At 70.5% G+C, this 56,418-nt stretch carries 53 protein-coding genes, 1 tRNA gene and 1 riboswitch (1 of these 55 only partly in view); of the genes, 17 read left to right on the top strand and 37 right to left on the bottom strand.

Translation table 11 applies throughout. From position 1 onward, the window contains the following. Positions 1 to 529: 529 nt before the first annotated feature. The 8 genes from ACO0LV_RS15385 to ACO0LV_RS15420 form a co-directional block, all read right to left on the bottom strand. Positions 530 to 910, bottom strand: coding sequence for a hypothetical protein (locus tag ACO0LV_RS15385; RefSeq protein ID WP_424788798.1), 381 nt, complete (start codon positions 908 to 910; stop codon positions 530 to 532). 136 nt (positions 911 to 1,046) lie between these two features. After that, positions 1,047 to 1,122: transfer RNA gene (locus ACO0LV_RS15390), tRNA-Ala, on the bottom strand. A gap of 26 nt (positions 1,123 to 1,148) precedes the next feature. Continuing rightward, positions 1,149 to 1,796: a histidine phosphatase family protein gene (locus ACO0LV_RS15395; protein ID WP_424788799.1), complete on the bottom strand. Its 648-nt coding sequence runs from the start codon at positions 1,794 to 1,796 to the stop codon at positions 1,149 to 1,151. Further along, on the bottom strand, positions 1,793 to 2,191 hold the full coding sequence (rsfS, locus tag ACO0LV_RS15400) for a ribosome silencing factor (RefSeq protein WP_424788800.1): 399 nt from the start codon (positions 2,189 to 2,191) through the stop codon (positions 1,793 to 1,795). Before rsfS ends, ACO0LV_RS15395 begins: the two co-directional genes overlap by 4 nt. Before the next feature lie 53 nt (positions 2,192 to 2,244). Beyond that, on the bottom strand, positions 2,245 to 3,954 hold the full coding sequence (locus tag ACO0LV_RS15405) for a hypothetical protein (protein WP_424788801.1): 1,710 nt from the start codon (positions 3,952 to 3,954) through the stop codon (positions 2,245 to 2,247). Beyond that, positions 3,951 to 4,625: a nicotinate-nucleotide adenylyltransferase gene (gene nadD, locus ACO0LV_RS15410; RefSeq protein ID WP_424788802.1), complete on the bottom strand. Its 675-nt coding sequence runs from the start codon at positions 4,623 to 4,625 to the stop codon at positions 3,951 to 3,953. Before nadD ends, ACO0LV_RS15405 begins: the two co-directional genes overlap by 4 nt. Positions 4,626 to 4,656: 31 nt before the next feature. Then, positions 4,657 to 4,818, bottom strand: a complete 162-nt coding sequence (locus ACO0LV_RS15415; RefSeq protein WP_424788803.1) for a hypothetical protein — start codon at positions 4,816 to 4,818, stop codon at positions 4,657 to 4,659. Positions 4,819 to 5,011: 193 nt separating this feature from the next. Then, complete coding sequence (locus tag ACO0LV_RS15420) at positions 5,012 to 6,304, bottom strand: glutamate-5-semialdehyde dehydrogenase (RefSeq protein WP_424788804.1); 1,293 nt, start codon at positions 6,302 to 6,304, stop codon at positions 5,012 to 5,014. A gap of 126 nt (positions 6,305 to 6,430) precedes the next feature. Between ACO0LV_RS15420 and ACO0LV_RS15425 the strand changes: the two genes are divergently transcribed. Beyond that, a complete protein-coding gene (locus ACO0LV_RS15425; protein ID WP_424788805.1) occupies positions 6,431 to 6,841 on the top strand; it encodes a cytidine deaminase family protein in 411 nt (136 codons plus the stop codon). Positions 6,842 to 6,851: 10 nt separating this feature from the next. Here ACO0LV_RS15425 and ACO0LV_RS15430 read toward each other — a convergent pair whose 3' ends face one another. The 5 genes from ACO0LV_RS15430 to rplU all read right to left on the bottom strand — a co-directional run bounded on the left by ACO0LV_RS15430 (position 6,852) and on the right by rplU (position 11,825). Beyond that, a complete protein-coding gene (locus ACO0LV_RS15430; protein ID WP_424788806.1) occupies positions 6,852 to 7,856 on the bottom strand; it encodes a hypothetical protein in 1,005 nt (334 codons plus the stop codon). A gap of 285 nt (positions 7,857 to 8,141) precedes the next feature. After that, positions 8,142 to 8,255, bottom strand: a riboswitch (SAM riboswitch). 146 nt (positions 8,256 to 8,401) lie between these two features. Beyond that, positions 8,402 to 9,547 (bottom strand): glutamate 5-kinase, encoded by a 1,146-nt coding sequence (gene proB, locus ACO0LV_RS15435; protein ID WP_424788807.1) that lies wholly within the window; start codon positions 9,545 to 9,547, stop codon positions 8,402 to 8,404. A 94-nt stretch (positions 9,548 to 9,641) separates the two neighbouring features. After that, a complete protein-coding gene (obgE, locus tag ACO0LV_RS15440) occupies positions 9,642 to 11,129 on the bottom strand; it encodes a GTPase ObgE (protein ID WP_424788808.1) in 1,488 nt (495 codons plus the stop codon). A gap of 106 nt (positions 11,130 to 11,235) precedes the next feature. Next, on the bottom strand, positions 11,236 to 11,493 hold the full coding sequence (gene rpmA / locus ACO0LV_RS15445) for a 50S ribosomal protein L27 (protein WP_424788809.1): 258 nt from the start codon (positions 11,491 to 11,493) through the stop codon (positions 11,236 to 11,238). Positions 11,494 to 11,516: 23 nt separating this feature from the next. Next, positions 11,517 to 11,825, bottom strand: a complete 309-nt coding sequence (rplU, locus tag ACO0LV_RS15450) for a 50S ribosomal protein L21 (protein ID WP_424788810.1) — start codon at positions 11,823 to 11,825, stop codon at positions 11,517 to 11,519. A gap of 321 nt (positions 11,826 to 12,146) precedes the next feature. Here rplU and ACO0LV_RS15455 point away from each other — a divergent pair, with 321 nt between their 5' ends. Beyond that, entirely contained in the window at positions 12,147 to 14,237 is a 2,091-nt protein-coding gene (locus tag ACO0LV_RS15455; protein ID WP_424788811.1) for a hypothetical protein, read from the top strand. Positions 14,238 to 14,326: 89 nt separating this feature from the next. Here ACO0LV_RS15455 and ACO0LV_RS15460 read toward each other — a convergent pair whose 3' ends face one another. Continuing rightward, positions 14,327 to 17,689, bottom strand: a complete 3,363-nt coding sequence (locus ACO0LV_RS15460; RefSeq protein WP_424788812.1) for an Rne/Rng family ribonuclease — start codon at positions 17,687 to 17,689, stop codon at positions 14,327 to 14,329. 448 nt (positions 17,690 to 18,137) lie between these two features. Here ACO0LV_RS15460 and ACO0LV_RS15465 point away from each other — a divergent pair, with 448 nt between their 5' ends. Then, entirely contained in the window at positions 18,138 to 19,763 is a 1,626-nt protein-coding gene (locus ACO0LV_RS15465) for a GAF domain-containing protein (RefSeq protein WP_424788813.1), read from the top strand. A 21-nt stretch (positions 19,764 to 19,784) separates the two neighbouring features. Here the strand turns inward: ACO0LV_RS15465 and ACO0LV_RS15470 are convergent, their stop codons facing one another. The 4 genes from ACO0LV_RS15470 to ACO0LV_RS15485 all read right to left on the bottom strand — a co-directional run bounded on the left by ACO0LV_RS15470 (position 19,785) and on the right by ACO0LV_RS15485 (position 23,700). Beyond that, the gene (locus ACO0LV_RS15470) at positions 19,785 to 20,351 is read right to left on the bottom strand and encodes a hypothetical protein (protein ID WP_424788814.1); all 567 of its coding nucleotides are present in this window, start codon (positions 20,349 to 20,351) and stop codon (positions 19,785 to 19,787) included. 126 nt (positions 20,352 to 20,477) lie between these two features. Next, complete coding sequence (locus ACO0LV_RS15475) at positions 20,478 to 21,878, bottom strand: M20/M25/M40 family metallo-hydrolase (protein ID WP_424788815.1); 1,401 nt, start codon at positions 21,876 to 21,878, stop codon at positions 20,478 to 20,480. Between the two features lie 54 nt (positions 21,879 to 21,932). Next, entirely contained in the window at positions 21,933 to 22,583 is a 651-nt protein-coding gene (locus tag ACO0LV_RS15480) for a response regulator (protein WP_424788914.1), read from the bottom strand. Between the two features lie 43 nt (positions 22,584 to 22,626). Continuing rightward, a complete protein-coding gene (locus tag ACO0LV_RS15485; protein WP_424788816.1) occupies positions 22,627 to 23,700 on the bottom strand; it encodes a LacI family DNA-binding transcriptional regulator in 1,074 nt (357 codons plus the stop codon). A 210-nt stretch (positions 23,701 to 23,910) separates the two neighbouring features. On the opposite strand from ACO0LV_RS15485, the gene eda reads away from it, so the two are divergent. The 3 genes from eda (at position 23,911) to ACO0LV_RS15500 (ending at position 26,889) form a co-directional block, all read left to right on the top strand. Next, on the top strand, positions 23,911 to 24,540 hold the full coding sequence (gene eda / locus ACO0LV_RS15490; RefSeq protein ID WP_424788817.1) for a bifunctional 4-hydroxy-2-oxoglutarate aldolase/2-dehydro-3-deoxy-phosphogluconate aldolase: 630 nt from the start codon (positions 23,911 to 23,913) through the stop codon (positions 24,538 to 24,540). A 165-nt stretch (positions 24,541 to 24,705) separates the two neighbouring features. Then, positions 24,706 to 25,806: a sugar kinase gene (locus ACO0LV_RS15495; protein WP_424788818.1), complete on the top strand. Its 1,101-nt coding sequence runs from the start codon at positions 24,706 to 24,708 to the stop codon at positions 25,804 to 25,806. Between the two features lie 153 nt (positions 25,807 to 25,959). After that, positions 25,960 to 26,889 carry a DUF368 domain-containing protein gene (locus tag ACO0LV_RS15500; protein ID WP_424788819.1) on the top strand — a complete coding sequence of 310 codons (930 nt, stop codon included), beginning with the start codon at positions 25,960 to 25,962 and terminating at the stop codon, positions 26,887 to 26,889. A 75-nt stretch (positions 26,890 to 26,964) separates the two neighbouring features. Here the strand turns inward: ACO0LV_RS15500 and ACO0LV_RS15505 are convergent, their stop codons facing one another. The 5 genes from ACO0LV_RS15505 to coaD are packed head-to-tail and all read right to left on the bottom strand — an operon-like array spanning position 26,965 to position 30,387. Further along, complete coding sequence (locus tag ACO0LV_RS15505; protein WP_424788820.1) at positions 26,965 to 27,975, bottom strand: DNA-formamidopyrimidine glycosylase family protein; 1,011 nt, start codon at positions 27,973 to 27,975, stop codon at positions 26,965 to 26,967. Further along, positions 27,968 to 28,690: a ribonuclease III gene (gene rnc, locus ACO0LV_RS15510; RefSeq protein ID WP_424788821.1), complete on the bottom strand. Its 723-nt coding sequence runs from the start codon at positions 28,688 to 28,690 to the stop codon at positions 27,968 to 27,970. Before rnc ends, ACO0LV_RS15505 begins: the two co-directional genes overlap by 8 nt. Beyond that, positions 28,674 to 29,330, bottom strand: coding sequence for a YceD family protein (locus tag ACO0LV_RS15515; RefSeq protein ID WP_424788822.1), 657 nt, complete (start codon positions 29,328 to 29,330; stop codon positions 28,674 to 28,676). The genes rnc and ACO0LV_RS15515 overlap by 17 nt, the downstream gene beginning before the upstream one ends. After that, positions 29,327 to 29,869 carry a hypothetical protein gene (locus ACO0LV_RS15520; protein ID WP_424788823.1) on the bottom strand — a complete coding sequence of 181 codons (543 nt, stop codon included), beginning with the start codon at positions 29,867 to 29,869 and terminating at the stop codon, positions 29,327 to 29,329. The genes ACO0LV_RS15515 and ACO0LV_RS15520 overlap by 4 nt, the downstream gene beginning before the upstream one ends. Beyond that, on the bottom strand, positions 29,866 to 30,387 hold the full coding sequence (coaD, locus tag ACO0LV_RS15525; RefSeq protein ID WP_424788824.1) for a pantetheine-phosphate adenylyltransferase: 522 nt from the start codon (positions 30,385 to 30,387) through the stop codon (positions 29,866 to 29,868). Before coaD ends, ACO0LV_RS15520 begins: the two co-directional genes overlap by 4 nt. A gap of 131 nt (positions 30,388 to 30,518) precedes the next feature. On the opposite strand from coaD, the gene ACO0LV_RS15530 reads away from it, so the two are divergent. Then, entirely contained in the window at positions 30,519 to 32,084 is a 1,566-nt protein-coding gene (locus tag ACO0LV_RS15530) for a UxaA family hydrolase (RefSeq protein ID WP_424788825.1), read from the top strand. A 19-nt stretch (positions 32,085 to 32,103) separates the two neighbouring features. Here ACO0LV_RS15530 and ACO0LV_RS15535 read toward each other — a convergent pair whose 3' ends face one another. After that, complete coding sequence (locus tag ACO0LV_RS15535) at positions 32,104 to 32,781, bottom strand: ThuA domain-containing protein (RefSeq protein ID WP_424788826.1); 678 nt, start codon at positions 32,779 to 32,781, stop codon at positions 32,104 to 32,106. Positions 32,782 to 32,979: 198 nt separating this feature from the next. On the opposite strand from ACO0LV_RS15535, the gene ACO0LV_RS15540 reads away from it, so the two are divergent. Then, positions 32,980 to 33,855, top strand: coding sequence for a PmoA family protein (locus ACO0LV_RS15540; RefSeq protein ID WP_424788827.1), 876 nt, complete (start codon positions 32,980 to 32,982; stop codon positions 33,853 to 33,855). Continuing rightward, on the top strand, positions 33,852 to 34,985 hold the full coding sequence (locus tag ACO0LV_RS15545; protein ID WP_424788828.1) for a Gfo/Idh/MocA family protein: 1,134 nt from the start codon (positions 33,852 to 33,854) through the stop codon (positions 34,983 to 34,985). Before ACO0LV_RS15540 ends, ACO0LV_RS15545 begins: the two co-directional genes overlap by 4 nt. A 12-nt stretch (positions 34,986 to 34,997) precedes the next feature. Here the strand turns inward: ACO0LV_RS15545 and rsmD are convergent, their stop codons facing one another. Genes rsmD through ACO0LV_RS15565 form a run of 4 tightly spaced genes read right to left on the bottom strand, consistent with a single transcriptional unit; the run spans position 34,998 to position 40,180 of the window. After that, complete coding sequence (rsmD, locus tag ACO0LV_RS15550; RefSeq protein WP_424788829.1) at positions 34,998 to 35,555, bottom strand: 16S rRNA (guanine(966)-N(2))-methyltransferase RsmD; 558 nt, start codon at positions 35,553 to 35,555, stop codon at positions 34,998 to 35,000. Positions 35,556 to 35,557: 2 nt separating this feature from the next. Next, positions 35,558 to 37,177: a DUF6297 family protein gene (locus ACO0LV_RS15555; protein ID WP_424788830.1), complete on the bottom strand. Its 1,620-nt coding sequence runs from the start codon at positions 37,175 to 37,177 to the stop codon at positions 35,558 to 35,560. Continuing rightward, a complete protein-coding gene (locus ACO0LV_RS15560) occupies positions 37,174 to 37,872 on the bottom strand; it encodes an ABC transporter ATP-binding protein (RefSeq protein WP_424788831.1) in 699 nt (232 codons plus the stop codon). Before ACO0LV_RS15560 ends, ACO0LV_RS15555 begins: the two co-directional genes overlap by 4 nt. Next, positions 37,865 to 40,180 carry an ATP-dependent DNA helicase RecG gene (locus tag ACO0LV_RS15565; protein ID WP_424788832.1) on the bottom strand — a complete coding sequence of 772 codons (2,316 nt, stop codon included), beginning with the start codon at positions 40,178 to 40,180 and terminating at the stop codon, positions 37,865 to 37,867. Before ACO0LV_RS15565 ends, ACO0LV_RS15560 begins: the two co-directional genes overlap by 8 nt. A 426-nt stretch (positions 40,181 to 40,606) precedes the next feature. Between ACO0LV_RS15565 and rpmB the strand changes: the two genes are divergently transcribed. Continuing rightward, positions 40,607 to 40,798 carry a 50S ribosomal protein L28 gene (gene rpmB / locus ACO0LV_RS15570; protein ID WP_424788833.1) on the top strand — a complete coding sequence of 64 codons (192 nt, stop codon included), beginning with the start codon at positions 40,607 to 40,609 and terminating at the stop codon, positions 40,796 to 40,798. A gap of 206 nt (positions 40,799 to 41,004) precedes the next feature. Here rpmB and ACO0LV_RS15575 read toward each other — a convergent pair whose 3' ends face one another. Further along, positions 41,005 to 41,436: a CBS domain-containing protein gene (locus tag ACO0LV_RS15575; RefSeq protein WP_424788834.1), complete on the bottom strand. Its 432-nt coding sequence runs from the start codon at positions 41,434 to 41,436 to the stop codon at positions 41,005 to 41,007. 50 nt (positions 41,437 to 41,486) lie between these two features. Further along, positions 41,487 to 42,533: a thiamine-phosphate kinase gene (gene thiL / locus ACO0LV_RS15580; RefSeq protein WP_424788835.1), complete on the bottom strand. Its 1,047-nt coding sequence runs from the start codon at positions 42,531 to 42,533 to the stop codon at positions 41,487 to 41,489. A gap of 69 nt (positions 42,534 to 42,602) precedes the next feature. Here thiL and ACO0LV_RS15585 point away from each other — a divergent pair, with 69 nt between their 5' ends. Together ACO0LV_RS15585 and ACO0LV_RS15590 are read left to right on the top strand one after the other, a co-directional pair. Further along, entirely contained in the window at positions 42,603 to 43,106 is a 504-nt protein-coding gene (locus ACO0LV_RS15585; protein WP_424788836.1) for a DUF3515 family protein, read from the top strand. Between the two features lie 64 nt (positions 43,107 to 43,170). Beyond that, positions 43,171 to 43,641 (top strand): hypothetical protein, encoded by a 471-nt coding sequence (locus ACO0LV_RS15590; RefSeq protein ID WP_424788837.1) that lies wholly within the window; start codon positions 43,171 to 43,173, stop codon positions 43,639 to 43,641. Positions 43,642 to 43,652: 11 nt separating this feature from the next. On the opposite strand, the gene ACO0LV_RS15595 is transcribed toward ACO0LV_RS15590, so the two are convergent. Next, on the bottom strand, positions 43,653 to 44,912 hold the full coding sequence (locus ACO0LV_RS15595; protein WP_424788838.1) for a D-alanine--D-alanine ligase family protein: 1,260 nt from the start codon (positions 44,910 to 44,912) through the stop codon (positions 43,653 to 43,655). 43 nt (positions 44,913 to 44,955) lie between these two features. Here ACO0LV_RS15595 and ACO0LV_RS15600 point away from each other — a divergent pair, with 43 nt between their 5' ends. Further along, a complete protein-coding gene (locus tag ACO0LV_RS15600; RefSeq protein WP_424788839.1) occupies positions 44,956 to 46,176 on the top strand; it encodes a trans-sulfuration enzyme family protein in 1,221 nt (406 codons plus the stop codon). Between the two features lie 75 nt (positions 46,177 to 46,251). Here the strand turns inward: ACO0LV_RS15600 and ACO0LV_RS15605 are convergent, their stop codons facing one another. Beyond that, a complete protein-coding gene (locus ACO0LV_RS15605) occupies positions 46,252 to 48,189 on the bottom strand; it encodes an alpha/beta hydrolase family protein (RefSeq protein ID WP_424788840.1) in 1,938 nt (645 codons plus the stop codon). 157 nt (positions 48,190 to 48,346) lie between these two features. Next, positions 48,347 to 49,054 carry a lysophospholipid acyltransferase family protein gene (locus ACO0LV_RS15610; protein ID WP_424788841.1) on the bottom strand — a complete coding sequence of 236 codons (708 nt, stop codon included), beginning with the start codon at positions 49,052 to 49,054 and terminating at the stop codon, positions 48,347 to 48,349. A gap of 157 nt (positions 49,055 to 49,211) precedes the next feature. On the opposite strand from ACO0LV_RS15610, the gene ACO0LV_RS15615 reads away from it, so the two are divergent. From ACO0LV_RS15615 to ACO0LV_RS15625, 3 genes are read left to right on the top strand one after another with little or no spacing between them, the layout of a single operon-like run. Then, entirely contained in the window at positions 49,212 to 49,700 is a 489-nt protein-coding gene (locus ACO0LV_RS15615; RefSeq protein ID WP_424788842.1) for a hypothetical protein, read from the top strand. Positions 49,701 to 49,712: 12 nt separating this feature from the next. Continuing rightward, positions 49,713 to 49,865: a hypothetical protein gene (locus ACO0LV_RS15620; protein WP_424788843.1), complete on the top strand. Its 153-nt coding sequence runs from the start codon at positions 49,713 to 49,715 to the stop codon at positions 49,863 to 49,865. Beyond that, on the top strand, positions 49,862 to 50,737 hold the full coding sequence (locus ACO0LV_RS15625) for a DUF4097 family beta strand repeat-containing protein (RefSeq protein WP_424788844.1): 876 nt from the start codon (positions 49,862 to 49,864) through the stop codon (positions 50,735 to 50,737). The genes ACO0LV_RS15620 and ACO0LV_RS15625 overlap by 4 nt, the downstream gene beginning before the upstream one ends. 90 nt (positions 50,738 to 50,827) lie before the next feature. Here the strand turns inward: ACO0LV_RS15625 and ACO0LV_RS15630 are convergent, their stop codons facing one another. From ACO0LV_RS15630 to ACO0LV_RS15645, 4 genes are read right to left on the bottom strand one after another with little or no spacing between them, the layout of a single operon-like run. Beyond that, positions 50,828 to 51,436, bottom strand: coding sequence for a response regulator transcription factor (locus ACO0LV_RS15630; protein ID WP_424788845.1), 609 nt, complete (start codon positions 51,434 to 51,436; stop codon positions 50,828 to 50,830). Beyond that, complete coding sequence (locus tag ACO0LV_RS15635) at positions 51,433 to 52,719, bottom strand: sensor histidine kinase (RefSeq protein WP_424788846.1); 1,287 nt, start codon at positions 52,717 to 52,719, stop codon at positions 51,433 to 51,435. The genes ACO0LV_RS15630 and ACO0LV_RS15635 overlap by 4 nt, the downstream gene beginning before the upstream one ends. A gap of 46 nt (positions 52,720 to 52,765) precedes the next feature. Then, on the bottom strand, positions 52,766 to 53,599 hold the full coding sequence (locus tag ACO0LV_RS15640; protein WP_424788847.1) for an ABC transporter permease: 834 nt from the start codon (positions 53,597 to 53,599) through the stop codon (positions 52,766 to 52,768). After that, a complete protein-coding gene (locus ACO0LV_RS15645) occupies positions 53,596 to 54,603 on the bottom strand; it encodes an ABC transporter ATP-binding protein (RefSeq protein WP_424788848.1) in 1,008 nt (335 codons plus the stop codon). The genes ACO0LV_RS15640 and ACO0LV_RS15645 overlap by 4 nt, the downstream gene beginning before the upstream one ends. A 320-nt stretch (positions 54,604 to 54,923) precedes the next feature. Between ACO0LV_RS15645 and ACO0LV_RS15650 the strand changes: the two genes are divergently transcribed. Next, positions 54,924 to 56,418, top strand: the 5' portion of a protein-coding gene (locus ACO0LV_RS15650) for a molybdopterin-dependent oxidoreductase (RefSeq protein WP_424788849.1). The gene runs 26 nt beyond the window's last position; only the first 1,495 of its 1,521 coding nucleotides appear in the window; its start codon is at positions 54,924 to 54,926; the stop codon falls past the right edge of the window.

Genomic DNA, 56,418 nt, shown 5'->3' on the forward strand with positions numbered 1-56,418 from the left:
CGAACCGGTGCGAACCTTACGCACGAACGCCATCCGATTAGTATCCCGAAAACCATCCCCACCCGAGCAAAAGCCCAGATCACAGCACCGCAACACCCATTGCTAGCAACCTACTGTGCAACTCGGGAGGTCAACCGCGCCCGAGGCAAGTCCGGCGAACGCCGCCGCGAGCACCACCACTACCTCAAGGGCACCGTCTTCTGCGGCCAGTGCAAGCAGCAACGCGACGTCGACCGGCGCCTGCTCATCCAGCGCTCGGTCGGACGGCACCGGGCAGGAGTACTTCTACTACTTCTGCCCCGGCACCAAGGACGGCACCTGCACCAGCCCGCACCACAACCTCTACCGCGTCGAGGACGCCGTCGAGCGCCACTACGAGGTCAAGCGGTACACACCCGAGTTCCTCGCCGCGATCCGGTCCCTCATGGCCGACACCCTCGGTGACGCAGACGCGGCACAGCGGCTCCTGAAGAAGCAACTCGACGACCAGCTCGCCGCACTCGACACCCAGGAAGAGAACCTCCTCGACCTAGCCGCAGACGGCACCGTCACAACCGGGAAGATCAAAACCAGGCTGAGGAAGATCCAGCAGGAGCGCGAACGCCTCACCACCCAGCGTGACGCCGTCACGATCGACCTGACCGCCGGAGCAAGGTTCCTCGACGCGCAGCTGAGCCTGCTCGAGAACCCGCACGAGCTGTACAAGGACACCACCGACGAAGTCCGCCGCCGCCTCAACCAGGCCGTGTTTGGCGCGATCTACATCACCGACGAGGACGTCGTCGGCAGCCGCCTCACCGAACCCCATGCCCAGCTGTTCGCCGCCGAAGCCGCCTACAAGGCCGCGACCCTCGGACTCGACCAGGAGGCCATCCGGCGACACTTCGCCGCCGCGTTCGCCCTCGGCCACGGAGCCATCCCCACCAAAGACAAAGAGACCGCCCAGATGGGCGGTCTCTTTGCTGACAACTCGACAGTCGTGACAACGGCCTGGAGCTCACTCTTCACCGGCTCTGCAGCAGGTGCCGTTTCGAGTAAGCCTCCTATGGTGGAGCTAGGGGGATTCGAACCCCCGACCTCTTCCATGCCATGGAAGCGCGCTACCAACTGCGCCATAGCCCCGGGTGCCTGTGCAGGCGAGAGATACTCTAGACGATCCTGGCCCCTTGGGGAAAATCGACCAGACCCCCGCCGGCGTTGTGCGCGGTCATCCGCCACCCGGGCTCGGCGCCGTTGTTCGGGCGCACCACGCTCCAATGGCAGTTGCCGATCCCGGTGATGCCGTGCCAGGTCTCCGGATCGTGGCCCAGCAAAGCCACTAATCCCGCGCTAATCGCGGCCCCATGGGCCACCAACACGACCACCCCGCCTTCCTCGTAGCCCGCCGATGCCTCCGCGGCTGCCTGCGCCACACGCTGCCCGAGCGCCGAACGAGTCTCGGCCCCGATGCCCGCAGGGTGACCACCATCACGCCATACGGCGAAGGCGTCGGCCCACCCGGCGCGCATCTCCTCGTGCGTCAGACCCTCCCAGGCACCGAAGTTGCGTTCCCGCAACCGCGCGTCCGTGCTCACCGCCACCCCGGTCCGTTCGGCGAGGTACTCGGCGGTATCGCGCGCCCGCACCAGGTCCGAGGAGATGATCGCGACGGGTTCGATCTGGCTCAAAGCCGGCGCGGCCGCGAGCGCCTGGGCCCGGCCCACCTCGTTCAGAGGGATATCCACCTGGCCCTGCAGCCGCCCCTGGGCGTTGTAATCGGTCTGGCCGTGACGCCAGAACAGGATGGTGGCGCTCATGCCTGCCCGGCACCGTCACCCTGAGCGCCGGCCCGGACCTCCTCGGGCAGTTCGATGACCGGGCAGTCCTTCCAAAGCCGTTCCAGCGCGTAGTAGACCCGGTCCTCGGCGTGCTGGATGTGCACGACGATGTCGCCGAAGTCCAGCAGCACCCAGCGTGCCTCAGCCACACCCTCGCGGCGCACCGGTTTCGCGCCGTGGTCGGCCAGAGCCTCCTCCACCGCATCGACGATCGAGCGCACCTGCCGTTCACTGCTGCCCGAGGCCACCACGAAGACGTCGGTGAGCACGAGCCGCTCGGAGACGTCGAGGGCGATGATCTCCTCCGCCTTGAGGTTCGCGGCCGCGAGTGCGGCCACCTCGGTCAGTTCGATGGCTCGTTCGTCAGCGGGCACGGTTCTCCTCGGGTAGACGCCCTGGTCGAACCCAGTCTACGGCCCGAGCCGCCTCAGCGGCCCGTTGACCAGAGGACGGAACCGGACAGTCCGAGGACAGCGGCGTCGTCGTCCCCGAACAAGTCCCCGGTGGCGAACAGGTATACCAACGCCCCGAGGATCGCGATCACCAGAACCAACACCAGCATCTGCAGCGCGAACAGCCAGCCGGGCGTCTTGCGTGCCTCGGCCTCGTGGAGTTCGTCCTCGGGGTCCTCCTCCGCAGGGCCCAACGGCTGTACCGGAGGTTCGCCGACTTCAGCCGAGCGCATCGCCGAGGTGCGCAACGGTGGCGTGGGGCGTGCCGCCGGCTCGGCATCGGCCCTGGCCCGCAGGGCCTCGGCCCGCTGCAGCGACTCCCAGCGCGGCGTCATGTCGAAGGCGCCGTCGTCGTCGTCCTCGGTGTCGGCGCTGGCTACCGAAGGGGCCGACGACGGCGAGTGCGGCTCCTGCGGTGAGGTCACCTCGGGCGCTCGGGACGGTGTCGGCGCGGAAGCCGCGGCCGGTCCGGAGTCTGCGCTCGGTGCGGAAACCGCGGTGGGACCGGAGTCGGTCGTGGGCGCGGAAGCCGCGCTCGAACCGGAGCCAGCCGTCGGTGCGGATACTGCGGGAGGACCGGAGTCACCGCTCGGTGCGGAAACCGTGTCAGAGTCCGAACGGGCCGTCGGCGCGGAAGCGGCGGTGGCCCCAGGGCGCACCGTCTGCTGGCTCACCTCGTAACTGACCGCCGGGATGTCCACAGCCGAGTGCCAGGAGGTCGGGGACGAGGATTCACCCTGCTCCCCCACCGCGATGCCCTCGGCCGCGGTGTTCGCCTCGCGGACCGCGCGCTGGATGGCCGTCAGTTCCCCTGATCCGTCCACCCCGCGGCGGGCACGCACCGAGGCCGGTGGCCGCACCACCGGACGCCGGCCGGTACTGGTGCGTTCGGCCGGCCGGGCATCCATCGTGGGCGGTGCCGGCGCCGCGGCTCGCTTGTCCCGCAGGGACTTGCGGGACACCGGCACCATCAGCGCCGTCGCCGGGCCGCCGTCGGGCGAGGGCGCGCTCGGCATCGCCGGACTCCCCTCCCGTTGCTCGGGCTCGGACCGGGTCTCCTGATCCTCGGAGGTACGCCCGGCCGCAGGCTCCTGCGGCTCACGCCGCTCCTCGGCCTCCTCCGAAGCCCGGTCAGCCGCGGCCTCCTCCGGCACGCTCCCCGCCGCAGGCTCCTCCGGCTCACGCTGGGCTGCCGTCTGCCCGGGATCGCTCCCGGCTGTGGGACCGTCAGGCTCACGTCGACGCACCGGTTCCTCGGTCCGGTCTGTCTTCGGCTGTGCGGGCGCCTCGGTCGCCGACGGCGCGGACAGTGCCGACACAGCCGAAGCCGCGGTGGCGGCTCGCTCGGCTTCCCGGCGCGCCCGTCTGCTGCGGGGCGGCGGATCCGTAGCCGAGGCCGCTGAAGCAGCGCTCGCCGGTTCGGCGGCCGAGGCGGCCGAGGCGGCCGACAGGCTCTCGGCCTCGATCCGCTCGAACTCCGAGGTGGGTACCAGACCGTCGGGCCCATAGGTCAGGGCACCGCTGGCCAGCGCCTCATCGCGGGCGCGCCGTTCGCGCCGTGTCAGGGGACGTTCCTCCGCCCGGCCCGCGGCGCGGGCACGGGCCCGCTCGGCCTCACGCCGTCGGCGTCGCTCGCCCAGACCGGCGGTGGTGGTGTCCTCGTTCGGGTCGACCGGCTGGTTCACGCCGAGTTCACCGCCACCGCGTCACTGTCCCTCCCGTCAGTGCTGACACCAAATTCCGGCCGGTGGAACGTGGCCGGGTCCCGGTACAGACCGTGCTTGGCGATGTACTGCACCACGCCGTCAGGCACCAAATACCACACCGGCTTGTTCTCCGAGACCCGCGTGCGGCAGTCGGTCGAGGAGATCGCCATCGCGGGAATCTCGAGCAGGGAGTATTCCCCATCGGGCAGGTCCTGACCGCTGAGTTCGTGCCCCGGGCGGGTAACTCCCACGAAGTGGGCCAGTTCCCACAACTCCGGGGAGTCCTTCCACTGCAGGATCTGGCCCAGCGCATCAGCGCCGGTGATGAAGAACAACTCCGCTTCCGGCAGGGCCCTGTGCAGGTCCCGCAACGTATCGACGGTGAAGGTCACCCCGCCGCGGTCGATATCCACCCGAGAAACGGTGAACCTGGGGTTGGAGGCGGTAGCGATCACAGTCATCAGGTACCGGTGCTCGGCCAAGGTCACGTCGCGGTCCGACTTGAAGGGCTGAGCGCCGGTGGGCACGAAGACGACCTCGTCCAGATCGAACTCGTCGGCCACCTCGCTGGCGGCAACCAGGTGACCATGATGGATCGGGTCGAACGTGCCGCCCATGATCCCGATCCGGGTGCGCGTGGGTGTGCTCACGTCAACTCCGACACTGTGTAATCGGGCAGCCTCACTTGTGGCGCTGGCGGGTACCAACCGAGCGGAATGCGATCGTCACCAAGAGCAGGAACATCAAGATGGTGATGGACACTACTCCGTACCCCACCGGCGGCATCGGCAGACTCGATGCCTCGGCGGCCATTGCGGTGAAAGTCAGCAGCGAACTGCTCATCGACTCCGGTCCTCTCTGTTCCTTGCTCTACAGGCACAGTTTCGCACGTTCCCGCCCGGGTTCCTACCACCTCGGTGATGCTCGCCATACCAGGGGCGCTGCGCCGTCGATCGTCCGAGGCCCAACTCTACCGCCCCACTGATGCCGAACACCTGCCGGGCCACGCCGCAGGCCGGGCATGTCAGTCGGGCACTCAGGTTCGGATGTGCCCGTCTCCCTCCACCACCCAGGTGGTGGTGGTCAACTCGGTCAGGCCCATCGGTCCGCGTGCGTGCAGTTTCTGGGTGGAGATCCCGATCTCCGCGCCGAGGCCGAGTTGGGCGCCGTCGGTGAACCGGGTGGAGGCATTAACCATCACGGCGGCTGAATCCACCTCGGTGGTGAACCGTGCCACACTCCGGGTGTCGGTGGTACAGATGGCGTCGGTGTGCCCGGAGGAGTAGGTGCGGATGTGCTCCAGGGCGGCATCGATGTCATCGACCACGGCCACGGCCAGGTCGGCGCTGAGGTACTCGGTGGACCAGTCCTGCTCGGTCGCCGGGAGCACCTCGACGTTGCCCGGGGCCAGGGTGCGGGTGCGCTCGTCACCGTGGATCCGCACCCCGGCGCCGTCCAGGGCGTCAAGGGCCGCGGGCATGAAGTCCGCAGCGGCTTCGGCGTGGACCAGCAGGGTCTCCAGGGCGTTGCACACCCCTAACCGGTGGGTCTTGGAGTTCAGCAACAGGGACAGCGCCTGATCCAGCGGCGCGCCGGCATCGACGTACAGGTGGCAGTTGCCCACCCCGGTCTCGATCACCGGCACCGTGGATTCGGTCACCACCGTCTGGATCAGTCCGGCCCCGCCGCGGGGGATCAGTACGTCGATGAGCCCACGGGCCCGCATCAGCGCCTGGGCGCCGGCGCGCCCGTAGGCGTCAATGGACTGCACCAGGTCAGCGGGCAGGCCGGCCTGCTCCAGTGCCTCACCCAGGACCGCCACGATCTCCTGGTTGGACTGCGCGGCGGCCGAACCCCCGCGCAGCACCACCGCGTTCCCGCTCTTGAGTGCCAGGCCGGCGGCATCGACTGTGACGTTCGGGCGTGCCTCGTAGATCATGCCCACCACCCCCATGGGCACCCGCACCTGCCGCACCCGCAACCCGTTGGGCAACGTGGAACCGTGCAACACCTCCCCCACCGGGTCCGGCAGGGCCGCCAGGTCCCGCAACGCCTCGGCGATCCCCTCGACGCGGCCGGCGTCCAGGGTGAGCCGGTCCAGCAGGCCCGGGCTCATCCCGCCGGCCTCCTCCCGGCGCACGTCCACATCGTTGGCGGCCACGATCCGGTCGGTGGCATCCACCAACGCATCGGCCATCCGGTGCAGTGCGGCGTCCTTGGTGGCCCGGGTGGCCCGCGCCAGGGCGCGGGCGGCCACCTTCGCGTCGGCGGCCACCTGCTGCACCTGCGCCGTCACGTCCGCGGCGGGCTGCGCCGTCGTCTGAGTCATGCAGCCAAGCCTACGCCGCCGCCGCGCTCCCAGGCCGCGGCCGGTGCGCTGCGGCCGTCGATCCGGGCCCGTCCGCCACGGGAACCGGCGAGGGCTGCCACACCGGTTCCCTCTAGGATCGCGCCTATGGACACCGCGTCGTTCTCCTCCCTGATCGCTTCGGCCCAGGAGTACCTGAACCCCAGCGAGGCGGAGGACCGGAAGTCGGGTGATGTCGCAGCCACCCTGGTGACGGCCGCCGGCGCGCGGTACTCAGGGGTGTGCATCGACACCCCGTGCGGAACCGGCTTCTGCGCCGAACACGCCGCTATCGCCGCGATGGTGACGGCCGGAGAGTTCCGTATCGCCCAGATCGTGGCAGTGTGGCGCGATGAGGCCGGCACCCTGCACGTGGTCTCACCGTGCGGACGCTGCCGCGAGTTCATCCGACAGATCGACCCGGCGAACATCGACACCCAGGTGATCCTCGGACCGGGGCGCTCGGCACCGCTACGCGACCTGTTGCCCGAGAACGACTGGCCGGCCGGGACCGCCTGAGAAGGACGGCTCATCGCACCCGCACCGGGGCACGCCGGGAGCGAGCAGGCGTCGCCGCGGGCGTGACCGGAGCCGTCGCCGGCGTACGCAGCCCGAGTTCGGTCAGCGCCGGCAGCAGGTCCTGGGCCAGAGCCACCACATCGGTGGGTACCGAGGCCGGCACCACGGTGAACCCGTCGGCTCCGCCGGCCCGGACCCACGCGTTCCAGAGCGTGGCGAGGTCCTCGGCGGTCCCGATGGTGCGCAGAGCCGGCAGGCCGGAAGGCAGTTCCAGTGAGGACAGCAGGTCCCAGCGTGCCTGTGCGCTGGCCCGATCGGCGGAGATCACCGTGTGCACATCGACCAGCACCTTGACGTCACCGGGTGCCCGGCCCCACTCGATTGCCGCTTCACGGATCGCAGCCCGGGCGGCACGGGCCTCCTCCAGGGTTGCCACCGACAGCCGTGCCACGTCAGCGCGCGCCGCAGCCAGCTCGGCGTCCACACCGTTGCGCACCGGTACCACCACCAGTGGGCGGACTGGTTCGCGAACCACATCATCCACGGTGCGCTTGCGGGGTGCGGCCACCGGCGCGTCCAGCACCGCATCCACCGTGCGCGCACCGGTGCCCTGGGCGGTGGCGCCCTGCTCGAGCTGCCAGCCCGCGCGCTGGGCACTGGCCCGGTGCACCGAGGCGATGGCACCAGCGACGTGTTCGGGGCGCGTGATGCCCAGCGGAACTGTGGCCACCAGGGCGGCCCGGGTGGTGTGCCGGGCAAGGCGGGAGGTAGCCAGCGCCCCGTCCAGCCAGGCGTCCCGGCGCCGCTTACCACCGAGCCGGAATGTCTCATCCAGCGAGATCAGGTCTACCCCGCCCCGGTCGGCGAGGGAGGCCAGGCCGGCCAGGCGGCCCATGATGAATTGCTCGGTCTCGGCGTTGCGCTCGCGCTGCCAGTCCCGGGGCGCGCCGGCATTGGATAGATCCAATCCGACCAGGGACGCGGTCTCGTTCACAGATGCAGGTACAGCAGACATGGGGTGCTCACTCTCGGTGCAAGAAAGGGCTCAACATTGCTGCCTCAGCGCGGGTCGCACGCCCGGTGTGTCACGCATCGGGCTCAGGTGCGCACCGACCGGCTGAGGGGTGGCGCCGAGGGGCCGTCAGAGGGCCCGAGGCTGCCGGTTGAGGTGTCGGCTCAGGCCGACATGAAGCAGCAACACATCGCACACATCACACAGGAGACGTGGCGTCGCTGGTACGCAAGGGTCCTGTCGGTGTGCATCGCTGTCTTCATCCTTCTGTCTGCACCGCGGGGAGCGGTGATGCGCTTGCCGGGGGCCATGTGGCCCGCGGCCAGGTCATCTCCCGGAGCACCCCGCCGCGCGGGGGGTTGCCGGTCAGCAAGCCGGGACTTGGCGCTGACGCTCTGAACCTGGGATCAACCTATGAGTCGGATAGTTGCCGTGTCAACTATCTTGCCGTGTCAACTACCTAAGGGCTGCGCATTCGGTCGCCACGACGCGGTCCCAGTCCGAGACGCCGGAGCGCGCCGTCGGCTGATGCGACCGTCTCGCCGGCCTCAGTCGGTGCGGTCCAGCACCACCAGGTCATCCCGGTGCACCACCGCGCGGGCACTGTCCGGGCCGAACTGCTCCCGCATCTGCACCGAGGTGCGGCCCAGACGCGCAGGGAGTTCCTCAGCGCTGTAGGAGGCCAAGCCTCGAGCCACCACCCGGCCGGCTGGATCCAGCACGTCGATCGGGTCGCCGGCGTCGAACTCCCCCGTCACGTCCACCACGCCGGCCGCCAGCAGCGACTTCTTCCCGGCAGTGATCGCCTGCACCGCACCCTCGTCGACGCTGATCGAACCTCCGGTGTGCGCGGCGTGGGCCAACCACAGCCGCCGGGCATTGGTGCGCCGTCGGGCCGGCTCGAACCAGGTGCCCACGTCCTCACCGGACAACACGGCCCCGGCATTGTGTGCCGCGGTCACCACCACCGGGATCCCGGCGCCGGAGGCGATCGCGGCGGACTCCAACTTCGAGACCATGCCCCCGGTGCCCACCGCCCCGCCTCGTGCGGTGACCTCGATGCCCTCCAGGTCTCGTCGGTCCCGGACGCGTGCGATCCGCCGGGCACCGGGCAGCCGGGGCGAGCGATCGTACAGGGCGTCGACGTCGGTGAGCAGCACCAGGGCGTCGGCTTTGGACAGGTGCGAGACCAGAGCGGCCAGCCGGTCATTGTCACCGAACTTGATCTCCTGGGTGGCCACGGCGTCGTTCTCGTTGATCACCGGCACCACTCCCAGCGCCAGCAGTCGTTCGACGTTGCGCTGGACGTTGCGGTGATGGGCCCGGCGCACCACATCCTCCACGGTGAGCAGCACTTGGCCGACGGTGAGCCCGTGGGCACCGAACGCGCGCGTGTAGTGCGCCATCAAGAGCCCTTGCCCGACGCTGGCCGCGGCCTGGGCGGTTGCCAGGTCCCGGGGCCGGCCGCTGAGCCCGAGGACGCCCAGCGCCGAGGCGATGGCCCCGGAGGAGACCAGCACCACCTGCCCACCCGCGGCTCGGCGACGGGCCAGGACCTCGACGAGCGCGGTGAGCTTGTGTACATCCAGCCGCCCAGCCGCGTCGGTGAGCGAGGAGGAGCCGATCTTGACCACGACTCGTCGGGCGCGACCGGGGTCCCCCAGTTCACGCCGGTCCGTCACGGTCTTGGTCACGGCACCATTGTGGCGCACCCGATCACGATTCGGACGGGACCGTCCATGTACTGGGCGCCCCGGGTCCCGTGCGGTGCGCGCCGATGAGGTGACCTCACTGCTCCCGGTCGGTCCACAACTCCTCGCGAGCGGCAGCCTTGGCGTCCATCCGGTTGTGGAACTCCTCGCGCTTCTCCGCCCGAGTAGGCCGCTGCCGCTCCTCCAGACGCACGTCGGAGCCGCGAGCGCCCAGGAGTTCGGGGCCGGTCATCATGGTCGGCTCCCAGTCGAAGACCACGCCCTCGGGGCCGTCACCGATCACGACCTCCGCACCCGGGGTGGCGCCCGCTTCGAACAGCGCCTCCTCCACTCCCAGGCGGGCCAGCCGGTCGGCGAGGTAACCCACGGCCTCATCGTTGGCGAAGTCGGTCTGGCGCACCCAGCGCTCTGGTTTGGTGCCGGTGATCAGGAAGTACTCGTGGTCACTCTTGCGCCGGGTGACAGCGAACCCGGTTTCGTCCACCGCGCGGGGGCGCAGCACCGTCGGGGTTGGCTCCGGCGGTGGGGCGGCATCGCGGGCCTGTTGCACGATCTCGGCCAGTCTGAAGGACAGCGGCCGAAGGCCCTTGCGCGCTACCGCGGAGACCTCGAACACCTCCAGGCCACGGGCCTCCAGGTCGGGCCGCACCAGATCGGCCAGGTCCTGGGCCTCGGGCACGTCCACCTTGTTCAGCACCACCAACCGGGGGCGCTGCGCCAGCGGCACCCGGCCACCTTCGATTCCGACGTCGGCACTGTAGGCGTCCAGTTCCGCCTCGATCGCGTCCAGATCGCTGATCGGGTCCCGGTTCGGCTCCAGGGTGGCGCAGTCCAGCACATGGACGATCACGGCACACCGCTCGATGTGTCGCAGGAACTCCAGGCCCAAACCCCTGCCCTGGGAGGCGCCGGGGATCAGCCCGGGCACGTCGGCCATCGTGAACCGGGCCTGTCCGGCCTGGACCACTCCCAGGTTCGGCACCAGAGTGGTGAACGGATAGTCGGCGATCTTGGGCCGCGCCGCGCTCATCGCCGCGATCAGGGAGGACTTGCCCGCCGAGGGGAAGCCGACCAGAGCCACATCGGCCACGGTCTTGAGTTCCAGTACCAGGTCCCGCTCCTGCCCGGGTTCCCCGAGCAGGGCGAATCCGGGAGCCTTGCGTTTGCGCGAGGCCAGGGCGGCATTGCCGAGCCCGCCGTTACCCCCGGCCGCGGCGACGTACTCGGTGCCGTGGCCGACCAGGTCGGCCAGGATCTCGCCCTTGGCGGTCTTGACCACGGTGCCGTCGGGGACAGCGAGGACCAGGTGCTCGCCCTTCTTGCCGGTGCGGTTGTCCCCCATCCCCTGGGTGCCGTTGCCGGCGCGGCGGTGCGGAGAGTGGTGGTAGTCCAGCAGCGTGGTGACCTGGCTGTCCACCCGCAGGATCACGTCACCGCCGGGTCCGCCGTTGGCGCCATCTGGGCCCCCCAGAGGCTTGAACTTCTCCCGGTGGACCGACACGCAGCCGTTGCCGCCGTCACCGCCGCGTACGTGCAGCATCACGTGGTCGACGAAACTGGCCATCACTACCCTCCTCCGGTGGTTGTGGGTCGGGCGCCGGAACCGGCTGGGAATACGAAAGCGGGGGCGCCCCGACTGCTAGCCGGTGCGCCCCCGCCGATGTCGAATCTCAGGCGTCCACAAGCGTGACGTCGACGACCTTGCGGCCCCGCCGGCTTCCGAACTGAACCTGTCCTGCGGACAGCGCGTAGAGGGTGTCGTCCCTACCGCGAGCCACGTTGATACCGGGGTGGAACTTGGTGCCGCGCTGCCGCACCAGGATCTCACCGGCCTTGACGTCCTGCCCACCGAACCGCTTGACTCCCAGCCGCTGTGCGTTGGAGTCGCGGCCGTTCCGGGTAGAACTCGCGCCCTTCTTCGTTGCCATGACGTACCTGCTTCCTGGGAGTGTTAGGCGATTCCGGTGACCTTCAGGCGGGTCAACTTCTGGCGATGACCGGCCCGACGGCGGTAACGGGTCTTGTTCTTGTACTTACCGATAGTGATCTTCGGGCCCTTCTCGTCCCGGACGATCTCGGCGGAGACTGTCACCCTGGCCAGTGCGTCGGCGTCGGTGGTCACCTTCTCGCCGTCCACCACCAGCACGGGGGTGAGTTCCACGGAGTCGCCCGCGTCACCGGAGAGCCGGTCCACGACCACGATGTCACCCACGGACACCTTCTCCTGCCGGCCACCGGCCTTGACGATCGCGTACACCACGTTTGCTCATTCCTTCTCGCGGACAACATCTGAGGTCCTTCGAGGCTGGATATCTGCAGCCGGCCCCGGCACGAAGCGGGCGGGCACACGAGGATCACAGCGCATGCGAAGGGTTGCGGCGCACGAGGCACCGACGCCCAAGGTTACGCGAACGGGGCAGTGCGAGCAAACCCCACGCCCTGTGATGTGGGCCTCTGACTGTGAGGTTCACCGCTCCGGGCCCACCGGGCACCAGCGGACGCGGCAGCGCCACGCAATGGGCTGGTCTGCCCATGGCTGTAGGGCCGGTTCGGCACTGCCGGGCGCTAATCTTGGCGGGCGATGCCTGACTCAACGATGGATCCGCTGCGCCCTCCGGTGCTGCCGGCTCACTACCCGCGCACGACGACGCAACTGCTGTTGGCACTTCCCGGTGACCCCTTCGTGCACGCCCGGGAGCGGGGGGCCCGGGCCTGGCAGGCCCTGTCCGAACTGATCGAGTTCCTCCCGGCCGAGCAGGGCAGACTCCGCGAGGAGTTCACCAATCTGAGGCGGCAGCTCGAGCAGTTCGAGATCCACGCCCGGAACTGGCGCATCGACGGGGACCAGTTGCGTACCGTGCGTCGCCACCCGCCGCCCCCCTGGGGTGAGGAACGGGTGCGGGGCGGAGCGCCGGTAGCATCCGAGCCGGCGCCGCGCCATCACCAGGACGAGCCGGTGTTCGGTTTCGCCGCCACCCTGGTGACGGTGCGCGATCACCTGGCGGTCACCGCTGGGGCGCTGACCGGCACCAAGGCCGGAGCGATGGGCACCCTGCACGCGCTGTACCTGGCCGGCCGCGTCGTGTACGGCGCCGACGCCGCCTTCCATCTTGCCGCGATGTTCACCGCGGCCGTGTGGGACTTCGAGCGCCCGGGGATGCCACCGCTGCCCTCGGCTGCGGGCCGGATCGAGTTGCGCTCCTCGCCGCGGGCGATCCCGCAGACCCGCTGGGCCCGCTACGCCCGGTTGATGTTCCTGCAGAACCGGGTGGAACTGACCACTGACGCCGGTCACGAGGTGATCGGCGGGTCCGAACCGATCGCCTTCCTCATGCACGTGGCGCCACCGACGCCGGGCACCGCCGAGTTCCTGGCCGATCCGGCCCAGAGGTATCTGCCGGTCGACCGGTTCGAGGACCTGGGGATGATCCACTTCTGTAGCGCGGACGGCTACTCCCTGGGTGCGGTGGCTGTGGCGGATTGGCTGGCCCAGCCCGGCGTGGTGGTCGGCCAACCCGAATGGACGTCCCTGGCCCCGGTTGAGTTGTCGGTGCACGCCCAGGTGGTCTGGGCACTGGAGGCCGGCGGGTTCGTGGCCGGTGCTGCGGTGCTCGGGGCACCGATGCGTCGGGGCGTGGCCCATCCCCCGCTCCACCCCAGTATCGCCGCACGCTCGCGCCGCTCACGGGCTGCTGCCAACGCTGCCGACGCCCCTGGGTCCGGCCCCACCGGGCCAGACCCGCACCCAGGGGTGCACCTGCTGCGTCCTGCCCCGCACCTGCAGCCCTACCTGGGGCAGGCTGCGAGCCGGAAGCAGGCCGCCCGGCGCCACACGCGGAACCGGCTCGAGGTCGGGCCCGCCTCGCCGTTGCAGCCGTGGCTGCAGTATCTGGCCGCACCGGCGATCGTGATCGCCGGCCTGGGCTTGGCGTTGTCCGACTCGGCCGGTTGGGTGGTGACCATCAGCATGCTGGTCGCCCTGCTGGCGGTGATCGAACCGTGGGCGTGGTGGGCCGGCCAGTGGCTGTTGGACCGCGACTGGCGACGGATGGTCGCGGTGTACAGGCCGGGTGGCTCCCCTGAGGCGACCAGGCAGTTCGCCCAGCGGGCAGAGTTGCGCTTCGACGGCGCGAACATCGGAGTGCGCGGAGCCGGTGGGCATGAGGCGTGGCTCGCCGCCGGTTCCGATCAGGACCTGGGCGTGGTCACGTTGGTGCGCCTCACACACGAAGGTCACACATGGGCTTTCGCCTTCGCCGATCGCCTGGAGCGGTGGCGCCTGTTGCTCCCCGCACCCGAGTGGGCCCCCGGCGGGGACGTGGAAGGGCTGGCAGCGTTCGCACGGCGCGCCGGGCTGGACCTGGCCGATGCGTACACACCACCGCGCCGGCTGGGCGAACCCACGTTCAGCGGTAGGGGTGCCGACTCCGTGCGCCGGTCCAGGGGCCCCTACACCCGGGCGATGCTGTGGCCGATGTGGTGGGCGCTGGGGGTCTTCCTGGTCACCATCGCCGCTTCCGGTTCCACGCACCAGGTGTTCCTGCTGACCGTGGCGCTACTGGCCGGTGGCCCGGTGGTGGTCCGTCGCGTGGTGCGCACCTGGTTACAGGGTCGATCCCGTGGGAGCGCGCCGGGGCGCATGAAGACGACGAACGGCTCGAGGGGCCGGTAACCCAGCCAGTCCGGACCCGATGGCGTGGTCAGTCCCGGGCGATGATCGTCATCGGCCGGGACTGCCCGGGTTCACACAGCCAGGCTGGTTCAGGTGCTCGGCGTCGGGTGAGCAGCCTCAGGCTCTGCGGCCGGTACCTCCGGTACCTGCGCTCCGTCCGACTCACTACCGCCGGCGGCCTGCTCACCCTTGTCCGCCTCGTCAGCGGAGCCGCCGGGCTCGGCCGCGACGGACTCGGCGGTCGCTGCGGGCTGGTCAACCTCGTCCGGTTGACCCGGCTCACCCACTTGGCCGGACCCATCCGCCTGGCCCGCCTCGTCAGACCCACCCGACTCATCCGCTATGTCGGACGTCTCGGCCTTCTCGGACCCGTCATCGTCGGACTTCTTTTCGGACTTGTGGTGGTCGGCCTCAGCGGACTCCTCGGACTTGTCGTCGTCGGACTCCGCGGACGCGCCGGCCTCATCGGTTCTCCCGGTCTCAGCCTCCTTGGCGTCCTGCTCGGCGTGAGCGGTCGCTGCTGCAGCGGCGATGTTGGCCAGCGCAGCGCGCACCTGGGCACGCTGCTGTTCGTCCGGAGCGGAATCCCCGCGGCCGCTCTTGCCCTTTCCGCCCCGCCGGGAACGCTCGTCGGGGTCCACGGGGTCAGCGTGTATCTGGTACCCGCGACCGTTGCAGTGCTCACAACTGTCGCTGAACGCCTCCAGCAGCCCCTGGCCGATCCGTTTGCGGGTCATCTGCACCAGGCCGAGCGAGGTCACCTCGGCCACCTGGTATCGGGTGCGATCCCGACCCAGGCACTCCACCAGCCGGCGCAGCACCAGGTCCCGGTTGGCCTCGAGCACCATGTCGATGAAGTCGATCACGATGATCCCGCCGATATCGCGCAGCCGCAGTTGGCGCACGATCTCCTCGGCGGCCTCGAGGTTGTTGCGGGTGACCGTTTCCTCCAGGGTCCCGCCAGTACCGGTGAACTTGCCGGTGTTGACGTCCACCACGGTCATCGCCTCGGTGTCATCGATCACGAGGGAACCGCCCGAAGGCAACCAGACCTTGCGATCCAGGGCCTTGGCGATCTGCTCATCGATCCGTAACTCGGCGAACAAGTCCTTGTTGTCGGTCCAGTGGTAGACCCGCGTGCTCAGGTCCGGAGCCACCGCCTGGACATACTCCGAGATCGTCTTCCAGGCCTCATCACCAGAGATGGTCAGGGAGTTGAAGTCCTCGTTGAAGACATCGCGCACCACCCGCAGCGACAACTCGGGTTCACCCTTGAGCAAGGTCGGGGCGGTAAGCGACTTACGGGCGACCTTCTTCTCGATGTCGGCCCACTGCTTGCCCAGCCGTTCCACGTCCCGGCGCAACTCTTCCTCGCTGGCCCCCTCGGCCGCGGTGCGCACGATCACGCCCTGATCGTCCGGGACGATCTCCTTGAGCAGCTTCTTCAACCGGTTCCGCTCGGTGTCGGGAAGTTTCCGGGAGATCCCGGTCATCGCACCGGAGGGCACCAGCACCAGGTACCGGCCGGCCAGGGTGATCTGGGAGGTCAGCCGGGCGCCCTTGTGACCGACCGGGTCCTTGGTGACCTGCACCAGCACGCTGTCACCGGAGGAGAGCGCCTGTTCGATCCGGCGAGGCTGCCCTTCCAGACCTGCGGCGTCCCAGTTCACCTCACCGGCATAGAGCACGGCGTTACGGCCCTTGCCGATGTCGATGAAGGCGGCCTCCATCGAGGGCAGCACGTTCTGCACGCGGCCCAGATAGACGTTGCCGACCAGGGACACCTGCGTCTTGCGAGCGACGTAGTGCTCCACGAGCACCTCGTCCTCGAGCACCGCGACCTGGGTGCGCCCATCACGTTCGCGCACCACCATGTCGCGCTTGACCGACTCCCGGCGGGCCAGGAACTCGGCCTCGGTGATGATCGACCGGCGGCGCTGGGAATCCCTGCCGTCGCGTCGGCGCTGCCGCTTGGCCTCCAACCGGGTGGAGCCCTTCAGCGCGGTCACCTCATCGCGGCCGGAGTCATCAGAACCCGATCCGCGTGAGCCGCGGCTGCGCCGGCGACGCCGGCGCGAGGACGACGAACCGGACTGCTCGCCTCCACCTCCGCCGCCGTTGCCGCCGTTGCCATTCCCCTTATCGGCGTTCCCGTCGGTGTCGTCATCGGCCTGGTCGGACCCGCTGTCCGAGTTCGCGGACGCGGCGTCTGACTTGCCCTGACCCTTCGATCGGCGGCCCGAATCCTTCGGGCCGCCGTCGGAAGCGGCGGAATCGGCCGTCTCATCGTCTTCGGAGTCACCGGAGTGGCTGTCCGAACCACCGGACTGGCCCCGCCGGCGGCCACGGCCACCGCGACGCCGGCGCCGGCGCTTGGAGCCTCCACCCTGCTGGTCCGAGTCGTCCCCGGACCCGTCCTGGTCCTCATCCGAGCCGTCCTGGCTGCCGGAGTCCTCAGCGGTGCCAGCGGCCGGCCCGTCCTGCCCGGCCCCCTTGGTGCCACCACCGGACTCAGTGCTGCCGGTGTCGCTGCGGCCACCGCCACGACGGCCGCGTCCGCGTCCCCCACCCCGGGAGCCCCGCTGGGCATTCTCGCCATCCTGGTCGTCCTGGTCATCGTCCTCGCTGCCATCGGCCGGTGCCGAGTCCGGCTCATCGCTGGTCAGCGGCGGTCCGGCAGGTGCGGCGGCTCGACGGCTGCGGCGTGCACGGGAGGGATCAGGCGGCTGGAACAGCAAGGCGGTCGCCGGCAGACGGGGCGAGTTCTCGTCGTCACTCGACCCGGCGGCCTCCGCCTCCGAGCCGGTCTGGTCGGCACCATCCGGTTGCTCGGGGTGGTCCGATCGCTCGGGCTGGTCTGCCTGCTCCGGGCGGTTCGCCTGCTTGGCCTGAGCCGGTTGCTCCGGCCCCGGGTCGCTGGTCGGCCCGGCGCCGGACTTGCGGCGGCTCCTGCGCGAGCGGCTGGGCCGGTCATCCCGCTCAGGCAGGGTCACATCGACCGTGGCCGCGCTGGTCGTGGTCTCGGCCGGAGCCGCGTCCGGGTCCACACCCAGCGCAGCAAAGACATCGAACGCGCCGTCCCCGCGGTCGGTGTTCGCCTCGTTCTCCCCGTCGGTCGTCTCGGCCGCATTCTCGCCGTCGGCCGTCTCGGCCGCAGGGGCCTCCTCGCCGGCCTCCTCGCCGTCGGTATCCTCGGCGCTCTCGCCCCCGGGATCCCCGGCGTCGGCAGTGTCCGGCGCGGTCACCTCGACCGCGGCGGCCTTGTCGGCCTCGGGTGTTGCGCCGTCCTCCGCGGCGCCGGCAGCACCGGCTGCCTGCTCCCGCTCGGCCGCTTCGCGCTCCGCTGGTGTCATCACCGGCCTGGTTGCCCGCCGCGGCCTGCGCCGGCCCGATGCGGCGGGCGTGGATTCTTCTTCGTTGGTGGTCTCGTTACTGGTGGGCTGATCGCTCACGAGGTACGCTCCGGCCCGGCGCCGCCACCCATATCTGGCGTTCCGGGCTGCTCGGTGGTACCGGCCGGAGCCGGTACCGGGTAGGAAAAAGTCTGTCGGTTCGAGAATTTTCGCGATCTCTCGCGGGGAACTCTCGCGGCGCCATCTTCCGTGCCATGTGGGCCGGTGCCGGGTGGTCGGTCCGGGTCCCTGCGCCTGGCCGGTCTGGCGGCGCATGAAGACTCGAACCCCAACTACCTATGCCGATGTCGTCGGGTCCTGCGGCTGGTATGGGTTCCACCCGCAGTACCACGGCGAGTATCGCACACAACCTCTCGATGGTGGGCCATACCGGGCGCTGCGTCCGAACCATCACGCGTACGGCACCGGCTTCGCGCCGCGCCGGTCGCGGCCGGTAGCCGGCGTTTCCCGAGGACGCCACATGCCGGCGCCGCGTACGTTGTGAGCCATGGAACCGATCCTGCGGGCAGTCCTGTCGCTGACCTCCCACCTCGAACTCGATCAGGTGCTGCAGGAACTGGTCGACACCGCCGCACAGATCACCGGAGCCCGCTACGCCGCCATCGGTGTACTGGACTCGGCCGGCGTGAACGAGACGTTCATCTACACCGGCATGCCTCGGTCCTTCACCGACACCCACGACCCACCCCGGGGCCACGGCGTCCTCGGTGCCATCCCCGCCGAGGGTGCGCTGATCCTGGACGACCTCACCACCCATGAGGCATTCGGGGGGTTCCCGGCGGACCATCCGCCGATGCGCTCCTTTCTGGGCCTGCCCCTGCTGATCGGTGGCCAGGTGTACGGGCGCATCTACCTGTCGGAGAAGCCCGGCGGTTTCAGCCAGGGGGACGCCGATCAGGTCAAGGTGCTGGCCGCCGGCGCGGCGATCGCGGTGCAGAACGCCCGGCTCTACTCCGACATCCGGACCCGGGAGCGGTGGGTGGCGGCCGGGCAGGAGATCACCACCGCGATGCTGCAGGGCATCGATGTGGAGGAGGCCCTGGAGATGATCGCGCAGCGGGCCCGCACGATCGCCAGGGCTGATACCGCCGTGCTGGTGCTACCGGGTCTGTCCAAGGACTGGGTTATCGAGATCGTCGACGGCGACCTCCACGGTGACCTGCTCGGGGCGACCATGCCCGCGAACGGTCGCGCGGTCCAGGTGATCGAGAGCGGCAGCGGGATGATCGTGGACTCCTTCGCCCGGGCCGAGGTGGTGCGCCTGGCGCAGTTCAGCCGGTACGGGCCCTCGCTGTACGCCCCGCTGACCGGTGGCCAGGCGGTGATGGGCGTGATCGTGCTGCTGCGCCGCAAGAGCGCGCCGGAGTTCACCGACACCGATCTGGCCATCGCCGAGTCCTTCGCCCGGCAGGCTGCCCTGACGTTGGAACTGGCCGAGGCGCGCGACGCCCAGGACCGTGCCTCGGTGCTGGACGAGCGCGCCCGGATCTCCCGTGATCTGCACGATCTGGCCATCCAGCAGTTGTTCGCATCCGGGCTGCAGTTGACCCAGGCGCGGGAGCAGATCCCCGCGGATGAGCCGCGGCTGCTCGAAGTCCTCGATGAGGCGCTGACGGGGGTGGATGAATCGGTGCGCCAGATCCGCTCGATCGTGCACGCGTTGCGCTCACCGGACGAGCGGGCCGGGCTGGTGGACCGGTTGGAGCGGGAGGTCTCCCTGGCCCGTACCGGGCTGGGCTTCGCCCCCTCCCTGATCCTGGAGCGCGAGCCGAAGGATGCGCCGCTGGCCTCGGATGAGGTGGATGCGCGCATCGAGGACGATCTGGCCGATGATGTGGTCGCGGTGGTCCGGGAGGGGCTGGCCAATGCGGCCCGGCACGCGCGCGCGTCCTCGCTGCACGTGCGGCTGCGGTTGAGCACGGAGGAGCTGCAGGTGCAGATCCAGGATGACGGCGTGGGGCTGAGGGCCACCTCGGTGCGCTCCTCGGGCTTGGCGAACCTCGGGCAGCGCGCCCGCCAGCACGGTGGGACCTTCACCTGGGACAACAGCGGCGACGGCGGGCTGTGCCTGAGTTGGACGGTACCGCTGCGTCGAGCGCAGTCGGGTCCGTGAACTCCGTCCGGTCCGGGCGGTTCACCCGCTCTGGTTCGTGACGCGCTCGTCCGGGTAGGCGCTGACGCGGCCGTCGGAGATGGTGTCGATCACGACGTCCTGGGTCGGCAGCAGACCAGGCTCAGGCAGCCGGTCGGCGGCAACGGCGAGCACCATGCGGTACGGGTTGTAGTCATCGGTGCACGCGTCCTGCGGAACATACTCGCCCCGTTCGATCGCGACCGCCGCACCGTCACTTTCGATTCCGGCCAGCCAACTCGGACAACTGCCGGACTGGCCCGAGTGCCACACCACCAGCACCTGAGCAGAGAAGTCGACACCGTCCAATGAGCCGTAGCGCCCCGGCTCCCCCTCCGCGCTGTCGCCCTCCCCGAGATCCTCCGGCACGTTCTCCCGCCACGCCTGCTCGGCGGTGTCGCGGTCGTAGGCAACCTCCACGAGCCCGAAGGGCACGTCGGGGTGAAACGGCTCGACGCGCCATCCTTCGACCTTCGCCAACGGCTGCACGCCGGGTGCGTACCCGGGCACTGCACCGGAACAGCCGGCCAGCACCCCCATCGCCACCAGCAGGAACACTGCCCGAAGCATCGCCCGCACCATGACCGTTCCCTCCAGTTCGGCTCGTGCCGGCTCTATGTCGCACCGACCCGCGGTGTTGCGCAGCCGTGGATCGGCGTCGCACCGACCTCGGTCGCTCGGCCAGCAGCCCGTGGGTCAGCCACGCCCACCCAGCCGGCGCATGAACAGCGCCGTGCCCAGCGCGATGTGCTCGATCTCCCCGGGGTGCACGCTCTCGTCGGGGGCGTGCATCCGTGACTCCGGTTCGGACAGGCCGAGCATGACGATCGCGGCCTGCGGGTGCGCCTCGGCCAGCGCTGCGGTCAACGGGATGGCTCCGCCCTGACCGTTCGTCACCGTGGCCCGGCCGTAGGACTGGGCCAGCGCGTTGCTGAGTTCGGCGAAGGCAGGGGTGTCGGTGCGCGCGGCGAAGGGCCGGCCGCGTCCGGTCACCTCCACCGCCACCTCGACACCCCACGGGGCGTGCGACCGAAGGTGCTCCACCAGGGCGGTCTCGGCCTCGGCCAGATCGACCGAGGGCGGGATACGCAGGTTCACCCGGGCCGCGGCTCGGGGCTGGATCGCCGCCACCGCACCCTCCACCGCCGGAGCGTCGATACCCAGCACGGTCGCGGCCGGCCGCGCCCAGATCTGGTCCGCCACGGTGCCCGAACCGATCACCTGGGCCCCGTCCACCAATCCGGCGTCGCGGGCGAACTGCTCGGTGTCATACCCCATCCCGTCCCAGGTGCCGGTGGCCGGCAGCCCATCGATCACGGTGTCACCGTCGGCGTTGCGCAGGCTGGCCAGGATGGCGATCAGCGCCGCCAGGGCGTCGGGGGCCGCTCCACCGAAGGCACCCGAGTGCAGGGATGTGCTCAGGGACTGCACCCGCACCGTCGCATCGACCACACCACGCAGCGCGACGGTGAGGGTCGGCACCCCCACCGCGGCGTTCCCGGTGTCCTGGATCAGGATCACGTCGGCAGCGAAGCTGTCGGGATCGGCCAGGACGAGTTGTTCCAGCCCGCCGGTGCCCTGCTCCTCCGACCCCTCCACCACAACGGTCAGGGAGACCGGATAGTCGCCGTCGGCCCGCAACGCCCGCAGGGCGGTCAGGTGGGTGATCACCGATCCCTTGCAGTCCGCGGCCCCCCGACCGTAGTAGCGCCCCTCCCGCTCGGTCAGCGTCCAGGGATCGCCAGTCCACTGGGCAGGGGTGGCGGGCTGGACGTCGTAGTGGGCGTACAGCAGCACCCGGGGGGCTCCCGGTGGCCCCTGGTAGTGCCCGATCACCGCATCGCTGCCGTCAGGGGTGGGCACCAGGTCCGCGGTCAGACCCTCGTCGATGAGGGCTCGGCGCACCCAGTGCGCTGCTGCGATGCACTGAGCCGGGTCCTCCACCTCGGCGTCGGCGACGGAGCGGAAGGCGACCAGGTCACCCAGGTCCGCCAGCGCTCGGGGCATCAGGCCCGCAACGCGCTCGCGCAGCGCGGCGTCGGCCGGAGAGTCTGGTGGGATGGAACCTGGGGCGCCGGTGTGCTCGGAGGAGGTCATGGCTCCATCCTTGCAGCCCCGGGGCTGTGGTGGCCCGGGAGGGGCAGGGTCTCCTCAGGGGTGCCGGCCGGGCTGAGCCGCGCTCTCCTGGGCGCCCCGCCACCCGGATGAGCGTTGCCCGGCCACCCATGCGGCCACCTGCGTCCGGCGCTGCAGGCCCATCTTCGCCAGCACCGCGGTGACGTGGTTCTTCACGGTCTTCTCCGCCACCCCGAGGACCTCGGCGATCTGCCGGTTGGCCAGCCCCTCACCGATGAGTTCGACGATCCGCAGTTCGGAGGCGGTCAGATCCGCTGTCGGGTCCTCGACGTGGGCCTTGCGGCGCGTCACGGTGCGTTCATCGAGCAGGGTTCGACCGGCCGCGACCGAGCGGATCACGTCGGCGATCTCGGCCCCGCGGACGGTCTTGAGCACGAACGCCTTGGCGCCGGCCGCCAGGGAGGCGGCCACCGCGTCGTCGTCGTCGAACGAGGTCAGCACGATGCACCCGGCCTCGGGCACATGCCGGCCGGCGGCGTTGATGATCTCGATCCCGGTACCATCGGGCAGTTGCAGGTCCACCAGCAGCACATCCGGACGCACCAGCACGAGCCGGCGCGTCGCCTCGGCCACCGAACTGGCCTCGGCCACCACCTCCAGGCCCTCGGCTCGCTGGACCACCTCGAGCAGGCCACGACGGACCACCTCGTGATCGTCGATGATCATGACGCGGATGTCCTCGGTCATGCGGATGCCTTGCTCATGCCGGTCACTCTACTGGGGCGCTGCCGGCGCCCGCTGGCGGTTGGAACGGTTCCGCGGTGGAGGCCCGGACCTGAAGTTCCACCGCTTCCACCGACTGGACCGGACTGGGCCGGAACCGGCGGGCCGGGGCGTGCGTGGCCAGCAGGAGGTCCACGGCCCGGGCTCCCATCCGCTTCGCCGGCACCGCCACGGTGGTCAGCGCCGGAGCCAGCAGGGCGGCCACCTGCACGTCGTCGAACCCGACCACCGAGATCTGCTCCGGCACGGCCACGCGGCGAGCGGCGAAGCGGCCCAGCATGCCGATGGCGAGTTGGTCGTTGAAGGCCAGCACCGCGCTGACCCCCGTGGCGATCGCCTCATCCGCCGCGGTGACACCCCCGGCCTGCCCGGGCCGAAAGGCCCCCAGGTCCACGATCTGCACACCTTGGGAATCGGCTCGGTAGGCGGCGCGGCGCCGCGCATCCGACCAGGAGGTACCGGGCCCGCCGGCATAGCCGATCCGGCGGTGGCCGAGGTTGCGCAGGTGTCGGATCGATTGGGCGATCCCGCTGGCGTTGTCCGGCACCACACTGGCGATGCCGTCCCGGACCACGTGGCCGTCCCCGGCGCCCGCCGCCCCGGCGCCGGGCCGGGCCGGAACCTGCCGGTTGATCAGCACCAGGTCCGCCCGGGTGGACAACTCGAGCAGGTCCTCATCGGGCACCCGGGGGGAGGCGAGGATCAGCCGATCGATCCCGGCCGCCAACTGTTCCAGGACCGCTCGCTCGGTCTCGACGTCCTCATCGGTGTCGGCCACCACCGCGGTGAAGCCCGCGGCCCGCACCCGCTGCTGCACACCCTTGGTCACCGAGGAGTAGAAGGAGTTCTCCAGGTCCGGTAGCACCAGACCGACCGAGTAGCCCCGGCCGGTGACCAGCTGCCGGGCGGCACGGTTGGGCACGTAGCCGAGCTCCCGGGCGGCCCGGGCCACCCGGGCCCGGGTGGCGGCGGCCACGCCGGGTGATCCGGCCAGCGCCCGCGAGACGGTGGCGGTTGAGACCCCGCTGGTGCGGGCCACGTCATGAATGGTCGTGCTCATGCCCCACCTTCCCGCCGCGTGCGTGGCAGACCTACGCCCCGCTCACTTCGCTGCGGGCGACCACACCCCGAGAGGACGGGGCGGATCGACCACAACGCTGCGGACGGTCGAGGCTGCAAACGTTTCCGGTCACTCTTGTAGCCCTTATCCTGTCCGTGCTAGCGTTCCCCGTCAAGGCTTGCTGTAAACGTTTGCGATCAGGAGATGCCGATGTCCACTGAACTTCTCGAGCAACTGGGCGCCGCGCGGCTGGTGCCCGTGGTGGTGCTCGACGACGCCCGCTCCGCCGATCCCCTGGCCCAGGCCCTGGTCGCCGGTGGCCTCCCGGTGGCGGAGGTGACCTTCCGCACCAGCGCCGCGGCCGAGGCGATCAAGGCCTTCGCCGCCCGCGGTGACGTGCTGGTCGGGGCGGGCACCGTCCTCACCCCGGAACAGGTGGACGCCGCCGTGGACGCGGGGGCGCGGTACATCGTCTCCCCCGGCTTCCACGCTCCCGTGGTGGCCCGGGCCCAGGAGCGCGGCGTGCTGCCGCTACCCGGCGCCGTGACCGCCTCCGAGGTCCAGGCCGCGCTCGCGGCCGGCCTGGAGGTGGTGAAGTTCTTCCCCGCCGAGACCTCCGGGGGCGCCAAGGCGATCAAGGCCCTGTCCGCCCCGTTCGGCGGGCTGCGGTTCGTGCCCACCGGCGGGATAGGCCCGTCCAACCTCGCCGAGTACCTGGACCTGCCGAGCGTGCTGGCCGTGGGCGGATCCTGGATGGTGCCGCGGGACAAGGTCGCTGCAGGCGCGTTCGACGAGATCAGCGGCCTGACCGCCGAGGCCGTGCGCCTGGCCGCCCGCTGACCTGGCGCCGGCTGGCCTTGGGCCCGCCGGCGACGCGCCGGGCGGCGCCACAGCCCCCGGACGGTCCCCCACGGCCACCCCATGGTCGTGCCACCACCACCCAACCTTCCGGCCTGACCACCGGCCGATCCGAACCACATCCCCGATCTCGAAGGAGCAGCCACGATGGCTCTGAACATCCGCCCCGCTGAGGAAACCCGCTACGACGTGCTGTCCCTGGGCGAGGTGATGCTGCGGCTGGACCCCGGCGATGGACGCATCCGCACCACGCGGCAGTTCCGGGTCTGGGAAGGTGGTGGCGAGTACAACGTGGCCCGGGGCCTGCGCCGCGCCTTCGGCCTGCGTGCCGCCGTGGTGACGGCCTTGGTGGACAACGAGGTGGGCCGCCTGGTGGAGGACTTCATCCTCACCGGTGGGGTGGACCCCTCCTTCATCAAGTGGACCCCCTTCGACGGTCTGGGCCGCGAGGCCCGCAACGGGCTGAACTTCACCGAGCGCGGTTTCGGCGTGCGCGGGGCGGTCGGTGTCTCAGACCGCGGGCACACCGCCGCCAGCCGGCTCGCACCCGGCGATGTGGACTGGGACCACATCTTCGGCGACCTGGGCGTGCGCTGGTTGCACACCGGCGGGATCTTCGCCGCACTGAGCGAGACCACCGCCGAGGTCGTGGTCGAGGCCGTGACCGCGGCGAAGAAGCACGGCACGATCGTCTCCTACGACCTGAACTACCGCCCGAGCCTGTGGAAGTCGATCGGCGGGGTGGACAAGGCCCGGGAGGTCAACTCCCGGATCGCCCCGCACATCGACGTGATGATCGGTAACGAGGAGGACTTCACCGCCTCCCTCGGGTTCGAGGTGGAGGGCGTGGACGAGAATCTCGCCGACCTGGACATCTCCAGTTTCAAGTCCATGATCGCCACCGCCTCGAAGACGTTCCCGAACTTCCAGGTGATCGGCAACACGCTGCGCACCGTGCACACCGCCTCGGACAACGACTGGGGCGCGATCGCCTGGTCCGCCGACGAGGGCTTCGCCGAGGCGACCCACCGCAAGAACATGGAGATCATGGACCGTGTGGGCGGCGGCGACTCCTTCGCCTCCGGCCTCATCTACGGCCTGATCACAGGTGAGCCGCTGGCCACCGCGGTGGAGTACGGCGCCGCCCACGGCCTGCTGGCGATGACCACCCCGGGTGACACCTCCATGGTCACCAAGGACCAGGTGGTCAAACTCGCCGGTGGGGGCAGCGCCCGCGTGGACCGCTGATCACCGCCGTGCCGCACCGGGTCGCGCTGCGTCGTCGTCGGCCCTGACGAAGGGCCCGACGACGACGGTGCGCACCTGAGGCATCTGCGCCCACCGCGGCGCGGGCGCGGCGCCGCACCGACCCACGGCGCACGCAGCGGTTAAGGTTGCGCCGTGTCCCTCCTTCGTAGCGTCTACACCGTGATCCGCGGTGGTCTGATCGGCACCGCGGAAGTGATGCCCGGGGTCAGCGGCGGCACGATCGCCCTGGTCACCGGGGTGTACGAGACGATCATCACCTCCGCCGGCCACTTCCTCAGCGGCGTCAAGGCCCTGATCACCGACCGCGCCCGCGCCCGGATGGAGTTCGGACGGGTGAACTGGAAGGTGATCCTGGCGCTGCTGGCCGGGATGGTACCGGCGGTGCTGCTGGGCGCGCGGTTCCTGGCTCCACTGGTCGAGGACCACCCGATCCCGATGCTGGCGCTGTTCATGGGCATGACGGCCACCGCGATCATCGTGCCGATCACCATGAAGGGCACCCGCTGGTCCGCCGGCCAGGTGCTCCTGGGCGTCGCGGTGGCCGTCGGTGTGTTCTTCCTGGTGGGCCTGCCACCAGGGAACCTCGATCCGGTCGCGCCCCTGATCTTCGCCGCCGCCGCGGTGGCGGTGTGCGCCCTGGTACTGCCCGGCACCTCCGGGGCATTCATCCTGCTCACCCTCGGCCTGTACGAGCCGACCCTGGAGGCGCTGAACTCCCGGGACCTGACCTACCTGGGCATCTTCGTGGCCGGCCTGATCACGGGTCTCGCACTGTTCGTCAAGGGCCTGCAATGGTTGCTGGCGCACCGGCGTGAGGTCACGCTCGTGGTACTCACCGGCGTGGTGGCCGGGGCGCTGCGGGCGCTGTGGCCCTGGCAGGGCGACGGGCGCGAGCTGCTCGCACCGGATGAGCAGGTGGGCCTGGCGGTGGCCGTCTTCCTGCTCGGTTCGGCCCTGGTGCTGGGCCTGTTCCTGCTCGGGCGCAAGGTGGACCGTGAGCACACGGCGCTGTCCCGGGTTCACCCGGACGAGGAGGACGTGCGCTCGGACCCGCATACCTGACACCGGCGCACGGTCAGGGGACTCGGTGCCGCCCGGGGGGCGTTAACAGCCGCGGCGAAAGCCTCCCAGCCCGGCTCAGAGCCGGCGCGGGCGGCGCTGACACCGGGGGCAGAAGTAGGACGACCGGTTCATGAACGACTCCCGCACGATGATGGCCCCGCATCGCGGGCACGGCTGCCCCGCCCTTCCGTACACCGCGAGGGCCCGGTCGAAGTAGCCGGCCGTCCCGTCGACGTTGACGTACAGCGCATCGAAACTCGTGCCGCCTGCCACCAGCGCCTCCTGCATCACCTCGGTGGCGGCGTCGAGCAGTTCATCGACGACGGCTGGGCGCAGCCGGTCGGTGCGGCGCTGATAGTGCAGCCGCGCCCGCCACAGTGCCTCGTCGGCGTAGATATTGCCGATACCGGAGGTCAGTTCCTGATCCAGCAGGGCCCGTTTGAGGTCCCGTCGGCCCAACCGCAGGCGACGGTTCAAGCCCGCTCGCCCGGGCATGCCCGGGGCCAGCAGCGGATCGAGCAGGTCCCGCCCGATGTGTTCCACCGACCGTGGCAGCATCGAACCGGCCCCGGCGGCCTGTCCGTCGCTGGGCACGCCCGGGTCCGGGGTGATCGGGTCGGCTGCGGACCGGACGGACTGCTCGGGGCCCGGAGCCGGACCGGCGAAACCTCCCGGGCCCCCGTCGCGGGTGGGGACCAGATCATCCACGGAGAGGTAGCCGAAGGTGCGCTGGTCCACGAACCAGACCTCGCCGTCGTCGTGCATCGATATCCGGATCCGCAGGTGCGGATGTTCCCCGTCGGGTGCCGAACGGACCAGCAGTTGCCCGCTCATACCCAGGTGGGCCAGCAGCGCGTAGTCCTCACCCACCCCGTCCGGGCCGCTGAGCAACAACCAGCAGAACTTGCCGCGGCGCACCACCGCGGTGATGGTCCGCCCGAGCAGCATCGACTCGAACTGGGCTGCTCCCCCCACCTGGCGGCGCACCGCACGGTCCCGGTAGACCGTCACGGCGGTGATGGTGCGGCCCGGCACGTGCGCCGCCAGTCCCGCCCGAACGGTTTCCACCTCGGGGAGTTCAGGCACCGCGTGGTACCTCCGGGTGGGCCTGGTGGAGCGCGGCGTGCGCCCTCTCGGCGGCGTCCTGTTCGGCGACCTTCTTGGACCGGCCGTGACCCCGGCCCCACTCGGTCCCGTCCAGTAGCAACATCGCGGTGAAACTGCGGGCGTGGTCCGGGCCGGTGCCCTCGACCTCGTACCGGGGCGTGCCCAGGCCCAACCGGGCCGAGAGTTCCTGCACGGAGGTCTTCCAGTCCAGGCCCGCGCCCAGACCGGCAGCCTGCTCCAGGGACTCGCCCACCACCCGGTGCACCACCTCCCGGGTGGTCTCCAAACCGTGGGTGAGGTAGACGGCGCCGAAAACCGCCTCGATGGTGTCGGCCAGGATGGAGTCCTTGTCCCGCCCACCGGTAGCCAGTTCGCCCTTGCCGAGCAGCAGGTACTCCCCCAGGTTCAACGCCCGTGCGCTGCGGGCCAGGGCCCGCTGGGACACGGTTGCCGCACGCATCTTCGCCAAGCCGCCCTCGGGGACGGTTTCGTGGCTGCGGTAGAGGTACTCGGTCACGATCACCCCGAGCACGGCGTCGCCGAGGAACTCCAGGCGCTCATTGGTGGGGATGCCGCCGGCCTCATGGGCGAAGGAGCGGTGCGTGAGCGACAGGACCAACAACTCCGGTGAGATCTGCACGCCGAGGGCGTCCAACAGCACCGCAGCATCGCCGGGATCAGTCACGAGGGGCATCCCCGCCGTCGGGCTCGTGGGCATCCTCGGGAGTACCGCCACCGGGACTGCGGTCCGCGGCACCTTCGTCATCCGCATCACGGTCCGGCTCGCCCTCCTGCTGCGGACCGGCCAGGGCAGCCAGGGCCGCCCACCGCGGATCGATCTTCTCGTGGGCGTGGCCGGGCTCGGCGTCCTCCATCCGGATCCCGCACTCGGGACAAAGTCCCGGGCAACCGGGATCGCACAGCGGCCGCAGTGGCAAGGAGGTGACCAGGGCATCGATGACCGTGCCCTCCAGGTCCACCGTGTCGGCGTGCACCTGGGGCACCGGCTCCTCGTCCGCGTCGTCCTCGGTCTTGACGTGCCGGGCGCCCATGTAGGCGAACAACTCGGTGATGTCCACTGCCAGGTCCGCGGTCACCGGACGCAAGCAGCGCACGCACTCCCCGCGGGCCTCGGCCCGGGCGAATCCGGTCACCAGCACGCCGTCCATCACCGACTCCAACCGCAGATCGAGTGCGATCGGGCTTTGGGCCGGAACCGAGATCACCTGGTTTCCCAGGTCGGTCTCGCTGCTGGCGGTCGCCTCAACCTCGATCATCGCCCCGGGTGAGCGGCGCAGTTCGTAGGTACTGATCACGAATGGGGAATCGGTCACTCTCGTCCTTCCTTGCCACCTGGCCCGGCACGGTGGGTACCCGCGCCGCTGTCACCCGGTCCGCGGGTGCGGGCGCGCTCCTCCAGGCGCGCCCTTCCGGCGCTGACCTGGGCGGCTACGGCATTCAGATCGATCTCGAACTGGGCCAGTTGGCGGTCACAGTAGTCATCGGCGTCCCGGGCGAGTCTCTCCGCGGTCACCTCGGCCTCGGCCACGATCCGTGCTGCCTTCGCCTCGGCCTCGGCCACCACGTGTTGCTCGGAGATCAACTCCTCGGCCCGGGTATGGGCGCGTTCCAGGATGTCCTCGGCCTGGCTGCGTGCCTCGGCGAGCACGGCGTCGGCGTCGGCCACCACCCGGTCGGCACGGGAGATCTGGCCGGGCAGTACCTCCTTGGCGGCCTCGATCAGTTCGGTCACCTGGGCGCGGTTGATGATCGCCGAGGCGGACATCGGCATGGACCGGGCGCTGGTGACGAGTTCATCCAGTTCGTCCAGGATCGCCACGAGGGACGAACCTGCATCGGATTCGCGTGTCATCGCCTGCCTTCCTTCGGTGGGCGGGTGCCCAGGGCCTGATAGACCGCATCAGCGGCCGTGGCCGGAACCAGATCGGTGATGTCGCCCCCGTAGCGGGCCACATCCTTGACCAATGAGGAGGAGATGTGGCTCAGGGAGGCATCCGGGATGACGAACACCGTCTCCACCCCCGCCAGGTGCCGGTTCATCGCGGCCATCGGGTGCTCGTCGTCGAAGTCGGCCCCGCCCCGAAGGCCCTTGACGATCACGTCCGCACCGTGTTCGCGGCACAGGTCCACCAGCAACCCGTCCATCCGCTCCACCCGCACACCCGCCAGATCGGCGACCGCGCCGGCGAACAGGTCCACGCGCTGCTCGGGGTCCAGGAGGGCGGACTTACCAGCGTTGATGCCCACGGCCACGATCACCTCATCGAACAGGCTCCGGGCCCGGTGCACCACATCCAGGTGCCCGAAAGTCACCGGGTCGAACGAACCGGGGCAGACGGCGATACGAGAACTCACGTCAATAACGTACATTCGAAAGCACCTCCCCCGCCCGATCCGGTACCGGTGCGCCGATCGCGGAGCCCGAGGTGCGGCTGGTCGCGGAGCCGAGGTGCACCGACCGGGTATGATGAAAGCGTTTTCGCACCCGTCCGGAGGCAGCCGTGCCGCATTCCCCGCTCCCCTTCTCCCAGACCGCGCTGCTGTTGGCCGATCAGGACCACGTGGCCGTGGCCACCAGGGAACTCAGCCCGGGCGCGGTCCTGGACCTGGCCGGCACCCCCCTCGCCGAACGCGGAACCCTGGAGGTGACCCAGGCGGTGCCGATGGGACACAAGCTCGCGGTCCGCGACGCCGTCCAGGGCGAGCAGGTCCGCAAGTACGGGCAGTCGATCGGGTTGGCGCTGAGCCCGATCGCTGCCGGTCAGCACGTGCACTCCCACAACCTGGGCATGGACCCCGCCGAGCGCGAGCACGAGTTCGGCACCGACCGGATCCGTCCGGAGGCGCCAGCGGACCTGCCCCGCACGTTCCTGGGCTACCACCGGCCCGACGGGCGCGTCGCCACCCGCAATTTCATCGGCGTCATCACCTCGGTGAACTGCTCGGTCTCGACCGCCAAGATGATCGCCGACCAGTTCCGCGGCATCGGTGCGCTCGAAGGGTACGAGAACATCGACGGCGTCATGGCGATCACCCACCAGAGCGGGTGCGGGCTGGTTCCGGACTCCGAGGGCGGGCAGATGCTGCTGCGCACCCTGCGCGGGTATGCCAACCATCCCAACTTCGGTGGCCTGTTGGTGCTCGGACTCGGCTGCGAGATGATCCCGGTGGAGTCCCTGGCCGGAAACCTGGGGCTACCCACCGGGACCTACGTGGAGACGATGACCATCCAGGACATGGGCGGGATCCGTGCCACCGTGCGTGCCGGGGTGGAACGGATCCGGCAGATGCTGCCCGAGGTGAACAAGGTGCAGCGCGAACCCGCGGACGTGTCCCGCCTGACCCTGGGTCTGAACTGTGGCGGCTCGGACGGCTACTCCGGCATCACCGCGAACCCCGCGCTGGGGCTGGCCTCGGACATGCTGGTGGCCGCCGGCGGCACCTCGGTGCTGGCCGAGACCCCGGAGGTCTACGGGGCCGAGCACCTGCTCACCCGACGGGCGGTCTCCCCGGAGGTGGGCACCAAACTCCTGGACCGGATCGAGTGGTGGAAGAACTACACCGCTGCCGGTGCGGGCACCCTGGACAACAACCCCTCGCCGGGCAACAAGGCCGGGGGGCTGACCACCATCCTGGAGAAGTCCCTCGGTGCGGTGGCCAAGGGGGGCTCAGCGGAGATGACGGCGGTCTACGAGTACGCCGAACCGATCACCGACACCGGATTCACGTTCATGGACACCCCCGGCTATGACCCGGTCTCGGTGACCGGGTTGGTGGCCGGCGGCGCCACCGTGGTGTGTTTCACCACCGGACGCGGCTCGGTGCTGGGCTGCAAACCCACGCCGTCGATCAAACTGGCCACGAACACCGCCATGTACGAGCGCATGCACGAGGACATGGACATCAACTGCGGCGGGATCGTCGACGGCACCACCACCCTGGAGCAGAAGGGCCGGGAGATCTACGAGCAGATCATCGCGGTGGCCTCCGGGCAGCGGACCGTCAGCGAGGAACTGGACCTGGGTCAGGACGAGTTCATCCCGTGGCACGTCGGCGCGGTCACCTGAGGCCGACGGCGCCCCGGGGCTACCCGGTCGTCCGGTCCAGCAGCCACGCCACCTCCCGGCGCAGCAGTTCGCGCCGGTCCGCTCCGGCGTAGGCCGCCTCGTCATGGCCGAGGGCGTCGTAGACCACCCGCACGCCCTCGTGGGTGTGCACCCACACCAGTGCGTGTTCGGCGTCGTCGTGCCGGTGGGTGATGAGCACCCGGGCGGTGGGGGCCACCCGCAGGAAGCTGTACCGCTCGTCGCGGATGCGCAGTTCGCTCAAGCCGGTGCTGATCGGATGATCGGCATCGACCACCTGCACCACGTCCTCGCCCAACGGCGGATGCATCGAGACGCCCGTCACCCAGGCCCCGCCGAGCAACTCCGACCAGCGAGCGGACTCATAGAAGGTGTTGGATCCGGTGTGCACCACCAGGGTGGGCCCGCCGGCTGCGGTGAAGTCGAGCACCGACCGGCGCAACGCGACCGGATCGGAGGCGGCGGCGTCGTCATCCGTGGTGGACCCGCCCCCCGCGTTCACCACCAGCAGGTCGACCCCGGCCAGGTCCACGTCCCCGGCGTCGCTGGGATGAATGTGCGCGGTGACGCCGTTCTCGGCCAGCAGCCGGGCCAGCGCGGCGGACGTCTGCTCGAACGGGTGCCACGGGTCGGCGTAGCGCCCGGCTCCGGAGATGATGACGGCGCGAGGAGAAGTCATGCCACGATCCTGCCAGATACGCCACGGCCCAGCGCGACCCGGGTCGGTCGGCACGAGTCCGGGGGCGCCGTGGGTCGGCGCGCCCCTGTTCGGGGAGCCCGGGTTCGGCGCTACCCTGGGTGGCGGTTCTTTGCCAGCGACGCCCTCGGCCCGTGCCCGGGCATCGTTCCCATCCAGTAAGGAAGAGATGCATCCCGCGTGACTGCTCACGCCACCGCAATCCGAGCCCAGACTCTGATCGTGGCCGGGACACCCGTAGCCGACTACTGCGACGGCACCTCGATGGATCCCGACCACTCCCCCCGGCCTTACCTGCACCCGGTGCGCACTCTGGACGGGGTGGAGATGACCGAGGCCGAACCGGCCGATCACCCGCACCATTACGGGATGTCCAACGCGATCGCGGACGTGGACTCCAGCAACTACTGGGGCGGGCCCAGTTACGTGGAATCCCGCGGGTACCAGATGCTGCCCGACCAGGGTCGGCAGCAGGTCCTGCACACCCACGCCAGCACCACCACGATCGAGCAGCAGGTGCAGTGGCTGGATGCCGCGGGGACCCATCACCTCAGTGAGCAGCGGCATCTGCGCGCAGTGCATCTTCCCCAGGCCCAGGGTTGGGCGCTGCACTGGCACTCGGTGCTGCACGCCGACGCCACCGCGCTCGCACTGGGGTCGCCGGCCACCCGCGGGCGCATCGGAGCCGGGTACGGCGGGCTGTTCTGGCGGCTGTCGGACACCTCCTGGCCGACCACGGTCACCGTCGTCGACGGCGGTGGCACGAAGCGGGCGCTCGGCTCGCGCAGTCCGTGGCTACTGGTGCAGCAGGAGCGCGAACGAGGCACCGTGAGCCTGCTGCTGGTCCAACCGGCGCCGACGCTGCCGTGGTTCGTGCGCACGCAAGGGTACGTGGGCGCCGGGCCTGCCGTGACCTGGCGCGACCAGCGGCACCTCGGACTCGGGCAGCACTACCGGATGAGCCTGGCCGCGGTCCTGACGGACCGGGCCATCACCCCAGATGAGGCGGCCGTGCTGGCCGCCGACCAGACCAGCATCCTGCAGGAGGACATGTGACCAGATCCGTCGCCGTCGTCGGTGCCCGGGGGTACGGACGTCAGCACCTTCGAGCGCTCAGCGCCCTGAGCGCCCAGGGCCTCACCGAGGTCGTGGCCGTGGTGGACACCCACGGGACCGAGGGGCTGCCGGACATCCCGGACTCGGCGGTCTCCCTCACCTCCCTCGATGACCTGTTCGACCGGACCGTGCCGGACATCGTGGTGCTGGCCACCCCGATCCATACCCACGGTGCGCTGGCCGAGCAGGCGCTCCGCGCCGGATCGAACGTGCTGGTGGAGAAGCCCACCACCGCCACGTTGGCGGAGTTCCACGGTCTGGTCCAGGTCGCAGATGAGACCGGCCTGGCCTGCCAGGTGGGATTCCAGTCCTTCGGGTCGCACGCGCTGCCCGAGATCGCCCGGCGCATCACCTCCGGCGAGATCGGCGAACTGCGCGGCATCGGCGGGGTGGGGACCTGGCTGCGCAGCACCGACTACTACGCTCGCGCACCGTGGGCCGGCCGGCGCCGGATGGATGGCCGCGAGGTGGTCGACGGTGTGGTGACCAACCCGTTGGCGCACGCGGTGGCCACCGGGCTGCGGATCGCCGGGGCACTGCGCGCCGACCACGTCGACGAGGTGGTGACCGACCTGTTCCGCGCGCACCACATCGAGGCCGATGACACCTCCGCTGTGCGTGTGCGCACCGTCAACGGACTCAGCCTCAGTTTCGGGCTGGCCCTGACCGCACCCGGGCACTCCTCCCCGCGGGTGACCGTGTTCGGCAGCGAGGGGGAGCTCGACTTCTCCTACACCGACGACACGCTGACCGTGCGCAACGGTTTCGACCCGGTGGACCTGACCTTCGGACGCACCGGTTTGCTGCACAACCTCTGTGATCACCTCAACTCCGGGGTCCCGTTGCTCTCCGACGTGCGTGAGACCGGGGCCTTCATGCGAGTGCTCGAGGCCGTCCGCACCGCGCCGGACCCGACCCCGATCGCCCCGGAGCACGTGACCTGGTTGGACGACGAGCACGGGTACCACCCGGTGGTCACCGACATCGAGGACTGGTGCGAGCGCGTGGCGGTCCAGGGCCGCACGTTCACCGAGCTGGGCGCACCCTTCACCCAGCCGGCCACCACGTAGGCAGATTCTGTCTCAGTCCGACCCGGTGTCGGCGAACCAGAGGACCGAGTCACCGTACCGGCGCACGTCCATAGGCGTCAGCGGCGGCGGCCAGTCCACGTCTGCCGCACGGGCCCCCCGCTCCAGCACCACCACCGCCCGGGCCGCCAACCAGTCCCGGGCGAGGGCCTCGAGCACGCCGTCCAGGTCCACCACGTCATAGGGCGGGTCGGCCAGCACCAGGTCGAATCCGGCCGCCGGTGCCGACCGGCCCAGGTACCGCTCGACCGGGACGGTGATCACCTGCACCCGATCGGCCACGCCCAGGGTTCGAGCATTGGCGTGGCAGACGGCCGCTGCCGGGCGTGCGGACTCCACCATCACCACCTCGCGTGCGCCACGGCTGAGCGCCTCCAGGCCCAGCGCACCGGAGCCGGCGTACAGGTCCAGGACCCGCGCGCCGTCCAGGGCGCCCAGATGCTCCAACCGGGAGAAGAGGGCTTCCCGGGCCCGGTCACTGGTGGGGCGGGTGCCCTGGGCGGGGACCCGTAACCGCCGCCCGCCGAACTCCCCTGCGATGATGCGCGACATCCTCAACCTCTCCGTTGCGCAGCCACGCCACCCTCGCCGCCGGGGCTCCGGTCCGGTGCGGGCAGGTAGCACGCGATCGACAGCGCCACCGCGGAGGTGGCCATCTGGATGAACAGCACCGTGGTGCCCGGACCGGTGGCCAGGGCCGCCACCAGCAGCGGGATCAGGCACAGCACCACCACATCGGGCCCCCGGGAGAACGCCGTGACCACGCCCGGGGCCATCGGGCCGGCCGGCCCGGGCACCAACGGCATCCCCCAGTCCGGAGGTTTGCGGTAGGCGGCCCGCAACACCCCTGCGGCCAGCGTGGGTGCGGCGACCAGGCCGAGCGGCACCCATTGCCAGTCCTCGTAGGCCAGCGCCCACCCGGTGGTCACCACCAGGCACCACAGCCCCAGGACCAGCACCGGCCAGACCACCCGGACCCGGCGCACCATCGCCGCACCGAGCGGATAGGTGCGGTCCAGCACCGGCGCCACCTCCGCCAGCCTGGCGCCCTCCCCGGTGGCGAGCGCGGCCAGGTACCCGGCGATCACGAAGGCCACCACCGCCAGCGCCAGCGGGGCTCCGGCCACCAGCGGTACCAAGGCGATCGCCACCGCCATGCCCGCCTGGATCAGATGCCGGGGGTTGCGCAGCATCGTGATCGCATCACCGGTGATGAGGGCCAGGACGGGCCCGCGCACCCAACCGAAGGAGGCCGACCTGCGCCGGGTCCGGGGCAGACCCGGCACCGACAGCGCCCGCCCCAGTTCCCTGGTGTCCAGGGAGAGCACCGACCCGGCGGCGGCCCCGGTCACGGCCCCGCGCTGGCGCAACTCACTGCCACCCACCTGGGACAACCGGCGCCAACACCACCACAGCAGCAGCACCGCGGCCACGCCGAGGATCGCGGTGGCCGGCGGCAGGGCCCCGACGAGGTTCAACGGTGGTGGCCGCAGCAGCGCCGCGACCAGCGCGAGCATCGGTCCGGCGGCCACCAGGGCATCACCGGTCACCACCAACGGGCGGACCCGCCGTGGGCGCTCGACACCCAGCCGGATCTGCCCGGCGACGCAGACCAGCACCGCCACGATGCCCGCGACCCCACCGGAGACCATGGACCAGACCACCGACCGGAACAGGTCCCCGGGGTCCGCGAGCACCCCGACGACGGCCCCCAGAGCCACTCCGAGGACCATGCCCGCCGCGGGCATGGCCAACAGCCGGGGGTGCAGCATCCCGGATCGGTCGGCGGGCATCGGCAGCCACCAGGTGGCGTGACCGGCCCCCATCGCCATCGGGCCCAACCGGGCGAACAGGCTGACCACGACGCCGGCGGCCAGCGTCGCCGCGGCCAGAGCCAACCAGCCCGGTTCGATCAGGGCTGGTGCCTGGCCGGTATCGGCCTCCATTCCGAGCGCCTGCACGGCACCGATCACCACCAGCCAGGCGATCGCCCCGGCTACCAGGACGGAGTAGACCTCTCCGACCAGTTCACTGATCCGGCCACCGCCGTGCGCCTCGGTGGCCTGACGGGTCAGCCGCCGAAGGTCGACGCCGGACAGCGCCTCCTGGGGCGGCGGTGGCCACTGCCCACCCTCGGGAGCCTCGGTCCCGTTACTCGCGGCGCCTCGGCTCACAGCGCCTCGATCGCCCGGGCACCGTCCTCCGGTGAGAGCCGGGTGACCCCGTCCTCGGTGAGCAGCACCGCCGCAGTAGCGGACCGGCGCACCAGGACCGGGTCATGGGTGGCCATCACCACGCCACCGCCGGCAGCCCGTTCGGCAACCAGGCGCTGCGCGAGGCGGTCCCGCATGCCCGAGTCCAGGCGCTGCTCCGGCTCGTCCAACAGGAGCAGTTTGCGCGGCCGCACGAACACCGCCGAGAGCAGCAGCCGGCGCCGCTGTCCCGAGGACAGCGCGGTGGGGATGGCGTGCTGACGGTCGGTGAGTCCGAACTCCTCGACCAGGTCGGTGACCAGGTCCGACACCCCTTTCACGCCGTGACCACGGGCGGTCAGCAGCAGGTGCTCGCGCACGGTCAGGGCCGGCAGGTAGGAGTCCTCATCGAGCAGCATCGCGGTGTAGGCCCGGAACCACGCGGCGCGTTCGTCCACCGGGCGCCCGAAGGTCTGCACCGACCCGGCCAGCGGGGGCAGCAGCCCGGCCACCGCCCGCAGGAAGGTGGACTTGCCGGTGCCGTTCGCGCCGATCACCGCCAGCACCTGGCCGGGGGCGACCGAGACCGAGACCGGTGGGCAGACCCGGCTGGCCAGGTCCGCTCCGTACCCCAGGGTGAGGCCCTTGGTCCGTACCAGGGGGGTGGGCTCAGGCACGGTCCAGGTACTCCTCGTGTTCGGGGTCGACCATCGTGGTGATCGCGGTCAGCAGTTCGGGATGATGCACCAGGTTAGGGTCTTGCTCAATCAGGGCCCGCGCGTCCTCGCGGGCCCGGGCGATGATGTCGCGGTCGGTGACCACCCGCAGCAGGCGCAGCGAGCGGGACCGGCCGGACTGGGCCGAGCCGAGCACATCACCCTCCTTGCGGGTCTTCAGGTCTTCCTCGGCCAGCACGAAACCGTCGTTGGTGCGTTCCAGGATCGCCAGGCGCTCGTGCGCCGGGCTGCCCGGTTCGGCCGCCGTGACCAGCAGGCACAACCCCGGCTCGCTGCCGCGTCCGACCCGGCCCCGCAACTGGTGCAACTGGGACAGCCCGAACCGCTCGGCGTCCAGGATCACCATCACGGTGGCCTCGGGCACGTCCACCCCGACCTCCACCACCGTGGTGGTGACCAACAAAGGGGCGCGCCCGTCGGCGAAGGAGGCCATCACGACATCCTTCTCCTCCGCCGGCAACCGGCCGTGCAGCATGCCCTGGGGGATATGGGCCAACAACTCGTGCCGGGCGAGCATCTGCGCCACGTCGGTGACGTTGCTCATCGGCGCCGGAGCACCTGAGGGCCCGCCGCCCGGGCCGGCTGCCCTCCCGGCCCGGGCGGAACGGGACGCGGCCGCGGCCGGGCCTGCGTCGTCGTCATCGACCAGGTCGGTGCTCTCCTCGGCGGTGCCCGAGGAGATCCTCGGAGCGACGACGTAGGCACGGTTGCCGCGGTCGATCTCCTCGGCGATCTTGGTCCAGGCCCGGGCGAGCCATCGCTCGTTGGCTGCCGGAACGATGTGGGTGGTGACCGGCGCCCGACCGGCGGGGATCTCGCGGAGTGTGGAGACCTCCACGTCGCCGAAGAACGTCATCGCGACCGACCGCGGGATCGGGGTGGCGGTCATGTACAGCTGGTGTGGCATCACGTTGCTCTTGGCCCGCAGGGCCTCGCGCTGCTGCACCCCGAAGCGGTGCTGCTCATCGATCACCGTCAAGCCCAGGTCGGCGAACTGGACCTGCTCCTGCAGGAGGGCGTGCGTGCCGATGACGATGCCGGCTGCCCCGGAGGCGATCTCGGCCAGGACCTGCCGGCGCCGAGCACCGGTGATCGACCCGGTCAACAGCACGATGCGGGTTCCGGCGTCGTCGCCGTCGAGCATCCCGGCGCGCCCCAGCGGGCCGAGCAGGTCGGCGATCGAGCGGGCGTGCTGCTGGGCGAGCACCTCGGTGGGTGCCAGCAGCGCGGCCTGCCCGCCGGACTCGACCACCTGCAGCATCGCCCGCACGGCCACGACCGTCTTGCCCGAGCCGACCTCGCCCTGCAGCAGCCGTTGCATGGGGTGAGGGTCGGCCAGGTCGGCGGCGATCTCGGCCGCGACCTCGCGCTGGCCCTGGGTCAGCTCGAACGGCAACGCCGCGTCGAGGGCCTCGACCAGGCCGCCGGAGCGGCCCGGGCGCGCCCGGGCATCGTAGGCGGCGATATCGGCGCGCCGGCGGGCCAGCGCCGTCTGCAGCAGGAATGCTTCCTCGAACCGGAAGCGGTGCTGGGCAGCCTCGTACTCCGTCATCGTGGGCGGGTTGTGGATGGTCTCCAGGGCGCTGGCCAGCGGCATCAGGTCGCGGGCACGCAGCACCTCGGCCGGGATCGGGTCGTGCAAGCCGGCGCTGTCCAGGTGGGCCAGGGCCACCTCGATCGACGCGCGCACCAGGTCCAAGGGCACCTCGGCGGTGGCGGGATAGACCGGGCGGAGCTCCCGCCGCTTCGGCTGGCGCTGCCCGGTCTCCAGCTCGGCGAGGTCGGCATGCAGGTTCCGCACGTCCTCGGTCAGTGCCTCATCCGGATCGATCGGGGCGTAGGTGACGTTCTTGAACTGGATCCGCCCGCCACGCCAGTCCACATCACCGGACAGTTCCACCCGGCTACCCGGCGGGACCGCCTTGCGGAGGGCGAACTCCATTCCCTTGCCGCGTCCGAAGAAGACCGCATCGGCGGTCTCGACCCCATCGGTGACCACCAGCGTGGTCAGGTGCAGGCCGTGCCGACGGGTGGGCCTGCCGTGGATCTGCTGCACCTCGACGATCACGGTGCCGTACTCCCCCGGCGTCACCTCGGCCAGGGAGGAGTAGTGGGAGACCGGGATGATCTTGCGCGGGAAGTGATAGAGCAGGTCCGGCAGGGAGTGGATGCCCAACGAGGCGAGACGCTCCGCGGCGCGTCCGACCACGCGTTCGAGGGCCCTGCCCGGGCTGACCTGTCCCGGCATACCTGAGCCTCCTCGTGGATGTGCTGGGCTGGCGCCATGCTATCGGCGCCCACCGACCGATCGGTGCCCACCGACGTCGCAGGCATCCACCCGCCCTGCGCCGTGGGTAGCGGGTGACGGCGGTAGTGCGGCCGGGCGGGTTGATTACGGGGCCGGGCGAGTTGGCTACGATGAGCCCCGGGCCGGCCCCATGGTGTCCTCACCACGAAGCTGTCCGCACCGCTGTCCTGACCCGGCGAGGTGAAGGTGACCATTCTCACCCACGCACCCGGTCCGGATGGCGTTGTGACCAGTCGCCGGGGCCGGTATCCTGTACCGGTTGCCCGAATGGGCGCGCGGGCCCCCGGGAACATCCGATGGCCTGCCGATATCAGGCCTGTCGCCGATGAGTAGGTGACGAGCACACGACCAACCAAGGAGATTCCCGTGGCTGCCACGTGCGACGTCTGCGCCAAGTCACCGAGCTTCGGCCACTCCATTTCGCACTCCCACCGCCGGACCAAGCGGCGCTGGAACCCGAACATTCAGAAGGTCCGCACTGTCCAGAACGGCACCCCGAAGCGGCTGAACGTGTGCACGTCCTGCCTCAAGGCCGGCAAGGTCGTCCGCGCGGTCTGAGTCCCGTCCTCGAGGTGCCGCGAGCGTCCTGAGTCCTCTGCCGCGCGCACCTTCTCGCCGAAGCCGTCCACCTGCGGGTGGGCGGCTTCGTCGCGTCCGAGGGCGGCCCCGCTGAGTCCGGGCCTCTCGAACGCTGCCTGCGCGGCGGCTACTGCTCGAACGCTGACTACGCGGCGGTGAGACTCGGATGCCCAGCCGGTGACCGCTCAGCGGCGCACGTAGTCGACCAACTGATCGCGTTCGGCCTGCAGTTCGTCGATGCGATGCTTGACGATGTCACCGATGGAGACCAGGGCCTTGAGCCGGCCCTCCACCACGACCGGGAGGTGGCGGACACGCCGCTCGGTCATCACCCGGGCGAGCGACTCCAGATCGTCCTCGGGCAGGCAGGTGGCCACCTCGGCGGTCATCAACGCACTCACCTGAGCCTCCAGCACCGACTCCCCGTCGCGATGCAACGCACGCACCACATCCCGCTCGGAGACGATCCCCACCAAGGTTGCGCCCTCATCCTCGGAGACCACGACCGCCCCGATCCCGTTCTCCTCCAGCACCCTGAGCAGGTCGCGCACGGTGGCGTCGGGCCGGATGGTGATCACGGCCGCGCCCTTACGACGGATTACCTCTGAGATACGCATACCACACGATATCTCACTGTGAGCAGAATCACACCTGAACGGCCCGTATCTCAGCGCCCGAAGTGATCCCACCCCTCGGTGCCCGGTGGCAGGTCCGCACCGCCCCAGCGCACACCCGGTGCGAGGCCCGGCGGCACCGCGTGTACCCGCCCGATCGGGCGGAACTGCTCGGGAAGGGCCGACGACGGCGCAGCGCCCTCGCCACGCGGATGCGCCGACGGGGTGCGCACCGCAGGTGCGGACGAACTCCCCCGCGCGCCCGCTGCCGCCGGCGCGAAGGTGGCCAGTGCCCCGTGGTCCTCACCACCGCCGAGCACCCAGGCCGTCGCGTCGGCACCGACCTGAGCGGCGACCGGGTCCAGTTCTGCGATATCGGCGGCCAACGCGGCCGGGTCCAGATCCACCAGCACCCCGGAGGCCACGGCAATCCGGCCGGCATCCCGGGCCAGCCCGTCAGAGATGTCCATCAACGCGTGCGCGCCCGCGCGCGCCGCAACCGGACCGGCACTCAGGGGCGGGGTGGGGCGCAGGAAGGCTCCCACCAGATCCGCCGGCTCCGCCCGCCCGGCTTCCAACAGCGCCAGACCGGCCCTGGCATGGCCCAGGACACCGCTCACGGCGACCACATCACCGGGGCGGGCTCCACTGCGCAGCACCGGCTCGCCGTCGTCGATCACACCGAGGGCGGTGACCGCGACCACGATCTGATCCCCGCTGGTCAGGTCCCCACCGACCACCCCGACGTGATGCGGTGCGCACGCCTGGGCGAACCCCTCGGCCAGGTCCTCAACCCAACGCACCGGAACGTGCCCGGGCAGTACCAGTGCCATCACCAAGGAGGTGGGCACCGCGCCCATGGCGGCCACGTCGGCCAGGTTCTGCATCGCCGCACGCCAGCCCAGGTCGGTGCCGGTGCCCCAGCCCAGCCGGAAGTGGCGGTCCTGCACGAGGACGTCCGTGGTGACCACCTGCGGTGCTGCGGCCCCGGCCAGGACTGCCGCGTCGTCGCCGGGGCCCACCAGGGTGGTCCGCCCGCGGGGCAGCCGCGGGAGGATCCGGGCGAGCAGATCGGTCTCGCTGATCTCACCCACGCGCATCCGGCCAGGGTATCGCCCGCCGTGATCCGGACCAGCAAGTGCACCGCTGGGCACCGATACGGTGGGGACATGGGTGTGCTGCGGCGAGTACTGGGTGTCGCCGGGGGCCTGGCGGCGGGTGCGGTGGTGCTGGCCGGGTGCACCCCGGCGGCAACCGTGGCCCCGGGCCCGCACGCCTCGGACCCGATGTGCGCCGAGGTGCTGCGCGCCACCCCGCAGGAGTTGGGCGGGCTGGAACGGCGCTCGACCACCTCCCAGTCCACCCGCGCCTGGGGCGACCCGCCGATCACGCTGCGTTGCGGGGTGGAGGTGCTGGGCCCCACCACCGAGCACTGCGTCACCATCACCAGCCCGGACGGGCCGGCCGTGGACTGGGTGATGCGCGAACCCGAGGACGGGCAGGCCGACGTGCTCACGCTCACCACGTTCGGGCGCTCACCCGCGGTGGAGGTGCAGGTCCCGCAACAATGGGAGGGGCAGGGTCACGACGCGATCCTGTCCGACCTGGCTCCGGCGATCACGCTGGTACCCCAGACCAGGGAGTGCCTGAGCCTGGAGGAGGACCTGCTGTGAGTGGCGGTGCGAGCGCGCCGGATCCGTGGTGGCCGCGACGTGAGTGGAGGGACGGGACGCGACCATGATGCGACGACGGGTGCCGGCGGTGTGTTCGGCCATCGTGCTGGCGGTGGCCGTCGGTGTGATCGCCGCCGGGGCCAACCCCGGGGCCTACCTGCTCACGCTGGCCGTCGTGGCGGGCGTGCTCGCGGTCCCGCTGACGGTGCTGGGTTGGATCCTGTTCGGCTCCGCGCCGACCGGCGGCGGTGTCGGTACGCGTGCCACGGGCGCGGGCTCGGCCAAGGGTGCTGCACGCGGCGCCGGTTCCCGGCCCGGAGGTGGGCCACGCGGGTCGGCCGACGACCCGGGCTGGAGCGACCGGGCCACCGCGGCAGCGTGGCGCGACACCGTGATCGCCACGAGCGTGGTCCTGGTGGTGGTGGCCTTCCTCGGGGTCCAGTGGCGCACCAGTTACGTGCTGCTGGGGGTGGTGGTGCTGGCGTTGCTGGCCCAGGCGGTGCGTCAGGTGCAGATCGGCCGGGAGCGGGGCTGACCGGCGATCGCTCAGCGAAGGCCGACCGGGCGCTGCAGGGCGAGGTCGAGCAGTTCGGTGATCAACTCGGGGTAGGTCATCCCGGAGCGCTGCCAGAGCATCGGGAACATCGAGAACGGGGTGAACCCGGGCATGGTGTTGATCTCGTTGACCAACAACGTCCCCTCGGTGGTGTAGAAGAAGTCCACCCGGGCCAGGCCCTCGCACCCCAGCGCCTCATAGGTGCGCGCGGCCAGGTCCCGCGCCTGGTCCACCACGACCTCGGGCACGTCGGCGGGGAAGAGGAGTTCGGCCGCGCCGGGGTCGAAGTACTTGGTCTCGAAGTCGTAGAACCCGCCGTCCGAACCCACCACGATCTCCCCGGGCACGGTGGTGCGCGGCGGGCCACCATCGCGTCCGCCCAGTACCGCGCACTCGATCTCCCGGCCGGCGATCGCCGCCTCGATCAACACCTTGGGGTCACTGGCCTGGGCCAGCGTGATCGCCTCGGCCAGCCCCTGGGGTCCCTCGACCTTCGACACCCCCACGCTCGATCCGGCCCGGGCAGGTTTGACGAACACCGGCCAGCCCAGCTCCCCCGCGGCGGCGGTCACCTCATCGGGGTGCTCGGCCCATCGCCGCGGGGTGACCGTCAGCCACGGTCCCACCGGCAGGCCGGCGTCGCGCAGCACCACCTTCATGTAGTGCTTGTCCATCCCCACCGCCGAGGCCAGGACACCCGAGCCGACGTAGGGCAGGCCGGCCAGTTCCAGCAGACCCTGCACGGTGCCGTCCTCCCCGAACGGGCCGTGCAGGAGCGGGAACACCACATCGACGGCGGCCAGTTCCCTGGGCACCTGACCCGGCGCGGTCACGGTCGGCCCCTGCGTGCCGTCCCCCAGCGGGAGCGTGACCAGTCCGTGCTCGGCCCCCACCACCGGGCCGCGCGGCGCGCCCGCCCCGGGGGCCTGCGGGCCCGGGTCGGTCCGGACGTCACCGGGGTTGCCATCACTGGCCTTGCCCTCACTGGCCTCGCCCGCACCGGGGTTGCCGCCATCGGGCACCGCCGCATCGGTGGCGGGCTGCCCCGTCCCACCGGAGTCCAGCGCCCACCGCTGCGGATCATCAGCGGCCAACACCCACTCCCCCTTGGGTGAGATCCCGATCGGCACCACCTCGAAACGGTCCCGATCGATCGCGCCCAGCACCCCTGCAGCGGTCGCACAACTGATCGCATGCTCGCTACTGGCGCCCCCGAAGACCACGGCCACTCGAATCCTGGAATCACTCATCACCGTTGAGCGTAATACCCTTCGACACTCCTAGTCTGGCCCGATGGACAACGACACGCCCGCCCGCCCCGGTTCCGGCTGGCGCCCCGATACCCAGGTGGTCGCAGCCGGCCGACCGGCGCGCACCGAGCAGGCCCCGGTCAACCCCCCGGTGGTGCTGTCCTCCACCTACGTCAGCACCGCCGCGCAACTCGGGTCCGGTCAGCGGGTCTACACCCGCCACGGCACCGAGACATGGGAGCCGCTGGAGGAGGCACTCGCCCTGCTCGAGGGCGCCGCCGAAACTGCCGTGGTGTTCTCCTCCGGGATGGGTGCGATCGACGCCGCGCTGACCCTGGTGGCCCCGGGCGGGCACCTGGTGCTGCCGACCCACGCCTACAACGCCACCATCGAGGCGGGTCACGACCTCACCCGGCGCAGCCGGGTGCGGGTGCACCAGGTTCCGATCGCGCGGACCGAGACAGTGCTCGCGGCGCTGCGGGAGGCGGCCGACGACGACGCCACCGCCCCGGCCGACCTGGGCCCCGGGGCGCCGGTGGTGCTGTGGGTGGAGTCTCCGACGAACCCGATGCTGGAGGTGGCCGACCTACCGGTGCTGATCGAGGGCGCCCACACGCTGGGCGCCCTGGTGGTGGTGGACAACACCTTCGCCACGCCGTTGGGGCAGCGGCCCCTGGCCCACGGGGCCGATGTGGTGGTCCACTCGGTCACCAAGCACCTGGCCGGCCACTCCGACGTGCTGATCGGGGCGGCACTGAGCAACAACGCGGACGTCGCCGCGGCCATCCGTGCCCGCCGCACCCTCGGCGGAGCGATCCCCGGGCCGTGGGAGGCCTGGCTGGCCCTGCGTGGCTTGCGCACCCTGGCGCTGCGGCTGGAGCGCGCCAGCGCGAACGCAGCCGAACTGGCGGCCCGGCTGGAAGGTCATGAGCACGTGGTCGAGGTGGGCTACCCGGGGCTGGCCTCCCACCCCCAGCATCAGCGCGCCGCCGCGCAGCTGGACACCTTCGGGTCAGTCATCACGGTGCGCCCGCGCGGTGGCCGGGCGGGGGCACAGGCGCTGGTGGAGTCGGTGCGGCTGTGGATGCCCGGGACCAGCCTGGGCGGGGTGGAGTCGCTGCTGGAGCGCCGTCGCCGCATCCCCACCGAGCCCGACGGGGTGCCGGAGGACCTGGTGCGCCTGAGCGTGGGTATCGAGAACGTCGAGGATCTCGCTGCCGACCTGTTCCAGGCTCTGGCCGTCGCCGCCGCGCAGCACGGCTGAGTACCGCCGGCACGGTCGTAACCCGGCGCGGCTCCGTCCGCGGCCCGGCGCGGGCGCGCCTGGGCTTGCGCACCCTCAGCGCTGCGGAACCGCCAGGTGGGTGCGCAGGAAGTCCAGCGCCGCGGGATAGGCGTCCAGCCGGTTGGACCGCTTGGACAGCCCGTGGCCTTCGTCGCGATAGACACGCAGATCGTTGGGCACTCCGGAGGCCTCCAGGGCCTCCTGGATCTGCTCGGCCTCGCTCAGCGGTACCCGAGGGTCATTGGCGCCGTGGATGATGAACAACGGTGCCCTGATCTGGTCCAGATAGGTGATCGGGGATGCCTTCTCCAGGAACGCTCGGTGCTGTTCGAGCGTGCCGTACTCCCGCTCCCGGTAGGCCCGGCGGTAGTCGGAGGTGTTCTCCAGGAAGGTCACCAGGGAACTCATCCCGACGATGTCCACCCCGGCGGCCCATAACTGCGGCTGCATCGAGAGCCCGGCGAGCACCATGTAGCCGCCGTAGGAACCACCCCACAGCGCCGACCTGCCCGGGTCCAGGCCCAGGTCGGGCAGCCAGGCGTGCAGCGCGGCCAGATCGGCGACGGAGTCCAGCCGCAGTTCGACGTCGTCCAGGGAGATCCACCGCTTGCCGTATCCGGCCGAGCCCCGCACGTTCGGCACCAGCACGGTCAGTCCGGTGGCCGCGAGCGCCTGGATCACCGGCGCGAAGATCAGGTCGGCCGAGGCCTCCGGGCCGCCGTGGATGTGGATCACCGACGCCCCGCTCAATGCCGAGCGGGCCTGGTTCTGGCCCGTTGCGGCGTCATCGGTCACCGTCGCCCCGGCGTAGACGAAGCAGGGCACCTGCTCGCCGTCGGGGGTCGGCACCCGGTGCACGCTGGGCGTGATCAGCCGATCGCGCAGACCCTCGTCGAGTTCGGCGGCGGAGGAGGCGATCAGGTCCACCTGCCCGCTCACGGCCCGCACCCGGTGGATCGCTCCCGGTTCGGTGGGCGTCGATCCGGAGATCACCACGTTGGCGGAGTCGGTCGACCAGGTCACCGATGCGCTCCCCAGCCCGGGGATGTCCAAGTCGCGCTCGTGAGTGCCGTCGGTGCGGTAAAGGGACAGGGCGATGACGCCGTCGCGCTGCCGGCCCACCACCATGCGCGTCGCATCGGGACTCACCCAGCAGTCCAGGTCGGCCGCCTCGTCGCCGACCAGGAGGCGCCAACCGTCCTCGTCCACCCGCCACAGCGCGTGGAACTCCCGGCCGTGGTTGCTGGACAGGATCAGCCCGTCGTCCTCGGCGCCCCAATGCACCTGGCGGTGCGAGGCGTGCTCGCCGGGGTCGGTGACGGTCCGCGACGTCCCGGCCTTCTCCGCTGCACCGCCGGTCCCGGCCGTGTCGGTTGCCCCAAAGGTCCCGCTCGAGGCATCGGCCGGTCCGGCGGCACCGAACGCGTGGGGACCGACGGTCTCCACCACCGTGGAGGCCGGCTGCAGACTCAGGCGCACCACCGCGGCGCTCGTGCCGTCATGCGAGGCACGCACCGCGACGACGTACCCACCGCCGTCATAGGCCACCTGTTCGGTGCCGTCATCGTGGGACCGCACCACCACGTCCATGTCCACGCCGTTGCGCCGGTTGGTGGAGTAGACCAGGCCGGCCTCGGTCACGTCCTGCAGCACGTGCATGTAGCGCTCATGGCGAACCAGGGGCCTGAGGTCCTCCAGGCGCGCCGGGGTGGCGGGCGTGGTCTCCAGGTCCAGGGCGGACAGTTGCCAGTTCTCGTCACCACCGGCGTCGTGCTGGACGACGACGGCCCGCTTGCCGGGCATGTAACGGCCGGTGCAGCGCCCGGGCAGGTCGGTGAGCGCTGTCCGGGAGCCGTCGGTACCGATCTCGACCAACTGCATCGAGCCGAGTTCGTCATGACCGGCCAGGACGCGGCCCTCGCCGTCGATATCGAACGCGGTCCAGGTGCGGATGCTGAGCAGGTCGTTGATCAATCGGGTGCTCTGGTTCATCCCGGCCACGCTACCGCGCGCCCAGCCGGCCCTGCGGCGGGCACCACCCGCCCCGGCACCACCGGCGGCCGGTCATGTCCTCATCGGGCCCGGGTAGGTCAGCACCTCCTTCATCAGAACCGCTGGACCGGCGCCGCCACATCCGCCGGCTGGAGGCTCAGACCGGGCCGGTGCGCGGATCGAACGGTGTGGCCGGTGGTGTCTCCACCCGGGCGCGGGCCACCAGCGCGGTGATGGCCGCCATCAGCCGGGCCGAGCCCTCGCGCAGCACCTCGGCGTCCAGGGGCAGGTCGTGGAGGTCGCTCAGGTCCACCGCCTCCCCGGCGAACACCGTGACCGGCTTGCGGGGGATCGCCCGTGGAATACGGCGTCCCTGGGGCAGCAGTGCCTGCGCCCCCCACTGCCCCACCGGGATCAGTGGGGCCCGGGTGGCCAGGGCGAGGCGGATCACACCGGTCGTGGCCACCATCGGCCACAGGTCCGGATCCTTGGTCAGGGTGCCCTCCGGGAACACCGCCACCGCCTCCCCGACCGCCAGTCGCGCCCGGGCCTCGTGCAGCGCGCCCGCCGCCCGCTCGGTGCCACGGTAGACCGGGATCATCCCGGTGGAACGAAACAGGTGACCGAGCACCGGAATCGTGAACAGGGAGTGCTTGGCCAGGACCTTGGCGTAACGGCCGTGGTCGATCAGGAAGTGCAGGAACGTGAACGGGTCCACATGGCTCAGGTGGTTGGCCGCGGCGATGAAGCCACCCTGCGGGAGGTTCTCCCCACCCTCCCGCCGTCTCCTGGTCATCGCGCGCATCACCGGGCGGGCCACGGCGACGGCAGCCCGGTAGGAACGCGGTACCGGAGGGTGGATCACGACGTGATGCTACGCGCCGCAGCACCACTCCTTCACCGCGCCTGACCTGGATTGACGCCGGGACGGCGCAACCCGCAGGTCAGTACGGCATCACGATTGCGCCACTTCGACGCCATAAAGCCTTGCGCTGACGTCATTCTGATGTCATAGTGGCGTCATGGATCTCGATCGGTACCTCCAGGCGCTCCAGGAAGCACTGGGCGCGGCCGCACAAACCTCCTCCGCCGAGGTGCAGGAGGCGGCCGAACGGTTGGGCCGCACCATGGAGTCGGCCCTGCGCCTGACGCTGACGGAGTTCGCTGCCGACCTATCCGACCAGATCACGCTGCAACTCGACGGCGACACCGTCGAGGTCCGCTTCCGCGGCGGCGGCCCGGACGTCGTCGTCACCCCCGGCCCGGACGTCGAACCACCAACCCCGCCCGAGCCGCCTGTCCCGCCGGCCCCGGCGGAGGACGGCGACATCTCCCGTATCTCCCTACGCCTGCCCGAGTCCCTCAAGTCACAGGCGGAACAAGCCGCCGCCACCGAGGGCCTGTCCACCAACGCCTGGCTGGTGCGCGCCGCGCAACACGCACTCCACCCGGCACCGTCCAGCACCCGCACCACCAGCACCGGCCGGCGGATGACCGGCTGGGTGCGCTGAAGGAGCCCCTCGATGGAACTGATTCCCACATCCAACTTCGGATTCCACATCGTACGCAATGCCGATGACCCACCACCGTTCCACCTGCGCAAGCCCAAGCGTCGCAGGGAGCGCACCACCCGGCCCGCCGGTCGGCGCCGGGACAATACCCGGCCGAAGCGTTGAGCACCCGAAGCGAGAACGAGGCCATCGACATGACGCAGTACGCCTTTGCCGTGACCGGGCCGGTCCGCGTGCACGCCGGCACCCGCAGCAGTGACCTGACCATCACCGCTGCCGATACCGCGGAAGCGACCGTGCGGCTGAAGCCCCACCGGGAGAACTCCACCGGTCGCGCCTATGCCGAGGACACCCTGGTCGAGTTCAACGGTGACGTCTTGAACATCACCGTCCCGCGCGCGGGTGGACTGTTCTTCGGGTCTACCCCGCGGCTGGACATCGAGGTTCAGGTGCCGCCCGGGTCCGACATCGAGGTCTTCAGCGGCTCGGGGGATCTCACCGCCCGCGGCACGGTCGGCAGCGTGCAGGTGCGCACGGGCTCCGGTGACGTGTATCTGGAGCAGGCGGGTGCAGTCAAGGTGTCCAGCGGATCAGGGGATGTGGTGGTCGACTCGTTGACCGACGGCGGCTTCAAGTCCGGCTCCGGGGACCTGCGGCTGGGCCGGGCCAGCGGGCACATCGAGTTCAACAGCGGCTCCGGGGACCTGATCATCGAGTCGGCGACCGACGTCGTCTCCACCACCGCCTCTGGAGACAGCCGGATCGGCGAGCTGGCGGGAACGGCACGGATTCGCTCGGCCTCCGGCGACCTGGAGGTACGCAAGGCCACCCACGGAACGATCAATGCCAGCAGCGCCTCGGGGGACGTCACCGTCGCCGTCCCGGCCGGAACCCCCGTCTTCCTGGACTGCTCCAGCACCTCCGGTCACACCAAGTCCACCCTGGCTGCCACCAGGGCTCCCGACAGCGATGAGCAGGTGCTGACGGTCGAGGCGAGGTCGATCAGCGGTGACATCCACATCACGAACAGTCGCTGACCTCGGTCCGGGGATACTGCGTCGCTGCGAACGCTCGGTGCGGCCCGCCGGCGGTGGGCGGTGCAGGTCTCAGGAGTTCGACACCCGGCCTCAGAGCCAGCCCTGGGCACGGGCCCTGGCCACCGCCTCGTGACGGTTGGCGACTCCGAGTTTGGACACCACCGCCGACAGGTAGTTGCGCACCGTCCCGGCCGAGAGGTGTGCGCGTGCGGCGATCTCCTCAACCGGGGCGCCGTCGGCCGCCAACTCCAGCACGTCCGATTCCCGCGGGGTCAGCGGGCTCGCGCCGGAGGCGATCGCGTCGGCGGCGAGTTCGGGGTCCACGTAGCGACCGCCCTGATGGACCTGCCGGACCACATCGGCCAGCACGCTCGCCGAGACCGTCTTGGGCACGAACCCGCGCACCCCGACCTCGAGGGCCTTGCGCAGATAGCCGGGCCGGCCGTGACTGGTGACGATGACCGCTGCGCAGCCCGGGACCTCCCGACCCAGGTGCTCGGCCACCTCGATCCCGTCCAGTCCGGGCATCTGCAGGTCCAGCACGGCCACGTCCGGCCGGTGCTTGGTCGCTGCCGCGATCGCCTCGGTCCCCGAGGCGGCCTGCGCCACCACCTCCAGGTCCTCCTGCAGACCCAGCAGGCTCGCCAGCGCATCCCGGATGAGGTTCTCATCGTCGGCGAGCAGGATCTTGATCGTCATGGTGACTCCGTGGGATGCGAAGGGTGGTCGGACGTGCCGTGAGCGGGGCGCGGCACCTCGGCGTGGCCGGGAACCCAGGCGCACAGCACGAAGTGTTCCGGCGGGGCCGGTGGTATCTGCAGCGTCCCGCCGAGGGCACCCAACCGCTCGGTCAGGCCGCGCAGACCGCTACCGCCGGCCGGCCGGGCGGTCATCGGGGCGCCGGTCGCGGCGACGCCGTCATTGGTGATCTGCAGCAGGTAGCCCTCGTCCCGTTCGCTCAGTTCGAGGGTGCACTCGGTGGCGCGCGAGTGCCGCACGACGTTGGTCACGCCCTCGCGAACCACCCAGGCCAGGGCCCGCTGGGCGCCAGCGGGCAGGTGCAGGTGCTCCCCGGCCACCCGGACCTCGATCCCCGACGCGGTCAGGATCGCCCGGGCACCGGCCATCTCGGTCGGCAGGTCGGCGGCCCGGTAGCCCTGCACCACCTCACGGACCTCCTTCAGCGCGTCCTCTGCGAGGGAGCGGACCTGCTCCATCTCCTCGATCCCCCGCGAGTCGCCGCGCTCGGTCAAGGCGGCGGCCAGTTCGCTCTTCACCGCCACCGTGGACAGGGTCCTCCCGAACACATCGTGCAGGTCCCGGGAGAATCGCAACCGCTCCTCGGCCACGGCCAGCCTGGCGTCGACCTCCCGGCGCCGGTCCAGGTCCCACATCACCAGCACCATCCACACCGCGATCCGCATCGATAGCGCCATCGACAACGACAGCGCCAGCCCGACGAACCCAGCCACCGGGATGTAGTTCAGGGCCCCGGCCATGGCAGCGAATGTGGCCGCGACCAGCGCGGTCAGGCCACTCCCGATCGCCACGTACGGGGCCTTGATCAGCGGGCAGACCGCCAACAGCGCCGAGACGAGCAGGATGAGGACCGCATAGAGCAACGCCCTCGGGTCCTCGGCGCGGCCGACCCCGGGGTACACGGCGGCGATCACCACAAGGCCGGCCGACACCGTCCCGGCCAGCCCGACCAGCATTCGGCGGGGCAGGGGCATCCGCCCGAGGATGTGGTCGAAGGACCTCGATGCCACCACCAGGCACACCACGGTGTGCGCCATCATCACACCCAGGTAGGTCAGTCCTTGCGCGCCCGTCCACGGCGTGGGGCCGGCCAGCTGCGCCAGGGAGAGCAGCGGCACGGCGGCCAGGAAACTGTAGAAGGACCACCGGTTGTAGGCCTCGAACCGCTGGGGGTTGCTCAGTGCGGACCAGCGGAAGAGACTGGCGCTCGCGCTGGTGGTCACCGACGCCACGGTAGCGCCTCCCGGCGGACCGGCGGGCCCTGGGGTCTCACTGACGGGGCTCCCACCGCATCCACTTCTTGATCGCCTGCGCGCCCAGCACGCACCATGCCACCAGGACCACCATCGGAAGGAACCCCGCGCCGAAACTCTCGGCGAACGTATGGATCTGGCCGTCGGGCCCGATGCCGGTCAGCCCCAGTTGGATCAACGTGACCACCGGTGCCAGCGGGGTGAACTCCGCGATGCGCTGCACGGTGTCGGGAAGTGCTGTCAAGGGGAACACGAGTCCGCTGGCCAGCAGCGTCCCGAAGATCACCGGCAACGTGGTCAGCTGGGCCGACTCCACCGTCTTGGTCAACCCGGATGAGGCGTAGCCGAACAGGGAGAAGGCGATGAGGCCACCGACGATCGCGACCAGCACGAGCACCGCGTTCGTCGGTGCGGGCATCTCGAAGACGAAGGCGACGACGACGGTGACCAGCACGAGTTGAGCACCGACGATCAGCACAGCCGGGACCGCCATCCCGGCCAGCACCTCCGCCGAGGAGATCTCTCCGGTGATGAGCCGTTTGAGCGTCAACTCCTCCCGGCGGGCCACTGCCGTGGTGGTCAGGTTGTAGTAGGCGATGAACAGCAGACCGAAGGTGGCCATCATGGCGATGATCAGCGCCGCGAATACGCCCTCGTTGTCGGCGAGGGAGTCCACCATCGGGATGAAGAGCAGCACCATCAGCGGCGGTGCCGCGATCGCGGTCGCCAGCGCGGTCGTGTTGCGCACGAGCAGCGTTGCTTCCATGCGTGCCAGCGCCCCGACGCGCCGTAGGGTTGCCGCCCCGCGGCCGAGCAGCGTGCTGCTGGTCCCTGTCGTGGTCACACTCATACTCCTACCTCCTGATTCGTGCCGGACCCGCCAGGTCCGGCACCGCCCTGCTCACGGCCGGCCGTGCTCGCGTCGGGTTCGGGACCCTCCCGGCCGGCGATCGCCAGGAATGCCTGCTCCAGCGATGCGGCCCTTGCGTTGAGTTCAGCCAGTTCGACGCCGGCCTGCTCGGCCCAGTTCAGCAACAGGCGCAGGTCCGTTTGCAGCCGGTGGGTGCTGATGGTGTGCCGCACCGTCCGACCGGTGCGCACCCGGTGCCGTCCGTAGAGGGCTGGAAGGGCCGGTGCGGACTCGGGTAGGACGAAGGAGATCCGGGCGGGTTCGTCGGCCACGATCTGCGCGGCGGTGCCCTCCCGGACCAGCCGGCCCTCATGCATGATGCCGATCCGGTCGGCCAGTTCCTCGGCCTCCTCCAGGTAGTGGGTAGTGAGCACCACGGTGACACCGTCGTCGACCATCGACCGGATCAGGTCCCAACTGGCCCGCCGGCTCTCCGGGTCCAGGCCCGTGGTCGGCTCATCCAGGAACAGCACGGTGGGACTGCCCAGAATGGCCAGCGCCAGATCCAACCGTCGCCGCTCCCCACCGGACAGGCTCTTGACCGCGACACCGGCCCGGTGGGACAAGCCCACCTCACCGAGCACTTCTCCGACGTCCCGGGGCCGGGAGAGGGTACGGGACCAGGCACGGGCCAACTCGGCCACCTTCAGTTGGGGAGGGAACCCTGCCTCCTGCAGCATGATGCCGGTGTGCGGTCGTACCGCGGCCCGCTCGCGGTGCGGATCCCTACCCAGCACCCGCGCTCGCCCGGCGGTGGCCGGGGCGATGCCCTCGATCACCTCCAGCAACGAGGTCTTCCCCGCACCGTTGGTCCCCAGGAGGGCGTACAGCTCCCCACGGCCCACCTGCAGGCTCACCCCGCGCACGGCGTCGAATCCGGGGGCCGACCGGGTCCGGCCATAGGTTCGGCGCAGCGCTTCGACAGTGATGATCTCCTCGTCCATACCCCTCAGTCTGGGCCGGTCCGCGCGGCGGCACAGGTGCGCTCTCGCACTGAATCCGAGCCCGGACGCACGCCTCGCCCGTGACATTCGTCATGGGCGGACGACGCCCACGGCACGGGCGGACCGCCATCCTCGGCACGGGCGGCCGCCGCCCGCGACACGGGCGGACCGCGACGAGCGGGCACCGGCTATAACTACAACTACACCATGTAATAATTGCCCTCGACCGCCTCGCACCATCAGCCTTAGCCAGTACGGTGTGAGGAGAACTACCCACCGTCGTCAACGAACGACACGACCCAACATCAATGGAGGCCGGCATGGACGGCGGCGATTTTCCGCTCTGGTTGCGCGCGTCGCACCTGATCAACTTCGTACTCATCGGGATCCTCATTCGCAGTGGTTGGGAGATCATCTCCTCGCTGCCCCGCTTCTGGTGGCGCAACGACTGCAAGCCGGGAACCGAGTGGCTGAAGTTCACCCGCCGCACACTGCCCAAGGAAGAGGGCGTCTACACCTCGCTCATGGACGAGCGCAGCCTGCACCCGCTGATCGGGCTGCCGGGCCGTAAGAACATCGGGCTGGGCCGGCACTGGCACGGCCTGGGCACCTCGCTGTGGCTGCTCAACGGCATCGTCTACGTCGCCCTGCTCTTCGGGACCGGCCTGTGGCGGCGCATCATCCCGACCTCCTGGGACGTCTTCGGCGAGGCCTGGGACTCCCTGGTGATCTACCTCGGGTTCGGCGTGCCCAGCATCGAGCACTTCCAGCCCTACGACGCCCTGCAGATGCTCGGCTACACCTTCATCATCTTCATCGTCGCGCCGTTCATGATTCTCACCGGCCTCGGCATGGCCCCGGCGGTGCGCTCGCGCTTCCCCTGGTTCGTCAAGGCGCTCGGAGGTCATCAGGGCGCGCGTTCGCTGCATTTCATCGGCATGGTCATCATGACCCTGTTCATCATCATGCACGTGGGCCTGGTGTTCCTGGTCCACCCCGAGTACAACCTCGCGCACATGGTCTTCGGCGTCACCGACACCTCCCGGTACGCACAGGCCTTCACCATCGTCATCGCCACCATCGTGGTGGTCTTCGCCTTCTGGATCGCGCTGAGTTACTGGTCCCTCTCGGACCGTGCCCGGGCCCAGCGGTTCCTGGTCGCCGCGACCGAGCCGGTGCGCAAACTGACCCTGAACTGGATGAAGCCGCGGATGGGCAAGCAGAACACCTACACCGCCGAGGACCTCTCCGAGTTCCACTGGACCAACGGCCTGCCGCCCACCAAGGACGAGTCCACCGAGTGGTTGACCCACCGCGACAACGAGTGGAAGGACTGGCGCCTGAGAGTCGGCGGGGAGGTCGACGGCAAGGTCCTCGAGCTCAGCCTCGATGACCTCAAGGCACTGCCGAAGACCGAGTACATCGCCATCCACACCTGTATGCAGGGGTGGTCGGCCACCTCCAAGTGGGGCGGGGTGCGTGTCCGGGACGTGCTGGACCTGCTCGGCCCCCGCCCGGCCGAGGCCAACTACGTGATGATCGAGTCCCACGGGCTGGCCCAGGAGATGTACGATCACCGGCCACGCGAACCCTTCTACGCGGTGCTGGACCTGGAGATGCTGGCTGAGGACGACACCATCCTGGCCTATGAGCGCAACGATCAGCCTCTGGAGATCCACCTGGGTGCACCCTTGCGTCTGCGGGTGGAGTCCAACCACGGCTACAAGATGGTGAAGTGGGTCAAGTCCGTTGAGTGGATCACCGACTACGCCGAGTACGGTGACGGACGTGGCGGCACCCGTGAGGACTCCGCCA

It is taken from the genome of Pseudactinotalea sp. Z1739 (assembly GCF_049725055.1).
Lineage (GTDB): Bacteria > Actinomycetota > Actinomycetes > Actinomycetales > Beutenbergiaceae > CALKWS01.

Coding starts and splice junctions, on each gene's coding strand:
- ACO0LV_RS15395 (WP_424788799.1), bottom strand. CDS start 1,796: ATGAGCGCCACCATCCTGTTCTGGCGTCACGGCCAGACCGATTACAAC.
- ACO0LV_RS15415 (WP_424788803.1), bottom strand. CDS start 4,818: ATGAGCAGTTCGCTGCTGACTTTCACCGCAATGGCCGCCGAGGCATCG.
- ACO0LV_RS15420 (WP_424788804.1), bottom strand. CDS start 6,304: ATGACTCAGACGACGGCGCAGCCCGCCGCGGACGTGACGGCGCAGGTG.
- ACO0LV_RS15425 (WP_424788805.1), top strand. CDS start 6,431: ATGGACACCGCGTCGTTCTCCTCCCTGATCGCTTCGGCCCAGGAGTAC.
- ACO0LV_RS15430 (WP_424788806.1), bottom strand. CDS start 7,856: ATGTCTGCTGTACCTGCATCTGTGAACGAGACCGCGTCCCTGGTCGGA.
- obgE (WP_424788808.1), bottom strand. CDS start 11,129: ATGGCCAGTTTCGTCGACCACGTGATGCTGCACGTACGCGGCGGTGAC.
- rpmA (WP_424788809.1), bottom strand. CDS start 11,493: ATGGCAACGAAGAAGGGCGCGAGTTCTACCCGGAACGGCCGCGACTCC.
- ACO0LV_RS15455 (WP_424788811.1), top strand. CDS start 12,147: ATGCCTGACTCAACGATGGATCCGCTGCGCCCTCCGGTGCTGCCGGCT.
- ACO0LV_RS15465 (WP_424788813.1), top strand. CDS start 18,138: ATGGAACCGATCCTGCGGGCAGTCCTGTCGCTGACCTCCCACCTCGAA.
- ACO0LV_RS15470 (WP_424788814.1), bottom strand. CDS start 20,351: ATGCTTCGGGCAGTGTTCCTGCTGGTGGCGATGGGGGTGCTGGCCGGC.
- ACO0LV_RS15475 (WP_424788815.1), bottom strand. CDS start 21,878: ATGACCTCCTCCGAGCACACCGGCGCCCCAGGTTCCATCCCACCAGAC.
- ACO0LV_RS15480 (WP_424788914.1), bottom strand. CDS start 22,583: ATGATCATCGACGATCACGAGGTGGTCCGTCGTGGCCTGCTCGAGGTG.
- ACO0LV_RS15485 (WP_424788816.1), bottom strand. CDS start 23,700: ATGAGCACGACCATTCATGACGTGGCCCGCACCAGCGGGGTCTCAACC.
- eda (WP_424788817.1), top strand. CDS start 23,911: ATGTCCACTGAACTTCTCGAGCAACTGGGCGCCGCGCGGCTGGTGCCC.
- ACO0LV_RS15495 (WP_424788818.1), top strand. CDS start 24,706: ATGGCTCTGAACATCCGCCCCGCTGAGGAAACCCGCTACGACGTGCTG.
- rnc (WP_424788821.1), bottom strand. CDS start 28,690: ATGCCCCTCGTGACTGATCCCGGCGATGCTGCGGTGCTGTTGGACGCC.
- ACO0LV_RS15520 (WP_424788823.1), bottom strand. CDS start 29,869: ATGACACGCGAATCCGATGCAGGTTCGTCCCTCGTGGCGATCCTGGAC.
- coaD (WP_424788824.1), bottom strand. CDS start 30,387: ATGTACGTTATTGACGTGAGTTCTCGTATCGCCGTCTGCCCCGGTTCG.
- ACO0LV_RS15535 (WP_424788826.1), bottom strand. CDS start 32,781: ATGACTTCTCCTCGCGCCGTCATCATCTCCGGAGCCGGGCGCTACGCC.
- rsmD (WP_424788829.1), bottom strand. CDS start 35,555: ATGTCGCGCATCATCGCAGGGGAGTTCGGCGGGCGGCGGTTACGGGTC.
- ACO0LV_RS15565 (WP_424788832.1), bottom strand. CDS start 40,180: ATGCCGGGACAGGTCAGCCCGGGCAGGGCCCTCGAACGCGTGGTCGGA.
- ACO0LV_RS15575 (WP_424788834.1), bottom strand. CDS start 41,436: ATGCGTATCTCAGAGGTAATCCGTCGTAAGGGCGCGGCCGTGATCACC.
- thiL (WP_424788835.1), bottom strand. CDS start 42,533: ATGCGCGTGGGTGAGATCAGCGAGACCGATCTGCTCGCCCGGATCCTC.
- ACO0LV_RS15585 (WP_424788836.1), top strand. CDS start 42,603: ATGGGTGTGCTGCGGCGAGTACTGGGTGTCGCCGGGGGCCTGGCGGCG.
- ACO0LV_RS15590 (WP_424788837.1), top strand. CDS start 43,171: ATGATGCGACGACGGGTGCCGGCGGTGTGTTCGGCCATCGTGCTGGCG.
- ACO0LV_RS15595 (WP_424788838.1), bottom strand. CDS start 44,912: ATGAGTGATTCCAGGATTCGAGTGGCCGTGGTCTTCGGGGGCGCCAGT.
- ACO0LV_RS15600 (WP_424788839.1), top strand. CDS start 44,956: ATGGACAACGACACGCCCGCCCGCCCCGGTTCCGGCTGGCGCCCCGAT.
- ACO0LV_RS15605 (WP_424788840.1), bottom strand. CDS start 48,189: ATGAACCAGAGCACCCGATTGATCAACGACCTGCTCAGCATCCGCACC.
- ACO0LV_RS15615 (WP_424788842.1), top strand. CDS start 49,212: ATGGATCTCGATCGGTACCTCCAGGCGCTCCAGGAAGCACTGGGCGCG.
- ACO0LV_RS15620 (WP_424788843.1), top strand. CDS start 49,713: ATGGAACTGATTCCCACATCCAACTTCGGATTCCACATCGTACGCAAT.
- ACO0LV_RS15630 (WP_424788845.1), bottom strand. CDS start 51,436: ATGACGATCAAGATCCTGCTCGCCGACGATGAGAACCTCATCCGGGAT.
- ACO0LV_RS15640 (WP_424788847.1), bottom strand. CDS start 53,599: ATGAGTGTGACCACGACAGGGACCAGCAGCACGCTGCTCGGCCGCGGG.
- ACO0LV_RS15645 (WP_424788848.1), bottom strand. CDS start 54,603: ATGGACGAGGAGATCATCACTGTCGAAGCGCTGCGCCGAACCTATGGC.